The sequence below is a fragment of the Nocardia ninae NBRC 108245 genome (genome assembly GCF_007990755.1).
Classification (GTDB): Bacteria; Actinomycetota; Actinomycetes; order Mycobacteriales; family Mycobacteriaceae; genus Nocardia; species Nocardia ninae.
The window spans coordinates 1-57,377 of sequence record NZ_BJXA01000020.1 but is presented as its reverse complement, the minus strand read 5'-3'; the positions used below and the strand labels follow the sequence as shown (position 1 = coordinate 57,377).

The window sequence follows — 57,377 nt, the reverse complement described above, 5'->3', positions numbered from 1 at the left end:
GTTCGCTGTTCGTCACCCGCCCGACGCTGGCCCACTACACCCGCGACCGTGCCGAACTGCTCTGGCGCGCAACGGACATCCTCAACGCCATCGACAACGGCACGCTGCGGATCCGGATCGGCGCGACCTACCCGCTCGCCGAGGCCGAGCAGGCACACCGCGATCTCGAGGCACGCAAGACCACCGGCTCCATCGTCCTGCTGCCCGGTTCCTAGACCAGTTCAGTAATCGCGGCCGGTCAGGCCGCGATAGATGAAGCGCGTCAGGCCGTCCACTGCCTGCTTGTCGGTCAACTCGACCGTGCCCTCCTCGACCGCCTGCACCATGCCGGTGGCGAGTTGGAACATCATCGCCAGACTGGCGTCGGGCGTGCTCGGCAGCGTCGGCCCGTCCGGACCGAAACCGTCCAGATGGTTGACGATGTCGCGGCGCTGCTGAATCGCGAACTGCCCGGCCTGCCTGGCGAATTCGTCGTTGACCAGCGCCGCCTGCTGGATGGATCGGTACACGGCCCAGTGCTGGCGCGCCGAGATCCAGTACTGCTCCACGTGGAAGCGGATCGCCGCGGGATCGGTGAAGTCCGGGTTGTGGTCCGGCCCCTCCGCCGTCACGTCGCCGGCCGCCGCCACGTCGTCCAGCAGCGCCTGGAGTAGCTCTTCCTTACCCGCGAAATGGTTGTAGAACGACCCGGCCGCGCGACCCGCCGCCGTCGTGATGTCGACGATCTTCGTGTTCAGGTAACCGCGCTCGGCGAATAGGCGCAGCGCAGCCGCCTTCAGCGCGTGCTCGGTTTCGGCCGACTTCTCTTTGCGACTCATCGACACCCGCACCCACCTCCTTGACAGGCAAGGTACCAACTCTAATACTGAATCAGTATTCATTGAATCTTAATTCAGGAGAAGAACGTGCACGAGCAGGTACTCATCGCAGGCGCCGGACCCACCGGCCTGACCCTCGCCCTCGAGCTGGCCCGCCGGAACATTCCGGTGCGAATCATCGACCAGGCCACCGAGTTCTTCGCGGGATCCCGCGGTGACGGCATCCAACCCCGCACCCTCGAGGTGTTCGACGATCTCGGCGTGCTCGACGCGGTGCTGGCGGCGGGCGCGACCGGGCCGGTCATGCTGGCCTACCTCGGTGGCGAGTTCGTCGGCGAGCACCGGATGTGGGACCCGATCGAGCCGACACCCGCGGTCCCCTACCCGAATGGCTGGGTGCTCGGGCAGGCCGGGACCGAGGCGATCCTGCGTGATCGGCTCGCGGACTTCGGTGTTCGCGTCGAACTCGGCACGACGCTGCGGACGTTCGCCCAGGACCCGACCGGCGTTACCGCGATCCTGCGGTGCGGCGATACCGACGAGACCGTGCGCGCCGCCTATCTGATCGGCGCCGACGGAGGCCGCAGCACGGTACGCAAGACGCTCGGTATCGCGTTCGAGGGCAGCACCGACGAGTCGCTGCGGATGCTGCTCGGCGATGTCCGGGCCGACGCCCTCGACCATGCCTTCGGCTACTGGTTCGCCGGTGCCGACCGGCCGATGGAGGGGATCGCCCTGTCCCCCTTGCCCGGTGGGCGCCACTTCCAGTTCGCCGCGCCGCTGACCGACGAGGCCGAGCCGACCCTCGCGGTACTGCAGGAGTACGTCGACCGCTACTCCGGCCGCACCGACATCACGTTGTCCGAGCTGACCTGGGTGACGGTGTGGCGGCCGAATATCCGCCTGGCCGAACGGTTCCGGGACGGGCGCGTCTTCCTCGCCGGTGACGCCGCGCACGTTCATCCGCCGACCGGCGGTCAGGGCATGAACACCGGCATCCAGGACGCTTACAACCTCGGCTGGAAGCTGGCCGCGGCCATGCACGGTGACGAATCACTGCTGGACAGTTATGAATCCGAGCGCAGGACGGTCGCCGCCCGCGTGCTCGGTATCAGCTCCGCGCTGCTCGACAAGCTGGTCGACGGTGCCGAGGACGCGATGCGGCGCGGTCCCGAAACCCAGCAGTTGGACATCAGCTACCGCGACGCGGCCGACCTCGGTCCACTCGTCGCGGGTGACCGCGCCCCCGACGCTCCGCTGAAGGACATGGCGGGCAACCCGATTCGCCTGTTCGACCTGTTCCGCGGCCCGCACTCGACGCTGCTGTGCTTCGGCGAGACCGGCGAACTCCCCACCGGCACCGAGGCCTACGCGGTCGTCCGGCCCGGCACCACGGCGGCCGGACGGCACGTCATCGATGTGGAAGGCCATGCCTTCGCCGCGTACCACGCGGTCGACGGCACCCGGGTCGAGATCCGGCCCGATGGTTACCTGGCCCGCCGCGACTGAAGGTGGATCAGAGGAAGCTGCCGACGGTGTCCCAGCCGAGCACGGAATCGACCGCGAGCCCGCAGAACACCACGGCGAGATAGTTGTTCGACTGCAGGAACAGTCGCAGCGGCTTCACCGATTCGCCGCGCCGCACGCCGGAGTACAGCTGGTGCGCCATGAGCAGGAACCACGCTCCGGCCACCAGCGCCACGGCCGCGTAGACCACGCCGGTCGCGGGGACCAGCGCCAAGGTGGCGAGCACGGTGAGCCAGGTGTAGATGACGATCTGCTTGGTCACCACCTGCTCGGTGGCCACCACGGGCAGCATCGGCACGCCCGCCGCGCGGTAGTCCTCCTTGTAGCGCATGGCCAGCGCCCAGGTGTGCGGCGGCGTCCAGAAGAAGATGACAGCGAACAGCACAACGGCGGGCCAGCCGATGCCGCCGGTCACCGCGGACCAGCCGACCAGGGCGGGCATGCAGCCCGCGGCACCGCCCCACACCACGTTCTGCGAGGTGCGGCGCTTGAGACCGAGGGTGTAGACGAAGACGTAGAACAGGATCGTCGCGACCACCAGGACACCGCTGAGCAGGTTCGCCTGCCACCACAGCCAGGCGAACGAGCCGAGGCCGAGCACCACACCGAACACGAAGGCGTGCGAGGTCGGCACCGCCTCCCTGGCCAGCGGGCGCTTCGCGGTCCGCTTCATCACCTTGTCGATATCGGCGTCGGCGACACAGTTCAGCGTGTTCGCGCTGGCCGCGCCCATCCAGCCACCGAAAAGGGTGACCACGATGAGGCGGAGGTCGATGTGGCCCCGATCGGCGAGCAGCATCGTCGGAATCGTCGCGACGAGCAGCAATTCGATGACCCGCGGCTTGGTGAGCGCGATATACGCGAGCACTCGTCGCAGTAGTCGGGACGGCAGCCCTGGCCCGGCGAACCGGTCCGCCAGCGCCGTCGGAGCGGAGCCGTGCGCGCCATTGCCACCCGGCTGTTGCCCAATCCGCACTGTTTCTCCTCGCACGCTGTGCATCGCATCCGGCATGGACCAAGCAGCACGCTCGGTCCCGCTGAGCTGGATGCGCGAGAGCTGGACCTTCGCCCGCCTCGGCGCCTCTTCAGCCGTGCGGCGCGGCTACTACTACAGAGGATGGTAGACCCCGCCGAGCATGCGCCTCGCATAGCCCCACGCAACAACATTGGGAATGTGACCCAGCTGACGGTGCGCCACGGGTCCGGAGAACCCCGGCCGCAGGCGGGTTTCGAGCGCCGTTCGCGGGGCAAATAAAGACAGGGTTCCCCGCACCCCGCTCAATGGGCACATCTAGGGTGGTTGGGTACACACCCGGTATGCACGCGCCGCTGCCGTGCGTTCATCGCCGCCAGTAAAGCCGCCGTCGACGAAACCAATGTCAGGAGAACCTCGGTCGTGTCAGTCACAGACGACATCCGCGCCCTCACTCAGCCGAATCACCCGGACGACTGGACGGATCTGGACACCAAGGCCGTCGACACGATCCGGGTGCTCGCCGCCGACGCGGTGCAGAACGCCGGCAACGGACACCCTGGCACCGCGATGAGCCTGGCCCCGCTGGCGTACTCCCTCTACCAGCGGACCATGCGGATCGACCCGAGCGACCCGAGCTGGGTCGGCCGGGACCGCTTCGTGCTGTCCTGCGGTCACTCCAGCATCACCCAGTACATCCAGCTCTACCTGGCCGGTTTCGGCCTGGAACTGGACGATCTGAAGAACCTGCGCAAGTGGGGCTCACTCACCCCGGGCCACCCCGAGTTCCGGCACACCGACGGCGTCGAGATCACCACCGGGCCGCTCGGCCAGGGCCTGGCCGCCGCAGTCGGCATGGCGATGGCCGCCCGCCGCGAGCGCGGCCTGTTCGATCCGAACGCCGCGCCGGGCACCAGCCCGTTCGACCACTTCATCTACGTGATCGCCTCCGACGGTGACATGGAGGAGGGCGTCACCTCCGAGGCGTCCTCGCTCGCAGGCACCCAGCAGCTCGGCAACCTCGTGCTGATCTACGACGACAACAAGATCTCCATCGAGGACGACACCACCATCGCCTTCGACGAGGACGTCGCCAAGCGCTACGAGGCCTACGGCTGGCACGTCCAGGTGGTCGAGGGTGGCGAGGACGTCGTCGCCATCGAGTCGGCGCTGGCCGCCGCCAAGGCGGAGACCGGCAAACCGTCGATCATCGTGCTGCGCACCATCATCGGCTACCCGGCGCCCAACAAGATGAACACCGGCGCCGCGCACGGTGCCGCCCTCGGCGCGGACGAGGTGGCCGCCACCAAGAAGATCCTCGGCTTCGACCCGGAGCAGACCTTCGAGGTGGACGACGCGGTGATCGCGCACACCCGCAAGGCCATCGATCGCGGCAAGCAGGCGCACGCGCAGTGGCAGCAGCAGTTCGACGCGTGGGCACAGGCCAACCCGGACAACAAGACCCTGTTCGACCGGCTCGCCAAGCGGGACCTGCCGCAGGGCTGGGCCGACAACCTGCCGAGCTACGAGCCGGACCCGAAGGGCGTCGCCACCCGCAAGGCCTCGGGCAAGGTGCTCGCCGCGCTGGCGCCGGTGCTGCCGGAGCTGTGGGGCGGCTCGGCCGACCTCGCCGAATCCAACAACACCACCATGTCCGGTGAGGCGAGCTTCGGCCCCGAGTCGATCTCGACCGGCATGTGGAAGGCCAACCCGTACGGCCGCACCCTGCATTTCGGGGTGCGTGAGCACGCAATGGGCGCGATCCTCAACGGCATCGCGCTGCACGGCCCGACCCGCCCGTATGGCGGCACCTTCCTGGTGTTCAGCGATTACATGCGCCCCGCGGTGCGCCTGGCCGCGCTGATGCGCGTGCCCGCCATCTACGTGTGGACGCACGACTCCATCGGCCTCGGCGAGGACGGCCCGACGCACCAGCCGATCGAGCACCTCGCCGCGCTGCGCGCCATCCCCGGCCTCAACGTGGTCCGCCCCGGCGACGCCAACGAGACCACCTACGCCTGGCGCACCATTCTCGAGCGCGACAGCAGCGAGCACACCTCGCACTTCTCGGTCTCGGAGATGCCGCACCAGGACGGGCCGTCGGCGCTCGCGCTGACCCGCCAGGATCTGCCGATCCAGGAGGGCACCAGCTACGAGGGCGTCAAGAAGGGCGGCTACATCCTGGCCGAATCCTCCACCGACACCCCGCAGGTGATCCTCATCGCTACCGGTTCGGAGCTCCAGCTCGCCGTCGGCGCGCGGATTAGCCTGGAGAAGCGTGGCATCGGTACCCGGGTGGTGTCGATGCCGTGTGTGGAGTGGTTCGACGCGCAGGACCAGGCCTACCGCAACGAGGTGCTGCCGCCGACGATCACCGCACGCGTGGTGGTCGAGGCGGGTATCGCGATGCCGTGGCACCGGTTCGCCGGTGACGCGGGCCAGATCGTCTCGATCGAGCACTTCGGTGCGTCCGCCGACTACAAGACCCTGTTCCGCGAGTTCGGAATCACCACCGAAGCCGTGGTTGCCGCCGCGCTCACCACGTTCGAGAACAGCGGCGCCGTCGAAAACGTGAAGGGATAAGCGCTCATGACACAGAACGCGAATACCGCCGCCCTGTCCGCGGCAGGAGTCTCGGTGTGGCTCGACGACCTGTCGCGCGACCGCATCCAGTCCGGCAACCTGGCCGAGCTGATCGAGACCCGCAGCGTCGTCGGGGTGACCACCAACCCGACCATCTTCCAGGGTGCGCTGAGCAAGGGCCACGCCTACGACGGACAGCTCAAAGAGCTTGCCGCCCAGGGCGCGGACGCCGACGCCGCGATCCGCACCATCACCACCGACGACGTGCGCTCCGCCTGTGATGTCTTCGCAGGCGTGTTCGAGGCGTCCAACGGGGTGGACGGCCGCGTCTCCATCGAAGTCGACCCCCGCTTCGCCTTCGACGCGGACAAGACCATCGCGCAGGCCATCGACCTGTGGAAGACGGTGGACCGGCCCAACCTGTTCATCAAGATCCCCGCCACCGAGGCGGGCCTGCCCGCGATCACCCGGGTGATCGCCGAGGGCATCAGCGTGAACGTGACGCTGATCTTCTCCGTCGCGCGCTACCGCGCCGTGATGGGCGCCTACCTCGACGGTCTGCGCAGCGCCAAGACCGCGGGCCACGATCTCGGCAAGATCCATTCCGTCGCTTCGTTCTTCGTGTCCCGGGTGGACACCGAGATCGACAAGCGGCTCGAGGCGATCGGCTCCGACGAGGCCCTCGCGCTGCGCGGGCAGGCCGGAATCGCCAACGCCCGCTTGGCCTACGCCGAATACCAGGACGTGTTCGACGGCGGCAAGCACACCTCCACCTACAACCACCTCGCCGCCGCGGGCGCGAATCGCCAACGGCCACTGTGGGCTTCGACCGGCGTGAAGAACCCGGACTACTCCGACGTCATGTACGTCACCGAGCTGGTCGCGCCGAACACGGTGAACACGTTGCCGGAGAAGACACTCGAGGCCGTCGCCGACCACGCCGAGATCCGCGGCGACACGGTCAGCGGCACCGCCGCGGCCGCGCAGGAGGTCTTCGACAAGCTCTCGGCCGCCGGCGTCGACCTCGACGACGTGTTCCAGGTGCTGGAGCGCGAAGGCGTGGACAAGTTCGAGAAGTCGTGGGCGGAACTGATCTCCGCCACGACGGAGGAGCTGTCCGCAGCGGCCGGGAACAACTGACCCCGATGGCCGGCCCCAAGAACCCGACCTGGCAGAACCCGCTGCGCGACGAGCGGGACAAGCGGGTCCCGCGCATCGCGGGCCCGTGCAGCATGGTGATCTTCGGCGTCACCGGCGACCTGTCCCGGAAGAAGTTGATGCCGGCCATCTACGACCTCGCGAACCGGGGGCTGCTGCCCCCGGGCTTCGCGCTGGTCGGCTTCGCCCGCCGCGATTACGCGGACGAAGACTTCGCGCAGGTCGTGCTCAATGCCGTGAAGGCGCACGCCCGCACGCCCTTCCGGCAGGAGGTCTGGGACCATCTGGCCGAGGGAATCCGGTTCGTGCAGGGCAGTTTCGACGACGACAAGGCCTTCGCCACGCTCGCCGACACCCTGGCCGCGCTGGACACCGAGCGCGGCACCGGCGGCAATCACGCCTTCTACCTGTCGATTCCGCCGAACATGTTCCCCGTGGTGCTCAACCAGCTCTCCGAACACGGACTCGCGCAACCGGACAGCACCGACGCCGCGGGTCGTAAGCCGTGGCGGCGAGTGGTGATCGAGAAGCCGTTCGGCCACGATCTGGAAAGCGCCCAGGAGCTCAACGCGCTGGTCAACGGGGTGTTCCCGGAGGAGACCGTCTTCCGGATCGACCACTATCTCGGCAAAGAGACGGTGCAGAACATCCTGGCGCTGCGCTTCGCCAACCAGCTCTACGACCCGATCTGGAACGCCAACTACGTCGACCATGTGCAGATCACCATGGCCGAGGACATCGGATTGGGCGGTCGCGCAGGCTATTACGACGGCATCGGCGCGGCCCGCGATGTGATCCAGAACCATCTGCTGCAGCTGCTCGCGCTCACCGCGATGGAGGAGCCGATCAGCTTCCAGCCCAAGCAGTTACAGGCCGAGAAGATCAAGGTGCTCTCGGCCACCAAACTGGTCGAGCCGCTGGACGAGACCACCGCGCGCGGCCAGTACGCCGACGGCTGGCAGGGCGGCGAGCAGGTGGTCGGTCTGCTCAACGAAGAGGGCTTCGACCCGGAGTCGCGCACCGAGACCTACGCCGCGATCACGCTGGAGGTCGACACCCGCCGCTGGGCCGGGGTGCCGTTCTATCTGCGCACCGGAAAACGGCTGGGCCGCAGGGTCACCGAGATCGCGGTGATGTTCAAGCGGGCGCCGCACCTGCCGTTCGACCAGACCATGACCGAGGATCTCGGGCAGAACGCGCTGGTCATCCGGGTGCAGCCGGACGAGGGCATCACCACCCGGTTCGGCTCGAAAGTGCCAGGGTCGAGCATGGAAGTGCGCGACGTCAACATGGATTTCAGCTACGGCGAGGCGTTCACCGAGTCCTCCCCCGAGGCATACGAGCGCCTGATCCTCGACGTGCTGCTCGGGGTGCCGTCGCTGTTCCCGGTGAACGCGGAGGTCGAATTGTCTTGGGGCATCCTCGATCCGGTGCTCGAGCACTGGGCCACCGAAGGCAAACCCGAACCGTACGAGGCGGGCACCTGGGGTCCCTCCTCGGCCGACGAGATGCTCGCCCGCACCGGGCGCGAATGGCGGCGGCCGTGATCATCGACATTCCGCACACCACCACCGGCGAGGTCACCAAGCGCATCGTGCAGCTGCGCGAGAGCAACGGTGTGATCACCATGATGCGGGTGCTCACCCTGGTCGTGTGCACGCTGGACAGCTCCGAGGCCGAGGACGCGATCGACGCCGCCAACGATGCCAGCCGCGAACACCCTTGCCGGGTGGTCGTTCTGGCGCGTGGCGACCGCGACGCGGAGACCCGTCTCGACGCCCAGATCCGGGTCGGCGGGGACGCGGGCGCGGCCGAGGTGATCGTGCTGCGGTTGCAGGGCGAGCTGATCAATCACGAGAGCAGCGTCGTCATCCCGTTCCTGCTGCCGGACACCCCCGTGGTGGCCTGGTGGCCGCGGGGCGCTCCCGAGTTCCCGTCCAAGGATTCGGTGGGCCGCTTGGCGACTCGCCGCATCACCGACGCCACCTACGCCGCCGACCCGCAGGCCGCGATCAAGAAGCGGCTCGGTTCCTATGCGGCAGGCGACACCGATCTGGCGTGGAGCCGGATCACCTACTGGCGTGCCTTGCTGGCCGCCGCGCTGGACGAACCGCCCTTCGAGCCGGTGGAATCGGTGCTGGTGTCCGGGTTACGCGACGAACCCGCGCTGGACACGCTGGCAGGCTGGCTCGCCGGCCGCCTCGGCTGCCCGGTGATCCGCCGCTCCGGCGCGTTGCGCGTGGAGCTGCACCGGCCGTCGGTGTCGGTCACCATCGAACGCCCGCAGACCGGACGCACCGCGACGCTGACCCGCACCGGTGACCCCGACCAGCGAATCGCGCTGGCCCGCAGAGAAACTCGCGACTGCCTCGCCGAAGAACTGCGCAGGCTGGACGCCGACGAGATCTACGCCGAGGCCCTCGCCGGAATCGAGAAGGTGACCTATGAGTGAATCCGCCAGCGACACAGTCGAAGTCCACATCGATACCGACTCGCTGATCGCCGCCGCGGCGGCCCGGTTCGTCGAGATCGTCGCCGCCGCACAGGAAGAACGCGGCACCGCGTCGGTCGTGCTGACCGGCGGCGGCACCGGCATCGGACTGCTCGAACTGGTCCGCAAGTCCCCGGGTGATATCGACTGGTCCAACGTCGACTTCTTCTGGGGCGATGAGCGTTTCGTCCCCGCAGGCGACGCGGAACGCAACGACCTCCAGGCGCGCCAAGCTCTGCTCGACCACGTCCCGGTCGACCCGGCCCGAATACACCCTGTAGCAGCCTCCGACGGTGAATACCCCGACCCGATCGAGGCCGCCGCCGAATACTCCACCGCCGTGCACGCCTACCTGGCCGAACACGGCTCCTTCGACCTGCACCTGCTCGGCATGGGCGGCGAAGGACACATCAACTCGCTGTTCCCGCACACGGACGCGGTCCGCGAAGAACACGAACTCGTTGTCGCCGTAACGAATTCACCGAAACCACCCCCGGTCCGAGTCACCCTCACCATCCCCGCCATCCGCCGCACCCGACACGTGGTGCTGGTCGTCGGTGGGGCGGCCAAGGCGGACGCGGTCGCCGAAGCGATCTCTGGGGCAGACCCCGTCGACATCCCCTCCGCGGGAGCGGTTGGACTCGAATCCACCACCTGGCTGCTGGACCAAGACGCGGCGTCAGCATTGCAGTTGCCAGACTGAGCATCGCCGTTCATCGCCACCCTCATGTCCCGGCAGCCAACACGCGCGGGACATTAGGGCGCAGAACATCGAGCCGCCGCGCCACCACGTCCCGTCTGCGACGTCCCGGTACTCCGAACGGGACCTGACGGCGGCAAACGTCGAGTAAGCACACCACCACGTCCCGTCCGCCACATCCCAGGGCGCCGAACGGGGCGTCACGGCGCCAACCGCCGAGTGGACGCGCCACCAACCCCTGTCGCCCTCCTGGCTTGCTGGAATGGGGGGGCGTCACGGCGCCGAATGTCGGGTGAGCACAGCCACCACGTCCCGTTGGCGCAACCGCCGCCCCCCGCACGCCCAGTCCACGAGTGGGACACGAGAATGACAAACCCGAGAAGGCACGCCCTTGTGTCCCGTTCGGCACCGGTGGCCATTCGCGTTGCTCACCCAGCGGAACACGAAGGCGCAGAACATCGAGTAAGCACGCCACCACGTCCCGTCCGCGACGTCTCGGCGCTCCGACCGGGACCTGACGGTGGCGAATGCCGGGTAAGCACGCCACCACGTCCCGTCCGCCACATCTCGCGCCCTCGAACGGGACATCGTGGCGGCGATGTCTAGTGAGCGCGCCGCCATGTCTAGTTGGATGTGCGTGCCGCCATGTCTTGGGCGCGGAGGGGGACACGGTGGTGGCGAACGAGTCTAGTGCGTGGTTCATCGTGTCCCGGCGGAATGCTGGTCGCCGATTCAGGCGAGCTAGGGTTCATGTCCGGTTGGTTGAGGGTTTGGCCGGAACTTATTCGGCTGAAATGGATATGGCGCGCATAATCATCAGGTTTGCCGATAAGGTGGGGCGGTGAGTGAGCGGGCAGCGAACCCGGGATCCAGCCCGGGCAAGGTTCTCGATGATCGGTTTCGGGCGGCGGTCGGTGCGCTGACACCGGTGCTGGATCGTGCGGCGGCGGACATCGCGCCCGGCGTCAGCGGTGCGACTCTGCTGGAGCTGTTCGAGGCGCAGGCGACGAGCAGGCAGTTGGATCTCGCGGCCCGGCAGTTGGGGGCGAGCAAGCGGGGGTATTACAGCATCGGGTCGTCGGGGCACGAGGGTAACGCGGCGCTCGGGGTGGCGTTGCGGGTGAGCGATCCTGCGCTACTGCACTACCGGTCCGGCGCGTTCTTCGTGCAGCGCGCCCGGCAGGTGCCTGGTCTCGACCCGATCCGCGACGTGCTGCTCGGTGTCGTCGCCGCAGCGGCGGATCCGATATCCGGTGGACGGCACAAGGTTTTCGGCAGCAAGCCCGCCGCCATCATCCCGCAGACCTCGACCATCGCCTCGCATCTCCCCCGCGCGGTCGGTCTCGCGTTCGCGATCGATCGTGCCGCGCGACTGGGTGTTTCGAGCGAGTGGCCGTCGGATGCGGTGGTGCTGTGCAGCTTCGGCGACGCCTCCGCCAACCATTCCACCGCGGCGGGCGCGATCAATGCGGCGATTCATACTGCCCGCCAAGGTGTTCCGCTGCCGATCCTGTTCCTGTGCGAGGACAACGGCATCGGGATCAGCGTCCCCACCCCCGCGGATTGGGTCCAGCAGGCGTACGGCTCCCGCCCCGGACTGGAGTACTTCGGCGCCGACGGCTGCGATCCCGTCGACGCACTGACCACTTCGATTGCGGCCGCAGCGTGGGTCCGCGAGCACCGCAAGCCCGCGTTCCTGCACATGCGAACGGTCCGCCTGCTGGGCCACGCCGGTTCCGACGTGGAAGCCGCCTACCGCAGACCCGCCGACATCGCCGCCGACCTACTCCGCGATCCGGTGACCGCGACCGCCCGCCTGCTGGTCGCCGCAGGTGTAGCGACACCCGCCGAGGTGCTGGAGCGCTACGACGACATCGCCCACCGCGTCACCCGCACCGCCGAACTCGTCTGGCGCGAACCGAAATTGACCTCCGCGACCGCAGTGATGGCGCCGCTCGCACCGTCGCGCCCGGCACTGGTACGCGCCGATGTCCTGCGCACCGGCCAGCTCGGCGCGTCCTCGGCGACCGAGGCGCAAGCAGACAGTTCACCCGTCGGCGCACCGCAGGCCGACACCTCGCCGCACGCGACAACCGCAGCCGACAGCACACCTCGCATGGCACCCGCCATGGTGGATACGAACCCCGTTGCAGGCAGCGATGATTCGTTAACGCTGGGGCAGGCGATCAACCGCACACTGGCAAGCTTGCTCGCCCGCGATCCGGACGTGCTGGTCTTCGGCGAGGACGTCGGCCTTAAGGGCGGCGTGTACGGCGTGACCAAGGGTCTGCAGAAGCAGTTCGGCAAGCGACGCGTCTTCGACACCTTGCTCGACGAGCAGAGCGTTCTCGGCACCGCGCTGGGCACCGCGCTCGCCGGTTTCGTGCCGATCCCCGAGATCCAGTACCTGGCCTACGTGCACAATGCCGCCGACCAGCTGCGCGGCGAGGCCGCCACCCTGTCCTTCTTTTCCCATGGGCGCTACCACAATCCGATGGTGGTCCGCATCGCCGGCTACGCCTACCAGAAGGGTTTCGGCGGCCACTTCCACAACGACAACTCCATCGCCGCCCTGCGCGACATCCCCGGCCTCGTCGTCGCCTCCCCCGCGCGCGCCGACGACGCCGCCGCCCTCCTGCGCACCTGCGTCTCCGCCGCCCGAGTCGACGGCCGCGTCTGCATCTACCTCGAACCCATCGCCCTCTACCACACCCGCGACCTGCACGAACCAGGCGACAACGGCTGGCTCGCAACACTTTCCGACACCGACCACGTCGAGATCGGCCGTGCCCGCGTCTACGGCGACGGCACCGACCTCACCATCGTCACCTTCGCCAACGGCGTCCCCATGAGCCTGCGCGTAGCCCGCCGCCTCGCCGACCGCGGCATCCGCCCCCGCGTCCTCGACCTCCGCTGGCTCTCCCCCCTCCCCCTCGACGACCTCCTCCAACACGCCCGAGCCACCGGCCGCGTCCTTATCGCCGACGAAACCCGCCACAGCGGCGGCGTCTCCGAATCCGTCTGCGCCGCCCTCATCGACGCCGGCTTCGACGGCCACATCGCCAGAGTCACCAGCGAAGACACCTTCATCCCCCTCGGCCCCGCCGCCGACACCGTCCTGCTCGACGAAGCCAAGATCGAAACCGCCGCCGGAAAACTCTTGGCACAGTAGACATCATGGTCGGCACCGACGAGGAAACTGTTCCGGCGGAGCACCGGCGTTACCGGCAGTACCAGCGAGACTTGGCCGCGGTAAACGACAAGGCAGAACCCGAGCTGGTCGCCACCGTCTTACGCGATCCGGACAAGGTCATGGCCGAGGCCGCCATATCCGGCCACTTCGACAAGCGTGCGCCCCAACTGATGCACCTCGACGGCACCCACTTCGACCAGTGGGCGACCACCATGTCCGAACTGATCGCCGACCACAACTTCCTCGCTCGCCGGCTACGGGAATGGACCCTGCTGAAGTCGATCATTCTGGGCCACACCTGGATTCCCGAGGAAGTTGTCGCCGCCAGCGACTGGCTCCAGCGCAAGGCGCTCGATCTGATCACCGAGGCCGATGCGCTGGCCATGCTGGCGGAGCAGGGCAGAACACGACGGGTTCGCAATGCTGCGGACCGCAAGCTACGCCGCGGGAAGGCGCGCCTCGACTGATTCGAGGCGCGCCACTACTCGGCATCCCTATGAGGAATCAGCCGAGGTGAACGGGGAACGCCGCCAGGTCGTTTTGCGTGAGCACTGGAAGATTGCGGATTTCCTCTACCGGGACGGCAAGCCGGAGATTGGGGAACCGCTCGAAGAGAGCGGGCAGGGCGATGCCTGCTTCGAGCCGGGAGAGGGCCGCCCCGGGGCAGATGTGCGGACCGTGGCCGAAGGTGAGGTGGCGGTGGGAGGTGGTGCGGGTGAGGTCGAACTCGTCGGAGTCTTCGCCGTGCACGGCGGTGTCCCGGCCGATGGCGCGGTAGGACATGACCACACCCTCGCCTTTTTCGATCACGGTGTCACCGATGGTGATGTCTTCGGTGGCGAAGCGCATCAGCAGGTGGGTGACCGGGCTGTCCCAGCGCAGGGTTTCCTCGACGGCCTGCTTCCACTCGATGTCGCCGGAGCGGACCTTGTCCAGTTGTTCGGGCCGGGTGAGCAGGGCGCGCACGGCGTTCAGAATGAGGCCGACGGTGGTTTCGTGACCGGCGGCGACGAGCGCCTTGAGGTTGCCGACCACTTCTTCTTCGGTCAGCGGCTCACCACCGTCGGTGGCCAGGATGAGGGCGCTGGTGAGGTCGTCGGTGGGGTCGGCGGTCTTCTTGCGCACCAGATCGGTGTAGTACCGGTCCATTTCGTCGATCACCCGCAACCGCTCGTCCTGCGGGGTGAGCAGTGAGAAGAACGCTTTGTACCAGGTGAGCAGCATCGGATGGTCGGCGCGGTCGACACCCATCAGTTCACTGATGACGCGCATCGGCAGCGGGTAGGCGAACACCTCTTTGAGGTCCACCACGGAATCACCCGCCGCACTGAGATCGTCCAGGAGCTCGCCGGTTAGTCGCTCGATGACGGGACGGATGTCCTCTAGTCGACGCGGCGACAAAGCCTGCGTGGTCTTGATCCGCAACCTGCGATGCTCGGCACCGTCCACGGTGAACATGGAACGTCCCGCGTCGATCATGCCGATCAGCGGCCACTGCCGCGTCACCACACCGGAGTTCCACAGCGACCAGCCGTTGATGTCCTTGATCAGCCGCGGATCGACGAGCAGCTGCCTGGCCACCGCATGCTCGGTGACGGTCCAGGCGGGCACGCCGAGCAGTTCGATGCGGGTGAGCGGACCCGCGGCCCGCAGGTAGGCGGTCTCGCCGGCGAGGTCACCGACCATCGGATCGATGGCAAAAGGGCATGTTTGTGTCACTGGGGACCTCCGACTGCACGAACTGGGGTGAAACGAACCGGCAAAGAAGTCATGCCGCGCAGGAACGCCGACGGGCGCCGGACCAGGTTCTGCGCGGGAACCATGAGATCGATGTCGGGCAGTCGGTCGAGGAGCACCTCGATGCTGGTGCGCGCGATGATCTCGGCCAGTTGCTGAGCCGGGAACGGGCACCGGTACTCGCCGTAGCTGAACGCGAAGTGCGCGCTGTTGCCCGCGTGCGCGGGTTCGACGCCGTCGACGAGATGCTGACGCACATGCGGGTCGGCGTTGGCGGCCGCGAGTCCGAGCAGCAGCATGTCGCCCGCCCGAATCACCTTGTCCGCCAACCGCGTATCGCGCGCCGCCCACCGACCGGCGAGGATCTGCGTGGGCGTGTCCTCCCACAGCACCTCGTTCATCGCCTCGCCGACGCTGCGCCGCCCACCGCCGAGAGCCGCGGCGAACCGGTCGTCGGTGAGCATGAGTCGCACCGAGTTCCCGATCCAGTCGGCGGTCGGCAGGTGCGCGGCGGCGGTGACCGCCATCAGGTCCTGCACGTACTCTTCGTCGCTGAACTGCGCGGGGTGGGCCAGCATTCGCGACACCAGGTCGTTGCCGGGCCGGGCTTTCTTCGCGGCGAGCACCTGCTGCATCTGCTCGTAGAAACGCCCGTACGCCGCCTGCGCGTCGGCGCCGCCGTCGGCGAGCGCCTTCATGCTCCACGCCAGCCGCGCGCCGTCCTCGTCGGGAAAGCCGAGCGCCCAAGCGAGCGCGAGCACCGGCATCGGCACCGCGAACTCGGCGACCAGATCGGCCTCGCCCCGCCCGCAGAAACCGTCGATCAGCCGGTCCGCCAATTCCTCACAGGTGCGGCGCAATTCGAACGGATCGACCGATTCGAGCGCGGGCTCGACCATCGCCACATGCCTGCGATGCTCGGCGCCCGCGGTGAAGTAGATCGACGGCCGAGGCTGCCCGACCATCGGCAGCAACGGCCAGTCCTCGGGGATGTTGGGCCACTGGTTCCACAGGCTGACATCGCGCGGGAACAGCTCCGGATCGCTGGTGACCTGATGCAGCTCCCGATACCCGATGACCAGCCAGGACGGGACACCACCCGGCAGTTCGACGGACACGACGGGCCCGTGCTCGCGGCGCATCTCGCGGTAGAGATGCTGCGGGTCGGTGTGGAAGCGCGGACCGCTCAGCGGCACGGCGCCGGTCTCCGGGTGGACCGGGCAGCCGCCGGTGGCCGCCGCGGCGGCACTCGAGGTGGTCATGATGCGGTCTCCGCTCGGGCGTCGGCATAGATGTGCTCGACCAGGCTGATCAGCACACGCTTGCTGGACTCGCGCGACCTGGCGTCGCAATCCACCAGCGGCACATGCGGATCCAGGTCGAGGGCGTCGCGCACCTCGGCGAGCTGAGAGGGTCCGCCGAAGTTGTTGCACGCCACCACGAATCGGGTGCGCTGGGCTTCCAGCCGGTCGATGGCGTACCAGGAGTCGGCAATTCGGCGCTGGTCGACCAACACGATCGCGCCGAGCGCACCGGCGAACAACCGGTCCCAGAGGAAGAAGAACCGTTCCTGCCCCGGGGCGCCGAACAGGTACAGCACGTTCTCGGCGTCGATGGTGATGCGCCCGAAGTCGAAGGCGACCGTGGTCGTGGATTTGCCGGGCGCGCCGGTCGGGTCATCGATCCCGACGCCCGCATTGGTCATCGTCGCCTCGGTATCGAGCGGGCGGATCTCGCTGACCGCGCGGACCATGGTGGTCTTGCCGACGCCGAAGCCGCCGACGATGACGATCTTCAGCCCCTGGCGGGTCGCGCTGTTCAGCGGGGCGTCGGCGCGGGCGGGCCGAGCGTCAAAGGTTGCGGAGTCCAACGAGCACCTTCTCGAGGGTGGTGGAGTCGGGCACCGAATTCCACGGCGCAGCCGGGCCGACGTCGGGATGCCGGACGGTGATCTTGCCTGCGTGCAGCAGGTCCGACAGCAGGATGGTGGCGATGCCGAACGGGATGCGCAGCTCGGCCGCGATCTCGACCACCGCGGTCGGCGCGCGGCACATGTCCAGGATGGCAACGTGTTCGGACTGCATGCCCTGCGTCGGCGCGCACTCGCTGACCACCAGGGTGACCAGGTCGAAACTGTCGGAGTCCGGTTTGCTGCGTCCCCCGGTCAGTGTGTAGAGCCGGTCGGGGTCGTCGTCGCGGCCTGGCCTTTTCACGACACGCTCGCTCCCCCGACGCGTGGCGCGGACGCGAGATGATGACTCAGCTGTTCGACCAGCTCCCGCATGTTGTGCCCGACCAGGCCCGCGTCCGCATCCTCACCGGCCACGACCGCGATGTGCGCCGCGAGACCCGCCTCGACAATGAACAGGATGCCGCCGTAGAACTCCGTCATCGACTGGCGCACACCGCCTCTGCCGTCGCCGAACTCGACAGACGCACCGTGCGAAAGACTTTGGATGCCCGCCGAGATGGCGGATAGCTGATCCGCCTTGTCCATGCTCAATTCCGGCGTGTGGCAGATCTTGAGACCGTCACCGGAGAGCAGCAGCGCGTGGCGGGCGCCGGGGGTGCGGGCGAGCAGTTGCTCCAACAGCCAGCTGAGTTGCGACGGCACAGACGTTGTCATCGATCATTCTCCACGGCAACGGTAGGGGGCGGGGAAGGTGTTGCGGCAGCGGAGGTGTCGGTGTCCCGACCGGACACCGCGCGCTGGAACGCACCGAAGGACGCAGGCGTCGACACCGGCGGGGTGGCCGCGGCGGGCGCATCATGCGTGGGTAGCGAGAGTCCGGCGGGGTGGACGGCGGCGAGGGTGCTGCCGCGGCGGCGTTTGGGTAAGCCCATGCTGGTGTGCTCGACGGTGGGCGAGAGGTCCGGAGCGGGCGTGGAACTCGGGGTGGCCGAAGGGGTCCACGCGGTGGGGTTCGTTGGATTCGAAGAATTCGGAGCGGCGGAAGTCGCGGTGTCCGCACGGCTCGCGCCAGCAGCAAATTTCAGGTCAGCCGCGGCGCTCGGGACCGCCGCGAAGTTCAGGTCAGCCGTAGGGTTCCCGACTGTCGCAACGTTTCCGTCACCCGCAGGGCTCGCGCCGAACTCGGAGTTCACGTCAGCCGCGAAGTTCACGTCAGTGGCAGGGTTCCCGACCGACGCCACGTTTCCGGCACCCGCAGCGCTCGTGCCAGCCGGCGAATTCGCGCCAGCCGCAACGTTTCCGGCACCTGCAGAGCTCGCGCCGCTCCCGGAGTTCCCGCCAATCGCGAAGTTTCCGGTGCCCGCAGGGCTCGCGCCGACCTCATGGCTCACGGCACCGACAGCGTTTCCGGCAGCCGCCGGATTCGCGGCAGTGGTGGCGTCCGCGTCAACAGGGCTCGCCGAGGCAGCGAGGTTTGTGGCAGTGGTGGGGTTCGTGCTGCCAGCGTTCACGGCTGCGAGGTCCGGCAGTGCCGCGACTCGCGCGGCCGACGCTGGTTTCGGCTGTGACAACGCGGTGAGCTGCGACGTCGCACTGGGCAGCGTAGCGGTCGGTATCGCGGGAATAGTGCCGAGCGCAGACGGTTGCGAACGGTCGACGCGCGCAGTGAGATCCCGCGGCACCACCACGACGACAGCCGTGCCACCGATGGCGGAGGGCCGGAAGGACACGGTGAGTCCGTGCTTACGCGCGAGGTGCCCGACGACGGCGAGCCCCAACCGCGTGCCACTCAACGACGACAGGTCCGAGGCCCGCTGTCCGCGCCCGTCCGGCCCGTTCGACACGGTCTGCTCGGCGCGGCGCAGCGCCGATTCGCTCATCACCAGTCCACTGTCCTCGATGGTGAGCACCACACCCGCGGGCACCTCCGCGGCGTAGACGTGCACCTCGGTGGTCGGCGGGGAGAAATTACACGCGTTGTCGAGTAGTTCGGCCAGCGTGTGCATCACACCTTCGGCCGCGTGCCCCGCGATGGCGATCTCGGCGATGGCCCGCAGCCGAACCCGCTGGTAGCCCGAGACACGCCCCATAGCCCCACGCAGGATCGACTCCATAGCAATGGGTTTGGCCCAGCGTCGACCGGAGCGGGCACCACTGAGCACGGCGATGCTGTCGGCGAGACGCCCTGCTTGCGCGGTGCGGTGGTCCAGGTGCAGCAGGTCGGCGAGCACCTTCGGATCGGCGTGCCGATGCTCCATTTCGCGCAGCTCGGCGAGCATGCTGGTGGTCATCGCCTGCATGCGGCCCGCGGCGCCGGCGAACGCGGCCATCGCGGCGGACCGGCGGCTGTCGCTGTTCTTCGCTTCCCAGGCGTGCAGGTTGGTGGCCTCGCTCGCGGCCGCCATTCTGGCCGACGCCTCTGCGGTGACCGCCGCCGCGGCCTGGCGGGCGCGGATCGCCGCACCGCGATAGTGCACCGCCGCGGTTACCGTGGCGCACAACGCGATAGCCGCCACGACGGCGCCGATGGTCAAGGGGATGCGGAAGTCGGTCGGCGCGTAATACACCGCGACCACCACGACAACCGAGGTGACGGCGGCGCAGGTCAACAGCGCTAGCAGAGGTATGCGCAGACGTCGAAACAGCGGTTCCCGACGCTCGCCTTCCGGCGCGTTCAATGACTGTGACAAGTTCCGTACTTCCGCACTCACGTTCACCAAGAAGGCATGCTGGCTGGTCCCGACCCCTCCTGCAGCGTTCGGGCTGCACCAAATGTACAGACCACCAAGCAGTTCCGCATCTCGGCGGAACGCACATACCTGCACTGTCACAGAATTGCGCAGTAGTTGTATTGTATTGCGCTACTTTATTTTTCAATCATGCTGGCGGTTTGCCGACGCGCCCTCGGTAATCGCGAGCGCACCACTTCGTCACACAGCGGTCACACCGCCGCCGTCCGCAGGCCGCGTCGGCGCAAACTTGGCAGACCACCAGCCGAGGCGCGCCGCACCGGTATCCCAGCGATTCGGATTCGACGGGGGAATACTGGAAATACAGTGGCGGTGACGACGACAACCAGCGGCGAAGGGCACGGCGATGACCATGATGTCCATGCTCGGTGAGGTTCGGCCGGAGCACGATCGCGCGGCGGACGGCGATCTGGTGCTCCTGCACTATCTGCGTTCCTTCCGCAAACCGGTGCTCGACGTGTGGTCGGCGGCGACCGATCGCGCACAGTTGGCGCGCTGGCTGGGTACGGTGTCGGGCGGCCATGGCAATCTGACCATCGAACCGATGGACGGACCGGTGTCGCGACCGGTCGCGGTGCGCGTCGATCATTGTCAAGCCCCGCACGAATTGGTCGTGCACGTCGACGGCTGCCTGCTAGAGGTTCGGATGACCCAGGTCGGCGTGGTCACCAATGTCGAGCTGATCCGCCGCCACGTGAGCCCGGCGGAGGCGAGCGCGATCGGCCCCCGCTGGCAGTACCTGCTGGATCGGCTCACCGCGTACCTCGATTACCAACCGCTGCCGCAGTGGGCCGACTACCCGAAGCTGGCCGACGAATACCGTTGAGTCGCAGCTCTCCCGTCAGAGGAAGAACCCGGCAATCCCCCAGCCCGGCCGTGCCTGCGCCTCGCGGATCCACTCCATGCACGATTCGATCGCGGCGAGCACCTCGTGGTCGACGTCCTCGCGCTGTTTCGGCGTGGTCGACTCCCATTGCACCAGGGCTTCCGCGCACTGCTCCGGCGTCCATTCGCCGTAGCCGGGTAGCTCGTCGGGCTGAGGTAGGGCGGCGGGCAGCGCGTGGTAGACGAAGTCGGCGAGGCTGATCGCCTTGATGCCCAGCTCGGCCAGGCCCTCGTCGACCTGCTCCAGCCAGCTGCCACGGAACGGGGAGAAGTAGCGGTTGTCGAGGAACCTGCCGTAGAACTGGCAGATCGTTTGGTAGGCGTAGGCGTACTGGAAGCCGTACACCTCGTCGAACGGGCCGCCATCGATGACGGCGCGCACCGCGTCGTAGCGCGCCGGGGCGCCGTTCGCGATCTCCTCGGCGAACCAGTCGTCGGCGTGCGCCAACTGGGCTTTGAACCGGCCGCCGATCATGCGCCGGAGCTTGTCGTCCCGCGAGCCGATCGCGGCCCTGACCCTATCCAGTTCGACGACGTAAACGCTCAGGCTGTAACTCATGATCGAACATTAGCGGCACCCACCGACACGAACGCCGCACCGACGGAAGGCGTTTGACGCTACGCGGTCTGCACGGTGACCCGATAGCTGAGAGTGATCCCCTTGGCGATATGCGCTGCGCCACCGAGGTGCAGCCGCCGCGTGGTGCCGCCCTCGCGAGGATCGGCCAGATAGGTAGCACGCACGTGGTCGACGCCGGACGGAAAACCGCTGGCCGGAGCCGAAACAGTGCTCGCGACAAACGCTTCGGCCCAGAGGTTGGGCTCGGTCGCGCCATCGAGCAGAGGCGCGGCATCGGGGAGGAACACGCCGAACTCGTCCGGTTGCCCGCGCAGCGACTGGAGGAATCGGCCGGTCATGGCGAGCTGCACAATGCCGGTGTGGATCGTGCAGTCCGGGGTCAACCGCAACGGCGGGGCGGGGTAGATGCGGAGCTGCAATGCCATGAAATGACTCTACGGATGTCGTTGCGGCGACCCGGTACCGGCGAGCGGCCGAATGCCGAAGTGCCGCCTCGCAACCCGATCGCTCACCGATCGATGTGCGTGCAAATCCAGCGGCCCGGGATACTGAAATGTGGTCCCGAGTATCGAGGAAGAAGAGAAGCGCAGAACACTACAGCCAGGCCGACTTGGATTCGATCGCCGACGAACTCAACGGGCGCCCTCGACAAACCCTCGGATTCCGCACACCATCAGAAGCACTCGAAGAAATGTTGCGTTGACCGCCTGAGCCCGCAGGCAGAAAAGGACGTTCGCGAACGCGCGCCACGCGGCATGGCAGCGCACTCGGGTATCCTGTGAGTGTCGGTCAATCGGCATGTGTCCATGGCGATCGCCGGATAAGCGAACCGGGGTTGGTGCGTATCGCGCGGTTCAGTTGGACGCAGATACTCGACGGAGTGCGTCGAGGGTGGTCTCGGGGGAAGTGTTGAAGCAGAATCGAATTCCCGGGGCCGCCTCGACTACGACGTTGATGACGCGCTCGAACAGCAGGGTGTGCCCGGGAAGGGCGCGTACCGCACCGCCGATCATGACGAGGTCGAATCGCTGATCGGCCAGCAGCTTCCGGATTTCCGTTTCGGCTTCGTCAGGTGATGCGCTGACCAGGCATGGGGTGATATCGAATTCGGCATCTCGCAGGGCATTGTTCGCGGCACCAATCCGGGCGGTCAGTTGTGTCTCGTCCAGATCGGGAAGGCCGCTGTAGTCCATCGCGTGTGGATGTAGTCCGATGGTCAGCGCCTTGGGGTGGACGACTGGTTCGGTCAATGACTCTCCTCGATCGAGCATGGGATCCGCGCCTTCGCATGGGATCATGAGGCCCGATGCGCCAAATACCTTTGTAAGCAAAGATAGTATGGAGAGGGAGGCATGTCAACGGAGCCTGATCCATCCTTGGACGAGAGCGTTCGCGCCATGGTGCTGCTCATGCCGCGGCTGGTCGGGCGCGCGAAACGCCTGCCGGTTCCCGCGGCCTTGCAATCGTTCGAGCTGGCGCCGCGTCATCTTTCATTGCTGACTTATGTGCTGTTGGACGGTCCCGTGACAGTGAACGAGCTGGCGAAGCGGCTGCAGGTGGCGCCAACGACTGTGAGCCTGATGGTCGCCGACCTCGACCGCCAAGGCGTCGTGAACCGACAAACCGACGACAACGACCGGAGACGAACCCTCGTCACCATCGCCGACTCCCATCGACCGGCCGTAGCCGCCTGGCTCGGCGGCGCGGACCGCGGCTGGCGCGCCGCACTGGGCCCGCTCACCGCCGAGGAACGCGCCCTCGTAATAGCGACGCTTCGCGCCTACGAGGAAGCCGTCTCCGAACTCTGACAAGCCATATCGCCAGCTCGGTTGATCCCACGTGCGACCGCGGGCAGCAATGGAAAGCCGGTCACCACCGCCATCAGTCGCGCGACCGTGGCGGCTTGAATCGACGGACTTCGCGCATCCATCCGACGTACTAGTGAGGGCTCGAACTCTGTTTCAGTGAAGGCGTTTCCGGCTCATACCGACTGCATCGATGACCAGCCGACCCCGCGCCCCTAGGTCTCCCGAATTTTCTTCTTGAACGATCCCAGTCCAGGAAGCCCGAGGGTGAACAGTAAGAGAGCAGGAAGGATTGCAAGCTTCCACCAAGATCCGGCATAGAAGCCACCCAGCGCGATGGCTGCTGCCGTACTCCAGAGCAGTAGCAGCGCTACGATCCCAGTCCAGTCACGCCTTGCACCACGTTCATGGCCTGCTAGCTGATCAATCCGCCACGCGATGTGTTCCTGAAGCTTCTGCACCCCCGAGCTTTCGGGATGGAGCTCCTTCAACAGTTTCAAAGCCTCGATGTCACTCTTGATCATCGTGCGCACATCACGTCGCGTCTGACGTTGCGTGTAAGACGCGATCCAGACTGCACCAAATGCCGTCACGGCAGCTCCGAAAACCGGAATCCAGACCTCCACCGCGACAGCGTATCTGCCCTGGCACCAGGATTCGGCCATCTTCGAGAGCTCACGTTGCGCAAGATTGTCCGAGGGTTGTCAACCCGAACTCGGCTCGCAAGCCCTGCACGAGGGCACCGCGGCCGCAACCAATTCGGCAGACGCGGATGTTCTGAGCACAGCGGCTCGGGGCAGCCGGCCATCGCCTCGTGACCGCTTCGCTCAGTGCTCATAGCGGTACGGGCTCAGGCGGACTCTCGACTTCAAGACACCATCAGAAGCACACGGTGAGGTGTTGCGATGACCGCCTGAGCCCGCACCGACGGGCGGATGTCCATCAGCATCCGGACGAATCACTCCGGTTGTGACACAGCGCATGTGCCCGAGCCCGTGAGATCGCCGAGGCCCGCGAGTCGCTCGACTCCTTCGGCGTACATCAGCCGACCGGCGACCGCTACAGCCTGGGCTGGATCCTCACACACATGGTCAGGAATACGCTCGCCACAACGGGCACGCCGACCTCATCCGCGAACACGTCGACGGACAGACCGGCGTAAAGAGCCGAACGCACGGTCAGCCAAAATCCGGACATGGCGCCTGCAGTGCGTTGGTCAATCGACCATAATGCTTGGCGGAAAACGCGTTTCCAACACGCGGCAATGCCGATTTCAGGGTATGCCGAGGCATCCCTGATTGGCTTCTGCCGTGCGCGGTTGGTGTGGACTAAGCACGGAACGCGGCCACCCATTCATGCCCTGGGGGGTGCCAGGATCGCGGGCGGGGATTTCCGGGGTGCCGAACCAACGCGTCAGGCGAACTGGCCCGGTTCGGCGTCCTCGGGTGCGCCGGGCTTTCGAGCGGAGGTGGGAGGGCATCGAGTTGCGAGGGGCGATGGGGGCGGGCAGGCTGATCTTCGCTCGCAACGGCGCATTCCCGCAGGAGGATCCGACTAGATGCCGAACTGGCCGACGCTCGACCCGGTCGAGCAGCATGACAAGCTCACCGACATCACGAGCGAAGTGCTCCCCACGCTGCCGACCGGTTGGACTCGGCTTGTGGTGCGCGCCAGGATGATCGGAACGCATGCGGAATCCGATTCCGGAGTGCGGATGCCCGATGGAACGGTGCGAGCCTGGTCTTTCCCGCCCGAAGTCTGGCGGAAATTTCAGCAACTCAGAAAAGGAATGTACATCCAAGACAGCGGGTCATGGCACGAGTTCGAGTACATTCTGGATCCACCCAGCCACTTCACCATTCAATACAACCGAGATCTGATGCCAGCCTTCTCGACTCCGCCGACGGCTGAACACTTCGCGACCGAGAACCGATGGTTTCCGCGATCAGATCAAGCCATGCCGGATTGGTTTCGCCGCGGGCTCGGTCAGGTCTAGCGGCTGCTTGTGACGCGGCAAGCAGGTCCCAGTCAGCGCCAGCTACATCGACTGCGGTTACGCGGGCACGTCGGACGGGTTCGGGACGAGTTCGCGCAAGTGTGCGGTGATCAAGGTGTCGACCTCGGATGCGCGCTCCAGTTGCACCAGGTGACCCGCGTCGGCGATCTTCGTCACCGCGCGCAGGTCCGGAACGTAGGTGCGCAGCGTCGTCAGCGGATCTCGGCCGCTGAAGCCCTCCATGTCGGGGTCACGGTCGCCGTACATGAAGTAGGCGGGGACGGTGACGGACGCGTCGGCGTAGGCGGCGGCGAGTTCCCAGTTGCGGTCCAGAGCGCGGTACCAGTTCAGGCCGCCGGTGAAGCCGGTGCGTTCGAAATCCTGCGCCAGGGTGTCGAATTCGGCCTCGGTGAGCCAGCGCCACGGCAGTGGCGGCGCGGTCGGCAGCACATCGAGGTAGCCGGTGCCCTCGGCCGGGAACTGCCAGGTATCGAGGTAGTGGTAATCGGCACTGAGCGCGTAGTAGACGTTGGTCAGGAATTCCCTTGGACGCGCAGCCAATTCGGCGTCGGCCACGCCCGGCTTCTGAAAGTAGTCCAGGTGCAGGAAGTGTCGCGCGGCCGCCTTTGCCCACAGTTGGGACGGTGAGCGGGGCGGGCGTGGCGCGAAAGGATTGTTCAGGACGATGACGCCGCGCACCCGTTCGGGCGCGCGTAATGCCAACTCCCACACCAGAGCCGCGCCGAAATCCAATCCGACGAACACCGCCTGCTCGGCGCCGATGTCGTCGAGCAGGGCGAGCAGGTCGCCGATGACGGCTTCGTTCGTGTACGACTCGACGTCCGCGGGCACGTCGGTCTGCCCGTACCCGCGCAGGTCCGGCGCGATGGCGCGATACCCGGCCGCGGCAACCGCTGCCAGCTGGTTGTGCCAGATGAACCAGGTGTGCGGAAAGCCGTGGCAGAAGATCACCGGATATCCCGCGCCCTGCTCGGCGACGTGCATCCGGACGCCCTTGGTCGTGATGAACCGATGCGTGATCTCCACTGCGGCCTCCAAAATCTAGAACGTGTTCTCGTTTCACGGTAGTGTCCTGAAGTCGTGAACGGAATACCTGAGGCACTCAGCGGCAAGATCGCGGTCGTCACCGGCGCGAGTCGCGGCATCGGCAAGGGCATCGCACTGGAACTCGGTGCGGCGGGTGCGACGGTGTACGTCACCGGGCGATCGGCCACCCCGGGTCGCCTGCCCGGCACCGTGCAGGAGACCGCTGCCGCCATCGATGCGGCGGGCGGCGTCGGCGTTCCGTTCGTCTGCGATCACCACGACGACGACGCGGTACAGCGACTGTTCCAGCAGATCGGCGCCGCGCACCAGCGCCTCGATGTGCTGGTGAACAACGTGTACAACTCCCCCGCCGCGGCGCGCTGGCTCGGCAAGCCGTTCTGGGAGGTACCGCCGAAAGCATGGGACGAAACCTTCGACATCGGTGTCCGATCACATTACGTGGCAAGCGCTTTCGCCGCGCCGCTGCTGATCGAATCCGGCGGGTTGATCGTCAACATCTCCTCACCGGGTGCGCAGCGGTACATGCACAACGCGGTATACGGCGTCGCGAAGACCGCACTGGACCGGCTGACCGCCGACATGGCGCACAACTTGGCCGACACCGGTGTCACCGTGGTTTCGCTGTGGCCCGGCATCGTGGATACCGAACTGCTGCAAATGGTTCCGTCCGACGCGCAGGGCCAGCGGTTGGTCACGCTGCCGGGCGAAGGCACCTACGATCTCGCCGACGCAGAGACACCGCGGTTCCCTGGGCGGGCGGTCGTCGCACTCGCCACCGACCCCGCCCGCCGCTCCCGCACCGGATCAGCCTGGCGGGTAGCCGATCTCGCCGACGCCTACGGCTTCACCGACGTCGACGGGCGCGTCCCGCGCGCGGACTGACCTCGGAGCAAACAACATCAAGCAACACCCAAGAACCGTTGCACCGCACGGGAGGGCGCGGGCTTGGCGTGCCATGCGAGGTACACGTGCGACGGTGGCGCGTCCGGAATGTCCAGGTAGACAACGCCGGGATGTGGTGCGCGGCTGCGGGCCAGCGCGGGGACGCCGCCGATGCCGCGGTTCGCCGCGACGAGTTCGATCCATTCGTCGAAGTTCCGGCAGGTGATGATCGGCCGGTCCGGATCGCCCTGCTCCCACGAGCCCGCATGGGTGGTGCCGGACACCACGTTCACCACGAGCGGATAGCCGGCCAAATCGGCCCAGCGCAGGTCGGTCGCATCGGCCAGTGGCGAGTTCGCGGCGACGGCGAGCATCCGCTGCTCGGTCGCGATCACCCGGGACTCGAGATGGCTCGGCAGCTGAGTTTCCCTGCGGTATATGGCGATATCGATGGCTCGGGCTTCGAGGGCGGCCAGCGGATCGTCGACGCGGTGCAGCGTGATGCGCCCGCCGAGTGCCTCGTAGCGGCGGCGGGTGGCGGCGAGCCAGCTGGTGGGCAGCAGCCAGGCGAAGCCCACCTCGATGGCGGCCCGTGAGCGCAGCTGCGCGGCGACGGTGTCGACGTCGGCGAGGATCCGCCGGGCATGCGTCAGCAGTTCGGTGCCCTCGTCGGTCAATGCGAAGCGACGGGAGGTGCGTTCGATGAGCCTGCACTCGATGTGCCGCTCCAACTGCTGGATGGTCCTGGTCAGCGCGGGCTGACTGAGGTGCAGGCGGGCCGCGGCACGCGTGTAGTTCGACTCCTCGCACAGCGCGACATACGCGCGCAGATGCCGCAACTCGATCTGGGTAGGGCTGTCCCCGCCTCGATCGCTCGCGGCCGTCGGAACGGTCCCGTCCGGCTGCGCACGTTCGTCCATGCATCAAGCGTATACATGGTGCATAGAAAGCATTTAACAGACGCCGGAACGGACCGTACGGTCGCTGGAGTGACCGTTACTCGCACCCACCCACCGCGCAGCGGTCTCGCCCCCGCCTTCGCGGCCGCCGCCGGGTTGGCCGCCGCGATGGGCCTCGGCCGATTCGTCTACACGCCGCTGCTGCCGATCATGGTGGACGCGCAGCAGATCAGCACCCATGACGGCGCGGTGATCGCGACCGCCAACTACGCGGGCTATCTCCTCGGCGCGATCCTGCTCACCCGATGGCCGGAACTGAACAGCCGCAACACTTTCCGCATCTCGGCCGCCCTGCTGATTATCAGCGAGGTCTTGATGGCCGTGCCAGCGCCAACGCTGTTCCCTGCCGCGCTGCGCTTGATCGCGGGCGTCACCAGCGCCGTCGTCTTCGTCGCGTGCGCCGGGGTGGCCGCGCGGCCGGGCAGCAGCCGGGATGCGGCCGGAATCGCTTTCGGCGGTATCGGATTCGGGATCGCGCTCACCGGGGTACTGGTGTTGGTGGTGCGGCCGTTCCTGGGGTGGCAGAGCATGTGGCTGGTCTCCGCCGTGCTCACCGCCGTGTTGTTGGCACCCGCAGTGCGGCTCGATATACAGCCGGGCCGGCGTGCGGGCAAGGCCACCATCCGGTCGCGGGGCGCGTGGCGGGCGCTGCTCGTCGCCTATTTCCTGGAGGGTGTCGGCTACATCGTGATCGGCACGTTCCTGGTCGCCGCGGTCAGTGATCAGCGCGGCCCGGTGGTCGGCTCGGCGATCTGGGTCGTGGTCGGCGTGGCCGCGGTGCCCGCCACGGTGCTGTGGGGTGTCGCGGCGCGCCGCTGGGCGCCCGCGATCGCCATGCCGATCGCCCTAGTGGCGCAATGCGTTTCGGCGGTGCTGCCCGCCGTCTCGAGCGCCGTGTGGCCCGCCGTGCTGTCGGCGGCACTGTTCGGCGCGACGTTCCTCGGCATAGTGATGCTGGCGATGCGGATCGGCGGTGAGTTGTCCGATGGTGGCGCTGCCGCGCCGCTCACCGCCGTTTATGGTGCGGGACAGATGCTCGGTCCGTTGGTGGTGGCGCCGGTGATCGGCGACAGCTATCCGGCCGCGTTCGTCATCGCCGCCCTGGTGCTGGCGGCTGCGACGATCGCGGCCGGTATGGTGACGCGCCTGATCAGGCGAACTTGATCTCCAAGCCGATGCCGAGAATGGCGATGACCCAGACGAGGCCGGTGAAAATGGTGATTCGGTCGAGGTTCTTCTCCACAACGGTCGAGCCGGAGAGGCTGGACTGCACACCACCGCCGAACAGGCTGGACAGACCTCCACCCTTGGCGCGGTGCAGCAGCACCAGCAGCACCAGCAGCAAGCTGGTGATGATCAGGAGGATATCGAGGAACATCCGCATGCCCGACAGTGTATGCGGACGATCGGATCCCACCGAATCAGGCACTCGGAAACGTCGATCCCAGGCCCTGTGTCGAAGTCCGGCCGGATGCATCCGGGGGCTGGATCATCGCCTGGCAAGGCGGAGGAGTTGCCGATACCGGGTTGTATCGGCGACGACGACAACGCGGCCAGGCGGCGATCCAGCCCCCGGAGGCGCCGGATGGGACTTCGACACAGGGCTTAGGGTGGCAGGATCGCGACCAGGTGGGTCACCTCGTCCTCGCCGATGGTGAATTTCGACGCCTCCTGCTCACGGATCTGATCCTGAGCGGTGAGTCTGACCTGGTGCTGGTGCATGTGCTCAGCCCAGGAGCGCACGACGAACGCCTCGACATACCGGTCCAGCACGCCGACGTCACGGTAGAGCCGCCACTCCATCGCGCCGGTGCGTTGCCGGGACCGGCCGACGAACGCCATGGCGGTCATGAACTCCTCGACGTTCTCCGGCGGGACGTCGTAGGTGCGCAACACCATGACCGGTCCGTCGGCGGGGTCGGGTTCGACAACGAGCTGCGGTTCCGGCCAGAACGCCGAGGGGGTCTGATCGAGGTTCTCGGCGTTGTGACTGATCGGCAGCCAAACCGTGCTCACCGCACACAGCGCGAGCAGCGCCGCGGCGATCAGCAGGGCCTTGACCGGTCCGGCGGCACCGGCGACCACACCCCAGACCAGCGAGCCGATCGCCTGCCCACCCATGAACACCAGCAGATAGACCGACAACCCGCGCGCCCGGACCCACGCGGGCAGCAGCAACTGCATGGTCGAGTTCATCGTGGACATCGCCAGCAGCCAGGCGAAACCCGCGAACACCAGCAACACCAGCACGACCGGCACCACATGCAGCACCGCCGCGGCGGCCGTCGCGACGCCGAACAGCACGGCGGCCGTGCTCAACCGCTGGGTCGGCGTGAGCAGCAGGCGCAGTCGCGACAGGCCGACGGCCCCGAGTACCGCGCCGACACCCAGCGCAGCGAGCATCAAGCCATAGCCCGACGAGGACAGTCCGAGCTCGTCACGCGCGATCACCGGCAGCAGCGCCCACAGCGCGCTGGCCGGGGCGATGAACAGGATCGAGCGCAGCAGCACCCGACGGATCGCGGGCGCAGCCTTGATGAACCGTGTCCCGGCCTGCAACGCCGCCAACGGGCGTTCGCTCGGCAGCTGCCGATCCGTGGCCGGCCTGCGCCAGACCCCGAGCACCACGACGATGCCGATGAACGACACCGCGTTGAGCGCGAACACCAGCGTCGGCCCGGACAGCGAGACCAGCACACCGGCGATCGCCGGTCCCACTGCCCGCCCGATATTGATGCTCATGCTGCCCAGCGCGGCCGCCGACGGAATCTGTTCGCGCGGAACCAGTTCCGGCTGGATCGCCTGCCACGCGGGCCCGGTCAGCGCCTGACCGCAGCCGAGCAGGAACAGCAGGGTGAGCAGCACGGCCGGGGTGGTGTGTCCCGTCGCCGTCGCCACCGCGAGCACCGTCGCGAGGATCGCCATGGTCGACTGCGCACCCAACAGCAGCCTGCGCCGATCGACCAGATCGGCGATCACGCCGGACGGAATAGCCAGCAGCATCACCGGCAGCGTGATCGCCGTCTGCACGAACGAGACCAGGACCGCGGCATTCGGCTCGTCCACCAGAATCCACTGCGCGCCGACGGTCTGCATCCAGGTGCCCAGGTTGGACACCAGTTGCGCGATCCAGAGGGCGCGATACACCTTCGACCGCAGGGGTGCCCAGGTAGAGACAGGGGTGTTGGCCGCAGTGATCACTTACCGAAGCTTAGGCTCACCCACCGCTCGAGGTATTCAGGCGAGACCGGGTGCTGTCGAAGTGACCTTGGTGGTCGCGATGATCTCGTCGCTGCTTGCACGTGCGCACGCGGACTACCCGTGCGCAGGCGAAAGCAAGGCAACCTCGGCGTCCGTGCCACCGCGATATGCGCCCCGGCCGCAGTGCGCTCGGCAGCCACGATTCGCGCTCTGCGCGGTACCCGCGACTCGCGCTCGCCACGGTTTGCACGCCACCCGCGACTCGCGCTCGCCGCAGCGTGCACGCCACCCGCGATTCACGCCTCGGCCGCAGCTTGCACGCCACCCGCGACTCGCACCCCGGCCGCAGCGTGTACGCCACCCGCGACTCCGCGCTCGCCGCAGCTTTCACGGCGGCTCTGTACTTGCGCCCGTCGGGGTTTGCGAGCCCGTCATGTTTGCGGCCTTCCTGTTCTCCAGACGGGTCTGCCACGAACGCGCTGTCGGCGGCCGTACAGCCATGGGCTAGTCCGCCGATACCCGGCAAAGTTGCCCATGCGCTCACGAAATCGGCCGTTTCCACGTATCCGGCTACACCCCGTCGCTGGGCCGCGACTCGTTGGCGGCGAGGAGGAGGGCGGCGGTCAGTAGCGCGCCGCCCATCATGCCCAGCGGTGTCAATCGCTCCCCGAGGACTATCGCCGCGAGGATCGCACCGGTGAGCGGCTCGAGCAGGGCGAGGACCGCGGCGGTGCCGGGGCCCGCGTCCGGCAACCCGCGGAAGTACAGCGTGTAGGCGACCGCGGTCGGCACGAGTCCGAGTGCTGCGAGCAACGCGAGACTGCCTGCGTTCGGCTCGAAGGTGATACCGGTGGTCAACGCCAGGGGCATGAGTAGTACTGCGCCACCGGTGAATCCGAGACCGGTGGTGGTCATCGCATCGAGCCCCGGTATCGGCCGGGCGCTGATCACGGTGACCGCAGCGAACGCGCCGGCCGCCGCGACGGCCAGAGCCGCACCGGCAAGCAGCCCGGTGGCGTCCAGATCATCGGACGGCACACCGACCAGCAGTGCCAATCCGGCGAGTGCGAGCCCGATGGTCGCGGCGCGTCTGCGGTCGACAGCCCGACGGCCGGTGACCTGTTCCAGCACCGCGACCACCACCGGCGACGCACCGATGGTGATCAAGGTGGCGACGCTGACCGACGATGCCGCGACCGCGCCGAAATAGCACGCTTGGAAGGTCGCGGCGAGAGCGGCGACCGCGCCGATTCTGCGCCAGGCCAGCAGATTTCGCGGCCACGGGCGGCGCGTCAGAGCGAGCAGGGCGACTAACAGCAGCCCGCCGACGGCAAGACGGCAGGTGGCCACCGCGACGGGTGACAACCCGGTGGCACGACCGAGCAGGGTGCCGAGCAAACCGCCGGTGCCCCACAGCATTCCGGCGCCGACAAGGTAGACCAGCCCGGAACGGCCGGTCGTGGACAGAGATATGGACATGAAGGATTCGCGCTCCTGCGACAGAGGGGGATGGGGTCGCGGAAGCGAGGTGCACAACGAATGCCGAAGAGACGCACTCACCTATCCAGGTGGTGCGCTGACTGCTACACCTCGCTCAGGAGGCGGGCGGCGGGGTGATCGGAAAGCATCGGTGCACGCGGCCGATCCTAATGCCCGGCGGCATGCCGTGTCGCTCGGGTTATTTGCCGAACTCGCGCAGCAGCGGATCGGCGGCGATCCGGGCGGCCGTATCGGCGTCCGGCGGATAGGGCTTGGCCCGAACGATCCACTCACGACGCAACTCGGGGATGGTCACCTGGAGTTCGTCCCACTCCGAGGTCAGCCGACCGGTCCAGTCCATCTGTTCGGGACCGTCGAGGAATCCGCAGGTGTAGCCGAGATAGTCGTTCCACACCGCGTACGAGGTGGCGAGCGTCAACTCATCCGGCACGTCGAGCTTCAGCAACCATCGCCCGTGCGCCCACTCATGATCTCCCAGCAGCGAATTGGCCGTACGACGGACGACGGACCTGCGCAGACCACGCCCCGGCCAGCACCACACCGGCGGTGCATCCCCGCAATCGATTCCGCGCCTTGCCATTTCGGCAGCGAGGATCCCGAAGCCCGGGCGCAGGTTCGGCGAGATGAGCTCCCAGCTCGCACGATACGAGCCGTTCGCCCGCACGGCAGCGATCACCTCGGGTGCCTGTAGCGTCCACAGCCTCATCCGGATCTACTCGTCGACCGTGTCGGCATAGGTCTGCATCATGTCCTCGATCAGCCGCAGGACCGCCTCGTCGCGTTCGGGGCGCTGGTACACCCCGCGCACCACTGCCTGACCCGAAAACAGATGCAGCGCAAGGAAGAACATCGGCTCACGCAGTCGCTGCGGATACCGGCCCAGCACCCCGGTGCGCTCGACCGCGGCCACGATCTCGTCGTAGTAGTTCTCCACCGTCGGCGCGATCCTGGCCCGCAGCTCGGCGTCCGAGCGAGCCGCGAGGTAGATCTCGCGCAGCGCGTGGGTGATGTTGTCCGACTGCGCCGCCTGCAGGAACCGCAACGCCGTATCAAGCGAATTCGCTTGATCCCCAAGCTGTTCCATCACCTCGATGAACGCGGCGGTCTGCCGCGTGACGATCTCCTCGGCGGTGCGCACGATCAGGTCGAGTCTGCTGTCGAACTGCCGGAACATCGCCCCGACGGACAGCCCGGCGCGCCCGCAGATCTCCTGCACGGTGGTGCGCTGATAGCCCACCTCGCCGATCGCGGCGATGGTCGCGTCGACCAGCTTGGCGACGGTGGCGGCGCGGCGTTGCTGCTGCGTCCGGCGTGGACGCGATATTTCGGCGCTCCCGGTCATGATTACCCATCCTGCCCGGCCGGTCCGGCCACCTCTGACATCGGGTCAGCGTGATCGTTGACACAGCGTCGAGCCGCCCTCTACAGTCGACCCGCCAGTTAGGAAACAGTCGCTCTCTTTTCTGCCCGAGAGCCGGCGCGCAGCGCTGCGTTATGTCGAGGAGTTCCAAATGAAGATGGGCACCGCTACGGGCACCAAGAGGGTGGTCGCACACGTTTGCCTGGTCCTGACCGCGGGTTTGACCGTCGCGGTCTGCCCCGCGATGGCCGGCGTCGCGCAGGCCGAGCCGGTCGCGGTAGCACCGCCGCTACCCTTCCCGCTGCCACCCGCTCCGCCGTACCTCGATCCGGGTTTCTACAACCCCGATCCAGGCAAGGTCGCCGCGGCACAGCCCGGCGAGATCCTGGCGGCTAGGCAGGTCAACCTCGCGAATTTCTTCCTGATCCCCCTCAATGTGCGGGCCTGGCAGTTGTCCTTCCGCAGCACCAACACCCGCGGCGAACCGATCGCGGCGGTCGCCACCGTCATCGTGCCGCACCGCCCGTCCCCCACCCCGGACCGGAATCTGGTCGCCTTCCAGTTCGCCGAGGACTCTTTGTCGATCAACTGCGCACCGTCCTATGTACTGCAGATGGGTTCGCTGCCCAATCCGACGAACCCGGTGATCTCCGCAGAGTTCATCGAGGTCCAGGCCATGCTGCAACTCGGCCACGCCGTCGTGGTGCCCGATCACCAGGGGCCGAACGCGGCCTACGCAGCCGGACCACTCGGTGCTCGAATCACCCTGGATTCGATCCGCGCCGCCGAGAACTTCGCTCAGGCGGGCCTGCCCGGAGCGGCCACCCGGACCGCACTGTGGGGCTATTCGGGCGGCGCCATCCCGACCGCACACGCGGCCGAGCTACAACCCACCTACGCACCAGAGCTCAACATCGTGGGTTCCGCGGTCGGTGGCCTGCTGGCCGATCTGCGGATGAGCCTCGACTACAACAACGGCACGTCGACCTTCGGCGGCGCGGTACTCGGCGGATTGTTCGGTGTCGCACGGGAATACCCGGTGCTGAACCAATTCATCGATCAGTACATGAACCCACTCGGCAAGGCGGTGCGGGTCGTGCACGAAGGTCAGTGCGTCGCTTTGCAATTCGCGGGCTTCCCCTTCGTGAACATCAAGGGCCTGTTCAACTACCCCGGCGGCGATCCGATGACCGCACCCGAACTGCAGCCGCTGCTGGACGAGATGACCCTGGGCCGGCGGGGCACTCCCCCGTTCCCGCTCTACATCTACGAGGCGCCGCTGGACGAGGCGATGCCGATCAACGCGGTCAACAAGCTGTACGACACCTACTGCAAGGACCCGAACGCCCAGGTCGCCTATACCAGGGAGATCATCAGCGAGCACGGCATCGCCGCCGTCTCCGGCGCGGGCTCGGCCGTGATGTGGCTCAACGATCGGCTCAACGGTATTCCCGCGCCGCAGGGCTGCAGCAACCGCGACGTGCCGTTGCAGATCCTGGATCCCGGCGCGTTCGCCGCGGTCGTCAACGCCCTCGGCCAGACCCTGGCGTCGGCTCTCGGCATGCCGGTCTGACCTGCCGAAAACCCGGCCGAACCGCACGATATCGGTACCATCGCCGTCATGGCGGCTAATTTCGTGCGGTTCGGCCCGATCGTTGCCCTGGCACTGCTCGCGGTCACAGCCTGTTCGAGCGGCGACTCCGACCCCAAGCCGGCCGAGTCCGGCCTGGTAGGCCGCACCTTCCTCTCCACCGAGGTGAAGGGTGCGCCGATTCCCGGCGGCGGACCGCTGACGCTCACCTTCAAAGACGACCGGATCGCCGCGGACGCGGGCTGCAACTCGCACTCCGGCGTAGTCGCGCTCGATGACCACAAGCTGCACGTGTCCGGCCTGGCGAGCACCCTGATGGCCTGTCCCGGCGATCGGGAAGGCGCCGACGAATGGCTCAGCGGCCTACTGAATTCCGACCCCACCTGGCAGCTCGACGGCCCGAAGCTCACCGTGCAGAACGACAACCTCACGGTGCACCTGCTGGACAAGAAGGTCGCCAAGCCGGACAAGCCGGTCAAGGGCACCACCTGGATCGTCACCGCCCTCATCACTCCCGACGCCCAAATGCGTTCCCAGACAATCGATGAGGTGAAGCCCACGCTCACCATCGCCGAGGACGGCAGCGTCTCCGGTAGCGCGGGCTGCAACCGGATGACCGGGCGCGCAACGGGTCCCGACACCGAGCTCACCTTCCAGGTCGGCACCACGAAGATGCTGTGCTCGCCCGAGGTGATGGAGGTCGAGCAGGCGGTGCTGAAAGTGTTGGACGGCAAGACAACCGCGACCGTCGACGCCGACGTGCTCACCCTCCGCAATGCCAACGGCAACGGCCTCACCCTGCACGCGGAGTAGTCGGCAGACGACACCATCGGCGCTGGGCACAGACTCACAACGCAGAAAGAGCCAGGCAACGCTCTCGCGATGCCCGGCTCTACTCCGTGAAAACGGTTACGGCAGTGGGCCGCCCGCGGCAATCGCGGAGAGGGTGGCGAACTCGTCACCCTTCAGCGAAGCACCGCCGACCAACGCGCCGTCGATGTCGGTCTGACCGACGAGCTCGCCGACGTTCTTGGCGTTGACCGAGCCGCCGTAGAGCACGCGCACGCCCGCGGCGACCTCCGGGGAGGCCAGCACGGCCAGTTCCGCGCGGATCGCGCCGCAGACTTCCTGCGCGTCGGCGGGGGTGGCGACCTTGCCGGTGCCGATGGCCCAGACCGGCTCGTAGGCGATGACGACCTTCGAGATCTCCTCCGCCGTCAGGCCTTTCAGCGAACCACGCAGCTGCTCGAGGTTGTACTCGACGTGCGTCTTCGCCTCGCGGACGTTCAGGCCCTCGCCGATGCAGACGATCGGCGTGAGCCCGTGCTTGAGCGCCTGCTTGGCCTTGGCGAGCACGGTGGCGTCGTCCTCGTGGTGGTACTGCCGCCGCTCGGAGTGGCCGACCGCCACAAAAGTGCAGCCCAGCTTGGCCAGCATGGCGCCGCTGATCTCACCGGTGTAGGCGCCCGAGTCGTGCATCGAAACGTCTTGCGCGCCATAGGTGAGCAGCAGCTTGTCGCCCTCCACCAGCGTCTGCACGCTGCGCAGATCGGTGAACGGCGGCAGCACCGCGACGTCCACCTTGGCGAAGTACTTCTCCGGCAACGCGAAAGCGATCTTCTGCACCAGCGCGATCGCCTCGAGGTGGTTGAGGTTCAGCTTCCAGTTGCCCGCGATGAGCGGCTTCCTGGCATAGGACTTCGTCACAGCACTCCTCAATCTTCCAGCACTGCGATGCCCGGAAGTTCCTTGCCCTCCAGGTATTCCAGCGACGCGCCGCCGCCGGTGGAGATATGCGAGAAACCGTCATCGGGCAGCCCGAGCGCACGCACGGCCGCGGCCGAATCGCCACCGCCGACGACGGTGAACGCACCCTTACCGGTGGCCGTGACGATGGCCTCGGCCACGCCGCGGGTACCGGCCGCGAAGTTCTCGAACTCGAACACGCCCATCGGGCCGTTCCAGAACACCGTCTTCGCCTCGGTCAGCAGCGCCGCGAACCGGTCGGTGGATTCGGGTCCGATGTCCAGGCCCATCCAGCCGTCCGGAATCTCGTGCGCGGGCACGACCTTCGAGTCGGCATCGGCGGCGAACTTGCTCGCCGCCACGATGTCGCGCGGCAGATGAATCACGTCCGCGTACTGGTCGAGCAGGCCCTTGCAGGTCTCGATCATCTCTTCCTGCAGCAGCGAGCTGCCGACCGAAAGACCCTGGGCGGCAAGGAAGGTGAAGCACATGCCGCCGCCGATGACCAGCGTGTCGACCTTCGGCGCGAGCGCCTCGATCACCGCGAGCTTGTCGGAGACCTTGGAGCCGCCGAGCACGACCGCGTACGGCCGCTCGGTGTCCTGCGTCAGCTTGGCCAGCACCTCGACCTCGGCCGCGACCAGCTTGCCCGCGTAATGCGGCAGCAGCTTCGCCACGTCGTACACCGACGCCTGCTTGCGGTGCACCACACCGAAACCGTCGGAGACGAACGCGCCGTCGTCGCCGACCAGCTCGACCAACGCGGCGGCGAGCTTGGCCCGCTGCGCGTCGTCCTTGCTGGTCTCGCGCGGATCGAAGCGGATGTTCTCCAGCAGGAGCACATCGCCGTCGGTCAGCCCCTCGGAACGCGCGAGCGCGTCTCCGCCGACCACGTCACCGGCGAGCTGGACGTTGCGGCCCAGCTCTTCGGCGAGCTTCGCGGCGACCGGCGCCAGCGAGAGCTTCGGGTCCGGCTCGCCTTTCGGGCGGCCGAGGTGCGCGGTGACGACCACCTTCGCGCCGGCCTCGACCAGCGCCTTCAGCGTCGGCACCGAGGCGATGATGCGACCGGGATCGGTGATCTGACCGTTGTCGTCGAGGGGGACGTTCAGGTCGGAGCGCACCAGGACGCCCCGACCTTCGACACCCTCTTTCAGCAGATCCTCGAGAGTTTTGACTGTCATGGCCTCAGAGCGACTTGCCGACGAGGCCGATGAGGTCGGCGACACGGTTGGAGTAGCCCCACTCGTTGTCGTACCAGCCGACGACCTTGACCTGATCGTCGATGACCTTGATCAGCGGCGCGTCGTAGATGCACGAGTGCGGGTCGGTGACGATGTCGCTCGACACGATCGGGTCGACGTTGTACTTCAGGATGCCCTTCAGCGGTCCCTCGGCGGCGGCCTTGTAGGCGGCGTTGATGTCGTCGATCGAGGCCGACTTGCGCAGGGTGACGGTGAGGTCGGTGACCGAGCCCGTCGGAACCGGCACGCGCAGCGCGTAACCGTCCAGCTTGCCCTGCAGTTCCGGGAGCACCAGGCCGATGGCCTTGGCCGCACCGGTGCCGGTCGGCACGATGTTCAGCGCGGCCGCGCGGGCGCGACGCAGGTCGCTGTGCGGGCCGTCCTGCAGGTTCTGGTCCTGGGTGTAGGCGTGGATGGTGGTCATCAGACCACGCTCGATGCCGAAGCTGTCGTTCAGCACCTTCGCCAGCGGGCCGAGGCAGTTGGTGGTGCACGAGGCGTTGGAGATGATGTTCTGGCTGCCGTCGTACTTGTCGTCGTTGACGCCCATGACGACCGTCAGGTCCTCACCCTTGGCGGGCGCGGAGATGATGACCTTCTTGGCGCCCGCGGCGAGGTGACCCTTCGCCTTGGTGGCATCGGTGAAGATGCCGGTGGACTCGACCACCACGTCGACGCCCAGGTCGCCCCACGGCAGCGCCGCCGGGCCCTCCTTGATGGCCAGCGCCTTGATCCGCTGGTCACCGACCACGATGGTGTCGTCGCCGTCGAGCGAGACATCCTGCGGCAGGCGGCCGAGGATCGAGTCGTACTTGAGCAGGGTCGCGAGAGTCGCGTTGTCGGTGAGGTCGTTGACCGCGACGATCTCGATGTCGGTGGTGCCCAGCGCCTTCTGCGCCTCCACCGCCCGGAAGAAGTTACGTCCGATACGACCGAAGCCGTTGATGCCTACCCGGACAGTCACGTTATCGCTCCTCAGCTTTCAAGCGGATCATTCCGATGTCTAGTAACAGTAGTGCCCGCCTGTAACCCCACCGACATGCACCTGTCCGTTGTGAACTGGCGATCTCGACGCGGTCATCAGGCCACCAGGGTGCGAACGTTCCCGAGTCACCACTTCACTACCGTAACCAGGGAAATCGATCACCGACTGGTCTGTTTCCTCACAATCCGGCGCGCCGACCAGCGCAGGAACATCGTCAAGAGTCCTGGCATTCCGACACACCGGTCATTCTGACGTCTCCGGCAGTGGGGTTACCCCGTTGCCGTTCCGGCACACGTGTCGACATTCGAGTGGCTCGGCCACTGTTCCGGCTCGACCCACCCGCCGATCGGCCCGTCATTCTGGTGCACGCCTGAATAGGAAGTCGACTTCCCACCGGACGCCGAGGTTCGTCGACGACGTTTGCCGGGCCTCCGACCGTGAGCCGGGGTCGAGTGCTTCCACCCCATTCGGAGTTCGGCACGCATCGCGATGCCACGCGTCGATCTACAGCCGAATAGCGGGATCATCCGGCCGGTCGACACGCTGGTCGACCGACCGGATGACAAACTCCCGAATCAGGCTTCGTCGAGCAATTCGGCCGTGACAGCGGACTCCGTGTCGGGGATGCCGAGCTCCTTGGCCCGCCGGTCCGCCATCGACAGCAAGCGCCGAATCCGGCCCGCCACAGCGTCTTTCGTCATCGGCGGGTCGGCCAGCTGGCCGAGCTCCTCCAGCGAGGCCTGCCGATGCTGCACGCGCAGTTTGCCCGCGGCGGCGAGATGGTCGGGCACGTCGTCGCTGAGGATCTCCAGCGCACGCTCCACCCTCGCGGCCGCGGCGACCGCGGCCCTTGCCGAGCGGCGCAGGTTGGCGTCGTCGAAGTTGGCCAGCCGGTTGGCGGTGGCCCGCACCTCGCGGCGCAGCCTGCGCTCCTCCCAGACGATGCGGGTGCCGTGCGCACCCATCCTGGTGAGCAGCGCGCCGATGGCCTCGCCGTCCCGCACCACGACCCGGTCGGTGCCGCGCACCTCCCGCGCCTTTGCGGTGATGCCGAGCCTGCGGGCCGCGCCGACAAGCGCGAGCGCCGCCTCCGGACCCGGGCAGCTGACCTCCAGCGCGGAGGAGCGACCGGGCTCGGTGAGCGAGCCGTGCGCGAGAAACGCTCCGCGCCAAGCTGCTTCGGCATCGGCGATGCTGCCGCCGACCACTTGGGCGGGCAGGCCGCGCACCGGACGACCGCGCACATCGAGCAGCCCGGTCTGCCGGGCCAGCGCCTCGCCCTCCTTGGACACGCGCACCACGTAGCGGGAGGTCTTGCGCAGACCGCCCGCGCCGAGCACGTGCACATCGGAGCCGTAGCCGTATAGCTCGAAGATCTCCCGGCGCAGCCTGCGTGCGATGGAACCCATGTCCACCTCGGCCTCGACGATCACCCGCCCGCCGACGATGTGCAGGCCGCCCGCAAAGCGCAGCAGCGCGGACAGTTCCGCCTTGCGGGAACTGACTTGCGACACCGTGAGCCTGCTCAGCTCGTCTTTCACATCGGCTGTCATCGCCACGAGACGCGCTCCTTTCCACCCAACCCGGAACGCACATCCTGACCCATGTGCCGTCCCTCGACTCGAAGCCCTGCCATTTGTGGCCGAGGTTGCCGGATCAGTTGATCCAGTGCGGCGGCAAGCTTTCCGGGATGATGCCGGTCCGTTCCCGCTTCGGCGACATCGGAGAAGGTTACCCGTGCCCGCAACTGTTCGGCAGCTCTCGCCACATGTTCTCTTTCGCGACCCTCGGGCACCGACCCCGAATCGACCAAAACTTCGTCGACCACGAATTCCGGTGCGTGCTGGGACAATACATGCAGGTGCCGTTCGGCGGAGAAACCCGCCGTTTCGCCGGGCTCGGCGGCCAGGTTCAGCACGAGAACTTTTCTCGCTCGGGTGTACACCAGCGCCTCTCGTAGTTCGGGGACGAGCACATGGGGGATGACGCTGGTAAACCAGGAGCCCGGTCCGAGCACGACAACGTCGGCGTGTTCGATGGCCGAGGTGGCCTCCTGGCTGGCGGGTGGATCGGACGGAATCAACCGCACCCGCCGGACTTTTCCTGGGGTGGTCGCGATGGCGACCTGGCCGCGGATGCAGCGGCTGACGCGCGGATCCGCTTCCAGCCCAGCCACATCCGCTTCGATATCGAGCGCGATGGGCGACATCGGCAGCACCCGTCCGGTGATGCGCAGCATTTTCGCGAGTTCATCGAGCGCGGCGACCGGATCGCCGAGCACCTCGGTCAGGCCGGCCAGGATGAGGTTGCCGACCGAGTGGCCGGCCAGTGCGCCGGTGCCGCCGAAGCGGTGTTGCACGGTCTTGGTCCAGATGCCGTCGGAGTCCGCGGCCAGCGCGGCGAGCGCCATCCGTAGGTCACCGGGCGGTAGCACGCCTAGCTCGGCGCGTAGGCGACCGGACGAGCCGCCGTCGTCCGCGACGGTGACGACCGCGCAGATCTTTCTGGTCAGCCGCCGGACGGCGGTCAACGTCGCGTACAGGCCGTGCCCGCCGCCCAGCGCGACGATATTCGGGTCGGATTCCCACCCCGTCATGCCAGCGCCTCGCTAACACTCGGCTCGCGCGCACTCATTCGCGCCCCAGATCGCGGTGCACGACGCGCACCACGTCGGCGGGGCCCTCGCTGCCGCCGGTGCCCTCGCTCATCAGTTCGCCAAGAGCCTCGGCTATCGCCACGCTGCGGTGCCTGCCTCCGGTGCAGCCCACTGCCACCGTCATGTATCGCTTCCCCTCTTGGCGGTAACCGTTCATCGTCAGCTCGACCAGGTGGTGGCAGGTACGCAGATAATCGGCCGCGCCGGGGCGCGACAACACGTACTCGCTCACCACTGATTCCTGACCAGTGTGTTCCCGCAATTCCGGTATCCAATGTGGATTAGGTAGAAAACGCACATCCAACACCATGTCGGCGTCCAGTGGAACCCCATGCTTGAAGCCGAAGGATTGCACGGTCAGCTGCAATGCACTGGGTGCACCGTCGCCGAAGGCCTCCTCCAACTTGCGGTGCAGCTGGTGGATGGACAGTTCGGTGGTGTCGATGACCAGGTCCGCCGCGGTTTTCACGGCCGAGAGCCGGACGCGTTCGGCGGCGATGCCCGACGAGAGCGTGCCGTCTTTGCTCTCGCTTTGCAGCGGGTGGCGGCGCCGGGCGAAACCGAAACGCCGGATCAGCACATCGTCGGAGGCTTCGAGAAACAGCACCCTGGTTTCGATGCCGAGTTTGCGCAACTGCTCGGTGACCACCGAGAGATCACCGGTGAAGAACCTGCTGCGCACGTCCATCACCAGGGCCAGACTGCGGATCGGCGGGTCGGCGGAGGCGCCGAGTTCGACCATCCGGCCGATCAGCTCCGGCGGCAGGTTGTCGGTGACGTACCAGCCGAGATCCTCGAGTACGCGGGCGGCGGTGCCGCGGCCCGCGCCGGATAGTCCGGTCACGATGACGACTTCGACCTGCGGGTTCGCCGCTGCGACAGCGCTCGAGGGGCCGGCCCGCCCCTCGGTCTGTCGCGGATTACCCGCAGTGTTGTTCGCTTCGACGCGTGTCATGTCCTACCGGATCCGTCACACGACTGCACCTCGCGGGCGCTCGGCTCCGCCGTGCGCCGTCGCACGCTGTGTTGTCGGTTCACTCGCTGCGCTCGCTCTCTGGGTACCTCTCGAATCATCCCGCACCGGTTCCGGTATCGGGCGCAGACATGCGCGATCACCTTCCGTGGTGCACGTGGAAGGCTAGCGACTGGTACCGAGAATATAGGTGTATCGGAGCAAAGCCGATGTTTCCGATGGTCCTCAGCCCTCCTGTAGCGCCGCGAGCACGGCCTTGGCGGTGGCCAATCCGATGCCGGGGACCTCGGTGATCTCCTCTACCGTGGCCTGCTTGAGCTTGGCGACGGAACCGAAATGGGTAACCAGCGCGGTTCGGCGCGCCGTCCCGAGCCCGGGCACCGAGTCCAGCGCGGACGCGGTCATCCGGCGGGAGCGTTTGCTGCGGTGGAAGGTGATGGCGAACCGGTGTGCTTCGTCGCGGATCCGCTGCAACAGGAACAAGGCCTCGCTGTTGCGCGGCATGATCACCGGGTCGCTCTCCCCCGGTACCCACACCTCTTCGAGGCGTTTGGCCAGGCCGATCACCGCGACATCGGTGATGCCGAGTTCGTCGAGCACTTCGGCCGCGGCCGCGACCTGGGGTGCGCCGCCGTCGACGACGTAGAGGTTGGGCGGGTAGGCGAATTTACGCGGACGGCCGGTCTGCGGGTCGATGCCGGGGCGGGACACGAGTTCGGCGGTGTCGTCGAGGGCTTCGACCGCCGCCAGGTCCTCGTTCACCATCAGCTCGCGCTCTTTCTGCAGCTTGTAGAAGCGCCGCCGGGTCACCTCCCTGATGCTGCCGACGTCGTCCGAGCGGCCGTCGCCAGCGGCCTCCTTGATGGTGTAGTGCCGGTATTCGGATTTGCGGGCCAGGCCGTCCTCGAACACCACCAGCGAGGCGACCACATCGGTGCCCTGCACGTGGCTGATGTCCACGCACTCGATCCGCAGCGGGGCGCTGTCCAGTTCGAGGGCGTCCTGGATGGCTTGCAGCGCAGCCGATCTCGACGTCAGGTCGCCCGCGCGCTTGAGCTTGTGCTGCTGCAAGGCCTCCATCGCGTTGCGCTGCACGGTCTCGGCGAGGGCCTTCTTGTCGCCACGCTGCGGCACCCGCAGCTGCACGGCCGAGCCGCGCAGGTTGCACAGCCACTCCTGCAACTGCTCGGCGTCGGCCGGGAGTTCGGGGACCAGCACCTCCCTGGGCACCACGGTCGCGGGCTGCTCGGCCTCGCCCAGTTCCGCCACCGCGACCTGCTCGCCGTAGAACTGGGTGAGGAACTGCTCGACCAGCACGGCCAGTTCACTGCCCGCCTCCGGCGAGTCGATGGCGTCGCCGGATTTGTCGACCACCCAGCCGCGCTGACCACGGACCCGGCCGTCCCGGACGTGGAAGATCTGCACCGCCGCCTCCAGCTCGTCGGTGGCGAAGGCGATCACGTCGGCATCGGTGCCGGTGCCGAGCACCACGGCCTGCTTCTCCAGCGCGCGGCGCAGCGCCTGCACGTCGTCGCGCAGGCGGGCGGCGTTCTCGAAGTCGAGGTCCTCGGCGGCGTCCTGCATGCGGCGTTCGAGCTGGCGCACCATGCGGTCGGTGCGCCCGGCCAGGAAGTCGCAGAAGTCCTCCACGATCCGGCGGTGTTCGGCGGCACTGACCCGGCCGATGCACGGCGCCGAGCACTTGTCGATGTAGCCGAGCAGGCAGGGGCGCCCGATCTGGTTGTGCCGCTTGAACACTCCGTTGGAGCAGGTGCGCGCGGGGAACACCCGCAGCAGCAGGTCCAGGGTTTCCCGGATCGCCCAGGCGTGCGCGTAGGGGCCGAAGTACCGCACGCCCTTCTTGCGCGCGCCGCGGTAGACGAACAGACGCGGGAACTCCTCGTTCAACGTCACCGCGAGCACCGGATACGACTTGTCGTCCCGGTATCGCACGTTGAACCGGGGGTCGAATTCCTTGATCCAGTTGTATTCGAGCTGCAGCGCCTCCACCTCGGTGGAGACCACGGTCCACTCGACGCTCGCGGCCGTGGTGACCATCTGCCGCGTCCGCGGATGCAGCGACGCGACGTCGGCGAAGTAGGAGTTCAGCCTGCTGCGCAGACTTTTTGCCTTGCCGACGTAGATGACCTGCCGATATGCGTCCCGGAACTTGTACACCCCTGGTTCGACGGGAATCGTGCCCGGCTTGGGCCGGTACGTCGCTGGATCTGCCACCCATCAAGCCTATCGAGCACGTCCGACAAGCTCGGCAAGGCGATCCGGGTTCGGTTCTCCTCCAGGGTTGCGACCGGGATCGACCTGCCGCCTTTTGTCGAAACGCGCTGCTGGACAGGAAGTTCAGTGCCCAGGTCTGTCACCGCGCTCGTTATTCGTCGGCGCCGAACCACTCCTTGGCTTCGGCGCGGCACAGCTGGTAGACGACGGCGCTCGACGTGCCGAGGGAGAAGAGCACCGCCACGATCCACTGCTCGAACGGAATGTCGTTGGGTTGGGTTCGCCAGCCGACCACCGCCTGCGCGAGCGCCAAGATGACCGCCAGCACCCGCACGCCGCTGGCACCGCGGATGAATCCCCAGGCGACGAGGCCGAGCAGCCAGCTGAACAGGAATTGGATGGCCGCGCCGCCCGCAGCCTCGGCGCTGCGCGTCACACCCATGATCACTGGATAGGCCAGTCCGAATCCCGCCAACCCCCAGGCGGCTTCCCGTGCTTCTCTGACGGTCTCGGGCAGCTCGGTCAGCGCCCATAATTTCTCGGCGACCGCTAAATCCTCGTCCGAAAAGTCCGCGCCCACGGCGCTCCCCACTCCCGATCAACACTCTCGACCCGCATCGACGGGTGCGCCAGCAGGACGCTAGAGCACCGGCGAGAGTCGGACAACTCGGGCGCGGCGGGGGTTATCCGGAAATGATGCCGTGTTGATCACGGGCGCGCCGGTCGATCAGGACAGTCCGTGCTGCTGCAATGCGTCGAGCAGACCGGACGGGCGTTCAGCGGTGGGCAGCGGGTCTACCAGGGCGAATCGGCAGCCGAGGGCGGTCGCGCCGCCGTCTGCCTCGGCGCTGTCACCGACCATCAGCGCGGCGTCGGGATCGACGCCGAGCTTGTCGAGGGTGCCGGCGAAAATTCGGGGATCGGGTTTCACCGCGCCGATCTCGAAGGAGAGGGCGAAGGCGTCGATGTATCGGTCCCAGTTCCGGGTGGTGAAGGCGGGGCGGATGTCGAAGGCGATGTTGCTCACCACACCGACCTGAATGCCTTGGGCCGCAAGCGACGTCAGCGCTTCGTCGACGTCGGGGTAGGGCGTCCAGGACATCGGATCGATCAGGCGGCCGTAGAGGACGGCGGCTTGGTCGTCGGTCGGTACGCCGGACTTGCGCAGGACCTCGAGGTAGGCGCGCCGATGCAGCTTCGGATCCAGGTCACGGTTGTCCCAGGCGTGCTGACCGTCGGCGTCGAATCGCACCAGCTGGCCGACCGGTGCCGTCATCCTGCGCAGGATCTCGGCCTTCTCGTGCACATCGAAGGGGCGGCCGTCGGCCGCGACCAGGTCCGCACCCCAGGATTCGTCCTCCTCCAGTCGAAACAAGGTTCCGGAATAGTCGAAGAGCACCGCTTCGATGGTCACCGGGCCAGCCTACCGACCGGTCCGCCGCGCTCGGCGTCGTCGCAGGTCACGCGGGTGACGGGTGGATATGTGGTGGCGCGCAACCGAGTTCGTCGTCCGCACGCCTGCCTGGTTGTGCCGGAAAGAATCCCTTCGATGCGCCGACTTCCTTCCGGCACTCGAATCACCGGACTCTCCCGGCGTTGGTCGGACAAACTCTCCCCCGGTCTCGGTGCCGGGCGTTAGAGTCCCCCCATGAGGCGCGCGCGAGGAACGTGGACGGGTGTGGCGGCAGTGGTGCTGCTCGCCCTCGGGACGGTCACGGCTTGTTCGTCCGACGAGGACAAAGCCGGAGCCGTCTGCGACACGGTGCCGAACGGGACACCGGTGGCCGCGACCTCGGCAGGCGCCACGGACGGCAAGACCCAGGACATCAGCACCAACCCGGAGATCTCCACCGGCTACCGGTCGGGGATGACGGCGGTGCGCACCAAGACGTACGCGGTCGCGACGGCGAACCCGGTGGCCACGAAGGCCGCGTGTGGCGTGCTGCGCGAGGGCGGCACCGCCGCGGATGCGCTCATCGCCGCGCAAACGGTGCTCGGACTGGTCGAACCGCAGGCCTCCGGCATCGGCGGCGGCGCGTTCCTGATGTACTACGACGCCGACACCAAGACCGTGGACGCCTACGACGGGCGAGAGGTCGCGCCTGCGGCGGCCACCGAGAACTATCTGCGCTGGGTCAGCGACACCGATCGGTCCGAGCCGAAACCGAACACGCGCGCCAGCGGCCGATCCATCGGCGTGCCAGGGGTTTTGCGGATGCTGGAGATGGCGCACCGCGACCACGGCAAGACCGGCTGGCGGGAACTGTTCGACCCGGCCATCGATCTCGCCGACCGCGGGTTCCCGATCAGCCCCCGCTTCGCCGGGCAGATCGCGGAGTCCGCCAAGGATCTGGCGCTCGACGAGGCTGCGAAGGCGTACTTCCTGAATCCCGACGGCACCCCCAAGCCCGCGGACACCATGTTGACCAACCCGGCGATGGCGAAGACGTTGGGCGCCGTCGCGACCGAAGGCGCCCAAGCCTTCTACACCGGCGCTATCGCGGCCGACATCGTGGACGCGGCCACCTCCGCGTCCGGCGGCCGCACCCCGAGCCTGATGACCACCGCCGACCTGGCGAACTACCAGGCGAAGAAGCGCACCGCGCTGTGCACCACCTATCGCGCACACGAGATCTGCGGCATGCCGAACCCGTCGTCCGGCGGCAGCACCGTCGCCGCCACCCTCGGCATCCTGGAGAACTTCGACCTCGCCGCGCTGCCGCCGGACAACCTCGGTGCCGGTTCCGACGCCCGCAACGGCGGCAAGCCGAAGGCCGACGCCGTCCATCTCATCGCCGAGGCCGAGCGCCTCGCCTACGCGGACCGCAACAAGTACGTGGCCGACTCGGACTTCATTCCGCTGCCGGGCAATTCGCCGCAGACCCTGGTGGACAAGAACTACCTGAAGCAGCGCTCCGCACTGATCGACCGCGGCCGCAGCATGGGCACCGCACAGCCCGGCGACTTCGGCCCCGTCCCGCTCGGTGTCGGCGCGCAGCCGCCCGAGCACGGCACCAGCCACATCTCGGTGGTCGACAAGTACGGCAACGCGGCGGCCATGACCACCACGGTGGAATCCGCGTTCGGCTCGTTCCACCTGGTCAACGGTTTCGTGCTGAACAACCAGCTCACCGACTTCTCCGCGGACCCGCTCGGCACCGACGGCGCACCGGTCGCCAACCGGATCCAGCCCAACAAGCGCCCGCGCAGCTCGATGGCCCCCACCCTCGTCTTCGACAAGGCTCCCGACGGCACGCGCGGCGCCCTCACCCATATCGCCGGCTCCCCCGGCGGCTCGGTGATCATCCAGTTCGTCGTGAAAACCCTGATCGGCATGCTGGATTGGGGCCTCGACCCGCAACAGGCCGTCTCCGCCCTGTCGTTCGGCGCAGGCAACACCCCCTCCACCGGCGTCGGCGGCGAACACCCGAGCATCAACACCGCCGACAACGGCAACAACGATGCCCTGGTCATCCGCCTCCGCGAACTAGGCCACCAGGTCACGGTCGCTCCGCAATCCAGCGGACTCAGCGCGCTGCAACGCGACGGCGACGGCTGGATCGGCGGCGCCGACCCGCGCCGTGAGGGAGCGGTCCTCGGCGACACCCGCTGAGTCGTCAGCTCACTGACCGACGGGGCATGGCGGCGGCCAGGTGCGAGTAGGGCCGCCGCCATGCCCCGTTAGTGAAGTACGGCGGTGCGGCGTGAGGTTTGTCAGGCGCGTGAGGTTTGTCAGGCGAATGGCAGCGTGGGTTTGGACGGCGTCCTCGTCGCGCGTGTCGGGGGTTTATCTCGCGATGGCGCCTCGGTTGCCGGTTAACCTGCAGTTATGCAGACCGGTGCGTTCGTCCTCGCGGAGGCTTTCGCCGAGGATCCGCTGATGACTTACTTCTGGCCGCGACCTGGGTTGCGGCGGCAGGCGCTGCCGGCGTTCTGGGATTCGCGTATTGCCTCGCGCGCTGAAACGGGCATGGTCGACGCGGCGTGCGACGCGGACGGGAACATTGTCAGCGTTGCGTTGTGGGAACCGCCGGGGGTTATCTCCTCGATCGCGAAGCCGTTCACCCTGTTCCGGGCGTTGAAGGGCAGTCTCCCCCGGGCGCTTGCGGCTTCCCGCCAGATCGAAGACGTCCGACCCGATACTCCCCATCTGTATCTCGCTGCCGTCGGTACCCACCCGAACTGCCGGCGTCAGGGCTTCGCGTCGTCCCTGATCGAGCAGCGGCTGGCCGGCTCGACCGAGCCCTGCTTCCTGATATCCAATTCCCGTGCGTGCTGCCCGTTCTTCGAACGCTTCGGCTTCAAGCGGCAGGGCGAGCTATCCATCGACCACGGGCCCATCGTCTATCCGATGCTGCTGTCCCGCTGAACCTCGACACCGGGCGGCGCAATCAGAGCGCCACCGATCACTTCGGCTCGGCTGTGTACTTCACACCCAGTTCGCGGAGCTGCTCCATTGCTTCGGCGGCACGCTCCTTGTCGTTGGAGCGGATTGCCAGCATGGGGACGTAGTCGTCGTTGACGAGTTCGAGCCGGGCCCAGGCCTTCCGGTCGGGGAAGGTGACGCCGCGGACGGTGTCCCAGGGGAAGTCGTTGTCGCCGAGGATGTTTCGCACCGAGACGCCTGCGGCGCCGACACGCACGCGCGGCCGGGTGAGCAGCAGGACCGCGGCGGCGATGACCAGGCCGATGCCGATCATGGCTATCTGGTCGACGACGCGGAAGTTCACGCCCGTCGAACCGGTGCGCAACCAAATACCGCCTGCGAGGAAGGCGGCGGCGATCACGACCGCGACGATGCGCGCGTTGCGCACGGCACGGCGGGGACGGATCTCGAGTTCCCACTCGGACGTATCGCCTTGTCCTGCGGCGGGTTCGGCGTTCCTTCGGAAAATGCGAGAGACCGGCATCAGTTACCCGCACCTACCCCTGCGACATCGGCATGGAACTGCAAAACGTCCGCGACAGTCGCCGATCCGATACCGGGAACCGCTGCCGAACCACATAGGCCGACTGCGCGGTGGAACCCGACCGCACCCACTACGCGGACTGCCGCAGGGAACGCAGCGTCAGCGCGGCATCGAGCGCCGCGGCGCACGCCTGCTCGCCCTTGTTCTCGGCCGACCCGGGAAGACCGGCCCGATCCAGCGCCTGCTCCTCGTTGTTCGTGGTGAGCACCCCGTTCGCGACGGGCGTGCCCGCGTCCAGCGAGACCCGGGTGAGCCCGGCGGTGACCGCATCGCAGACGTACTCGAAATGCGGTGTGCCACCCTGGATCACCACCCCGAGCGCGACCACCGCGTCATGCGTGCGCGCCAGTTCCTGGGCCACCACCGGCAGTTCCATCGCGCCCGCGCAACGCACCACCGTGACGTGCAGGACGCCGGCGTCTTTGGCCACCTGTTCGGCGTTCGCCAGCAGGGTGTCGCAGATCGTGGTGTGCCAGCGCGATGCGACGATGCCGAGTTTCAGATCCTTGGCATCCGCGAGCGCGAAAGTCGGTACGCCGGTACCGCTCATCGATGTCTGCCTCTCCGTGAATTAGCGGGCGGTCTCGCCCAGATCGATGTCGTCGAGCCCGATCAGGTCGTGGCCCATCCGGTCGCGTTTGGTCCGCAAGTAGCGCAGGTTCTCGGCGTTGGCGCGCAACGGCATCGGCACCCGGTCGGTGATCCGCAGGCCGTAGCCGTCCAGGCCGACGCGCTTGGCCGGGTTGTTGGTGAGCAGCCGCATCGAACGGATCCCGAGGTCCACCAGGATCTGCGCGCCGGTGCCGTAGTCGCGCGCGTCGGCGGGCAGCCCGAGTTCCAGGTTCGCGTCGACCGTGTCGTGGCCGGAGTCCTGCAACTGGTAGGCCTGCAGCTTGTGCATCAGCCCGATGCCGCGGCCCTCGTGCCCGCGCATGTACAGCACCACACCGCGGCCCTCCTGGGCCACCATTTCCAGCGCGGCATCCAGCTGCGGACCGCAGTCGCAGCGCAGCGAACCGAACACATCGCCGGTGAGGCACTCGGAGTGCACCCGCACCAGCACGTCCTCGCCGTCTGCGAGGTCACCGCGCACCAGCGCGACATGCTCGACCTCGTCGTAGATGCTCTGGTAACCGACGGCCATGAATTCGCCGTGCGCCGTGGGGATCCGCGCCTCGGCGACGCGCACCACGTGCTTCTCGTGCTTGCGCCGCCAGGCGATCATGTCGGCGATGGAGATGAGCGCGAGGTTGTGCTCGTCGGCGAAGACGCGCAGTTCCTCGGTGCGGGCCATGTGGCCCTCGTCCTTCTGGCTGACGATCTCGCAGATCACGCCCGCGGGACGCAGTCCGGCCATCCGGGACAGGTCGACCGCGGCCTCGGTGTGCCCCGGCCTGCGCAGCACGCCGCCGTCCTTCGCGCGCAACGGCACCACATGGCCGGGGCGGGTGAAGTCGTCGGCCTTCGCCTCGTCGGAGGCGAGCAGTCGCATGGTGGTGGCGCGGTCGGCACCCGAGATACCGGTCGTGATGCCCTCGCGGGCGTCGACCGACACGGTGTAGGCGGTGCCGTGCTTGTCCTGGTTCATCGCGTACATCGGCGGCAGGCCCAGCCGATCGCAGTCGTCACCCGTCAGTGGCACACAGATGTAACCGGAGGTGTAGCGAATCATGAAGGCCACCAGCTCCGGGGTGGCCTTCTCCGCCGCGAAGATGAGGTCGCCCTCGTTCTCGCGGTCCTCGTCGTCGACGACGACTACGGCCTTACCGGCGGCGATGTCGGCGACTGCGCGCTCGATGGTGTCGAACCTGGTCACGTCTGTTGTGCTCCATCTCGAATTAGGTCCGCCCCTACACTACGGCGTCGCTCGCGGATGATGACCGTCCGGCCGTTCACCCGCGCTGCTGCAGGCGCTCCACGTACTTCGCGATGACGTCCACCTCCAGATTGACGGTGGTGCCGACGGTGGCAAAGCCGAGATTTGTCAGGGCAAGCGTGGTGGGGATGAGCGAGACCTCGAACCAGTCGCCGCTGCCCGCCTCCGCGGGCTCGTCGGCGACGCCGAGGCCGGAGACGGTGAGCGAGATGCCGTCGACGGTGATCGAGCCCTTCTCCACCACGTAGCGGGCGATCTTGTCGGGCAGCGAGATGCGCACCACGTCCCAGTTCTCCGAGGGGGTGCGGGAGAGCACGGTGCCGGTGCCGTCGACGTGGCCCTGCACGAGGTGGCCGCCGAGCCTGCTGTTCAGTGCGGCGGCCCGTTCCAGGTTGACCTTCGATCCGGTGTCCAGCTTGCCGATGCTGGAGCGATCCAACGTCTCTTGCATCACGTCGACCGTGAACGAATCGCCGCCCACCACCTCGACGACCGTCAGGCACACGCCGTTCACCGCGATCGAATCACCGTGCCCGGCATCGGAGGTCACCAGCTCGCCCCGGATCGTCAGCCGGGCGGCGTCGGCCAACCGCTCGGTGGCGACGATCTCGCCCAGCTCCTCGACGATGCCTGTGAACATGCCATGACTCCCTAGTCGTTGTCCCCGGTTGCGGAACAGCCCGGCCGCGACGGGTATTCCCGCCGGTCGATGCCCTTGGCTCAGCTTAACGACGGCTGGTCGTAGCCGACAGCACGGTTCCGCTCAAAGAGCCAGCAGACCGTGTCCCGGCAACCGCCGGAGGAAGCAGACCGGCTGCCGGGGGACATGCGCGTAGGCAAACGATCAATAAAGGATTGATGTCGAATTCAATTCGATGATACGGATATTGCGACTTTTTCAGGTCGACAATGATTATTGGGCCGCGATATGGATACCACCAGTTTGCGTTTTGCACACTTCCGGCAAACTCACGAGCTCTGTTCGTACCCAGTTGCCGCTCACTTTTAACATTTGCTTGCGCCGTGACCGAAATAGCAGCAATATTGTTATGTAGCTGATTCCTATCGTTCACCGAACAGTTCGACGAGGGACCGTTAGACCTGGTGAAGCACGTGATGCCGCCAGGAAGTTCGACCGAAGGATTGTCCACCACTCACGGAAGTCAGAAGACCACAGTGGGCCTAATCAAGTTCGACACAGTTGGGGGCGCGGCGTGACCACTCTTCTCGATTCGACGCTGGAAGTTCGCTGCGTGCAGTACCGGCGCGAATTGCACCTGCCCGCCTCGATCGATCCCACCTCGCGACGCATCCTGTTGCATATCGGCACTCATTACGGCGCCATCACCATGCCCGCCGACCTCGGCGAACGGGTGCAGCAGCGGCTCGAGCAAGCCGCCATCGCGGGACCGGTCCTCGATCATCCCCGCGCCCAGCGCTGGACCTTCCTGACCGGACCGTACCGGCCGGACACGCTGACCGCCGCGGTCTCCGCCGAGCTGTTCCGGCTGTACGCGACGGTGGCCTGCACCGGCAGCCAGATCGTGCTCCCCTCGCCCGACGACGAGCACACCGGCTACCGCACCTGGATCCGCTCCCCCGCAACCGCAGCCACCCGACCGCCGCTCAACGCGGTGATCGAGGCGACCCGCGCGATCGGCGCCTGCAAAACCCGCGCGCTGTAAGCGATTTCGCCGGGGCAGACCCCGCGCGGCCCGGCACCGCTCCGCGGGGGCGATCGCGCGACGAGATCGAGCGTTGCCCGCAACCCGTGCGCTGCAGACGATTCGCAACTCGCGTCAGGTCGCATACTGACCGCCGCTCAACGGGACGCCACTCGCACGAACGTTGCGCAAAACCCCGCGCAGTTAGCCGAGCGTCCACTCAGCCCGCGCGCACCACGGCGGCTTGCCTGCGCAGCGACTCGACGGCCGCCTTGGGATCGGCCGTGTTGTAAACAGCGGACCCGGCGACGAAGCAATCGATGCCGGCCTCCGCGGCAGCCTCGATCGTGTCGGTGTTGATCCCACCGTCGATCTCCACCAGCAGCCGCAGCTCGCCCGCGTCCACCAGCCTGCGCACCGTGCGCGCCTTCTCCAGCACGTCGGCGATGAACGACTGTCCGCCGAAGCCGGGCTCGACGCTCATCACCAGCAGGGTGTCGAACGAACGCAGGATCTCCAGGTACGGCTCGATCGGTGTGTTCGGCTTCACCGAGAGACCCGCCTTGGCACCCGCCGCGCGGATGTCGCGGGCCACCGCGATCGGATCGTCGGTCGCCTCGGCGTGGAAGGTCACATTGTGCGCGCCCGCCTCGGCGTACGGCGGCGCCCAACGGCCCGGATCCTCGATCATCAGGTGGCAGTCGAGGGGGATGTCGGTCGCCTTCAGCAGGCTCTCCACGACGGGCAGGCCCAGTGTCAGGTTCGGCACGAAGTGCGCGTCCATCACGTCGACGTGTAGCCAGTCGGCTCCCGCGACCGCCTTGGCCTCGTCCGCGAGGTGGGCGAAGTCGGCGGACAGGATGGAGGGGGCGATCATCGGAGCGGCCGGGCGCGCGTAAGTCGGGGTGGACACAACGTCGCAGTCTATCGGTAGTGTGGGTTGTCCAGCGCGGGAGTGGGTAGCCTGCATAGGGTGATCAACATTTCGGCGGAACAGGGGCTGTACAGCACCCCGGTGGAGATTCGGGTGGCCGCATCGGTCACACAGCTGCCCATCGTTCGTGGGCTCGCCGAAACTCTCGTCCTACTAAGCGATTTCACGCTGGACGAGGTGGCCGACATCCGGCTGGCCGTCGACGAGGTCTGCTCGACCCTGATTGCCGTCGCCGGACCCGACACCAGCCTGAACTGTCGATTCACCGTCGGCGAGACCGAGTTGCTGGTCCACGTCAGCGGGATCGCGGCCAAGGCGGGTCTACCCGATCAGCGCAGCTTCGGCTGGCATGTACTGCGCACCCTCACCGATGAGGTACAGGCGAAACAGGATTCGTTCGATTCGACGGTTTCCGGATATCCGACGACGGTCGAGTTCCGTCGGGTCCGGGGGAAAGCGTAGTGGCGGACGAGGACACCGTGTTCGACTCCGATCGCGACGACAACGCCGACACCGTTACCGACAAGGCGGATCCCGCCACCGAGAAGGCCGACGACGCGGAGAGCGCCGCCGAGGACGCGGACGATGTCAGCACCCAGGACGCCGTCGAGGAAAGCGAAACCATCGAGGCGGTAAAGACGGTCGCCAGCTACGACGACGTCGGGCTGCTCTTCGAACAGCTCGGTGCGAGCAAGCCGGGAACCGCGCGGCACAGCGCGATCCGGGCCGAACTGATCAGTCGCTGCATCCCGTTGGCCGATCACATCGCGCGCAAGTTCAGCGGGCGCGGTGAACCGTTCGACGATCTCACCCAGGTGGCGCGGGTCGGGCTGGTGCACGCCGTCGACCGGTTCGACGTCGAGCGCGGCTCGAACTTCCTGTCCTTCGCGGTGCCGACGATCATGGGCGAGGTGCGTCGCTACTTCCGCGACAACACCTGGGCCATGCGGGTGCCGCGGCGGGTCAAGGAGACGCATCTGCGGATCGGCGCGGCGATCGACGCGCTCTCCCAGCGGCTCGGCCGGTCACCGACGGCCAAGGAGATCGCCGCCGAACTCGACGTGGACCCGGACGAGGTGACCCAGGCCGTCATCGCGGGCAACGCCTACCAGCCGAGCTCCATCGACGCGGCCACCCTCGGCCGCGACACCGATGCTTCCCTGCTGGACACCCTCGGTGAGGAAGAGTCCCAATTCGACCGGGTGGAGGAGTACGTCGCGATCCGTCCGCTGCTGGCCGGGCTGCCCGAGCGGGAACGCCGGATCCTCACCATGCGGTTCTTCGAATCGATGACGCAGACCCAGATCGCCCAGCAGATGGGCATCTCGCAGATGCACGTCTCGCGCATCCTCGCGAAAACCCTTGCGCGGCTTCGGGAGCAGTCGAGCCGGGAGTAACGGGCTCACCCCTTGGCGGACGCTCGCTGCTTACGCACTTTCGGCGGAGCGGTGAGCCACCATGCATCGTCCAGCATTTCGCGCAGCTGTTCGCGGGCGACGCGTTCGAGATCGATGAGGATGAACGGGTGTCCGTCGTAGTGCGGGGTGGTGTAGAACGCCGGATCGCCGGAGGCCAGCAGCGCCTCCTTCTCGGCGGGATCACACACCAGAGCCAACCCACCCTCGGCGTCGACGCGTAACCGGCCGAAGCCCTTGCCGCCGACCTTCAAGGCTGGACTGTTCCACCACGTCGACTCTTCGACGCCGGGGAGTTCGGTCGCGAGAGCGACCACGTCTTGCCACGTCAGTGCCATGAACGTCAGTCTGCCCGACGGGCTGGGCCAGGGATTGGACGAATGGAATCGGCGAGATGGGCGAACCCAGAGCTGGACGAGTGATCATGGGGAACTGATGTTGGCGAATCGCGAGAAGCCGCCGGCATCAGTTCCCCCTCGATCCTGCGGGTCAGGGTTTGCGGAGAGCCGCCATGAACATTGCGTCGGTGCCGTGGCGGTGCGGCCAGAGTTGGGCGGTCGGGCCGTCGCCGAGGTCGTCGACGCCGGGGAGGAGGGGGCGGGCGTCGAGTTGTTCGGCGCCGAGGCGGCGGACCGCGTCGGCTACCACGACGACCGTTTCCGACAGGTGCGGTGAGCAGGTGGAGTACAGCAGGACGCCGCCGGGGCGGAGCAGATCCCATGCGGCGGTGAGCAATTCGCGCTGCAGGGTGACCAGTTCGGCGACGTCGGCGGGGGTGCGGCGCCAGCGGGCCTCGGGTCGGCGGCGCAGTGCGCCGAGGCCGGTGCATGGTGCGTCCACCAGAATGCGGTCGTAGCCGGGGGTCAGTCCGCTGTCACGGCCGTCGGTGACGTGGACGTCGACGGGCAGGCCGTGCACGGACTTGCGGACGAGTTCGGCGCGGTGCTCGGCGGGCTCGACCGCGTCGACGCGGAAGCCGTCGATCGCGGCGAGGGCACCGAGCAGGGCGG

General features: G+C 67.3%; 56 protein-coding genes (1 of these 56 running past the window's edge). 21 read left to right on the top strand and 35 right to left on the bottom strand.

Annotation, left to right across the window (positions count from 1 at the left end; genetic code table 11):
- On the top strand, positions 1-215 hold the end of the coding sequence (locus NN4_RS16885) for a quinone oxidoreductase family protein (protein WP_147131842.1). The gene continues 757 nt to the left of window position 1, outside the view; 215 of the gene's 972 nt are visible here — the last part of the coding sequence; the start codon falls outside the window, past its left edge; it ends in the stop codon at positions 213-215.
- A 6-nt stretch (positions 216-221) separates the two neighbouring features.
- On the opposite strand, the gene NN4_RS16880 is transcribed toward NN4_RS16885, so the two are convergent.
- Entirely contained in the window at positions 222-818 is a 597-nt protein-coding gene (locus tag NN4_RS16880; RefSeq protein WP_147131838.1) for a TetR/AcrR family transcriptional regulator, read from the bottom strand.
- A gap of 87 nt (positions 819-905) precedes the next feature.
- Here NN4_RS16880 and NN4_RS16875 point away from each other — a divergent pair, with 87 nt between their 5' ends.
- On the top strand, positions 906-2,327 hold the full coding sequence (locus tag NN4_RS16875) for an FAD-dependent monooxygenase (protein WP_147131835.1): 1,422 nt from the start codon (positions 906-908) through the stop codon (positions 2,325-2,327).
- A 7-nt stretch (positions 2,328-2,334) separates the two neighbouring features.
- Here the strand turns inward: NN4_RS16875 and NN4_RS16870 are convergent, their stop codons facing one another.
- Entirely contained in the window at positions 2,335-3,357 is a 1,023-nt protein-coding gene (locus NN4_RS16870; RefSeq protein ID WP_371865665.1) for a heme o synthase, read from the bottom strand.
- A 384-nt stretch (positions 3,358-3,741) separates the two neighbouring features.
- Here NN4_RS16870 and tkt point away from each other — a divergent pair, with 384 nt between their 5' ends.
- From tkt to NN4_RS16835, 7 genes are all read left to right on the top strand, one after another.
- On the top strand, positions 3,742-5,901 hold the full coding sequence (tkt, locus tag NN4_RS16865; protein WP_147131832.1) for a transketolase: 2,160 nt from the start codon (positions 3,742-3,744) through the stop codon (positions 5,899-5,901).
- 6 nt (positions 5,902-5,907) lie between these two features.
- Positions 5,908-7,041 (top strand): transaldolase, encoded by a 1,134-nt coding sequence (gene tal, locus NN4_RS16860; protein ID WP_147131829.1) that lies wholly within the window; start codon positions 5,908-5,910, stop codon positions 7,039-7,041.
- Between the two features lie 5 nt (positions 7,042-7,046).
- The gene (zwf, locus tag NN4_RS16855) at positions 7,047-8,606 is read left to right on the top strand and encodes a glucose-6-phosphate dehydrogenase (protein WP_147131826.1); all 1,560 of its coding nucleotides are present in this window, start codon (positions 7,047-7,049) and stop codon (positions 8,604-8,606) included.
- Positions 8,603-9,511 carry a glucose-6-phosphate dehydrogenase assembly protein OpcA gene (opcA, locus tag NN4_RS16850; protein ID WP_186818477.1) on the top strand — a complete coding sequence of 303 codons (909 nt, stop codon included), beginning with the start codon at positions 8,603-8,605 and terminating at the stop codon, positions 9,509-9,511. Before zwf ends, opcA begins: the two co-directional genes overlap by 4 nt.
- Entirely contained in the window at positions 9,504-10,253 is a 750-nt protein-coding gene (pgl, locus tag NN4_RS16845) for a 6-phosphogluconolactonase (protein WP_147131823.1), read from the top strand. Before opcA ends, pgl begins: the two co-directional genes overlap by 8 nt.
- Before the next feature lie 838 nt (positions 10,254-11,091).
- Positions 11,092-13,422 carry a thiamine pyrophosphate-dependent enzyme gene (locus NN4_RS16840; protein ID WP_371865664.1) on the top strand — a complete coding sequence of 777 codons (2,331 nt, stop codon included), beginning with the start codon at positions 11,092-11,094 and terminating at the stop codon, positions 13,420-13,422.
- Between the two features lie 5 nt (positions 13,423-13,427).
- On the top strand, positions 13,428-13,910 hold the full coding sequence (locus tag NN4_RS16835) for a hypothetical protein (protein ID WP_147131820.1): 483 nt from the start codon (positions 13,428-13,430) through the stop codon (positions 13,908-13,910).
- 37 nt (positions 13,911-13,947) lie between these two features.
- Here NN4_RS16835 and NN4_RS16830 read toward each other — a convergent pair whose 3' ends face one another.
- From NN4_RS16830 to NN4_RS46155, 6 genes are read right to left on the bottom strand one after another with little or no spacing between them, the layout of a single operon-like run.
- Positions 13,948-15,129: a cytochrome P450 family protein gene (locus NN4_RS16830; protein ID WP_222595091.1), complete on the bottom strand. Its 1,182-nt coding sequence runs from the start codon at positions 15,127-15,129 to the stop codon at positions 13,948-13,950.
- 29 nt (positions 15,130-15,158) lie between these two features.
- Positions 15,159-16,442: a cytochrome P450 gene (locus tag NN4_RS16825; protein WP_135231999.1), complete on the bottom strand. Its 1,284-nt coding sequence runs from the start codon at positions 16,440-16,442 to the stop codon at positions 15,159-15,161.
- Positions 16,439-17,050, bottom strand: a complete 612-nt coding sequence (locus tag NN4_RS16820) for a GTP-binding protein (RefSeq protein WP_135232000.1) — start codon at positions 17,048-17,050, stop codon at positions 16,439-16,441. The genes NN4_RS16825 and NN4_RS16820 overlap by 4 nt, the downstream gene beginning before the upstream one ends.
- Positions 17,031-17,393: a DUF742 domain-containing protein gene (locus tag NN4_RS16815; protein ID WP_135232001.1), complete on the bottom strand. Its 363-nt coding sequence runs from the start codon at positions 17,391-17,393 to the stop codon at positions 17,031-17,033. Before NN4_RS16815 ends, NN4_RS16820 begins: the two co-directional genes overlap by 20 nt.
- Positions 17,390-17,806: a roadblock/LC7 domain-containing protein gene (locus NN4_RS16810; RefSeq protein WP_147131814.1), complete on the bottom strand. Its 417-nt coding sequence runs from the start codon at positions 17,804-17,806 to the stop codon at positions 17,390-17,392. The genes NN4_RS16815 and NN4_RS16810 overlap by 4 nt, the downstream gene beginning before the upstream one ends.
- A complete protein-coding gene (locus NN4_RS46155) occupies positions 17,803-19,701 on the bottom strand; it encodes an ATP-binding protein (RefSeq protein WP_246180920.1) in 1,899 nt (632 codons plus the stop codon). The genes NN4_RS16810 and NN4_RS46155 overlap by 4 nt, the downstream gene beginning before the upstream one ends.
- A gap of 487 nt (positions 19,702-20,188) precedes the next feature.
- On the opposite strand from NN4_RS46155, the gene NN4_RS16795 reads away from it, so the two are divergent.
- Positions 20,189-20,668, top strand: coding sequence for an SRPBCC family protein (locus tag NN4_RS16795; RefSeq protein ID WP_135232003.1), 480 nt, complete (start codon positions 20,189-20,191; stop codon positions 20,666-20,668).
- A 15-nt stretch (positions 20,669-20,683) separates the two neighbouring features.
- Here NN4_RS16795 and NN4_RS16790 read toward each other — a convergent pair whose 3' ends face one another.
- The 3 genes from NN4_RS16790 to NN4_RS16775 all read right to left on the bottom strand — a co-directional run bounded on the left by NN4_RS16790 (position 20,684) and on the right by NN4_RS16775 (position 22,557).
- Entirely contained in the window at positions 20,684-21,286 is a 603-nt protein-coding gene (locus NN4_RS16790; RefSeq protein ID WP_147131811.1) for a DUF7691 family protein, read from the bottom strand.
- Positions 21,287-21,345: 59 nt separating this feature from the next.
- The gene (locus NN4_RS16785) at positions 21,346-21,732 is read right to left on the bottom strand and encodes a hypothetical protein (RefSeq protein WP_147131808.1); all 387 of its coding nucleotides are present in this window, start codon (positions 21,730-21,732) and stop codon (positions 21,346-21,348) included.
- A gap of 429 nt (positions 21,733-22,161) precedes the next feature.
- Entirely contained in the window at positions 22,162-22,557 is a 396-nt protein-coding gene (locus NN4_RS16775) for a hypothetical protein (RefSeq protein WP_222595090.1), read from the bottom strand.
- 102 nt (positions 22,558-22,659) lie between these two features.
- Here NN4_RS16775 and NN4_RS16770 point away from each other — a divergent pair, with 102 nt between their 5' ends.
- On the top strand, positions 22,660-23,115 hold the full coding sequence (locus NN4_RS16770; protein ID WP_147131803.1) for a MarR family winged helix-turn-helix transcriptional regulator: 456 nt from the start codon (positions 22,660-22,662) through the stop codon (positions 23,113-23,115).
- Positions 23,116-23,327: 212 nt separating this feature from the next.
- Here NN4_RS16770 and NN4_RS16765 read toward each other — a convergent pair whose 3' ends face one another.
- Positions 23,328-23,738, bottom strand: a complete 411-nt coding sequence (locus NN4_RS16765) for a hypothetical protein (protein WP_147131800.1) — start codon at positions 23,736-23,738, stop codon at positions 23,328-23,330.
- A 932-nt stretch (positions 23,739-24,670) separates the two neighbouring features.
- Here NN4_RS16765 and NN4_RS16755 point away from each other — a divergent pair.
- A complete protein-coding gene (locus NN4_RS16755) occupies positions 24,671-25,108 on the top strand; it encodes a hypothetical protein (RefSeq protein ID WP_147131797.1) in 438 nt (145 codons plus the stop codon).
- A 57-nt stretch (positions 25,109-25,165) separates the two neighbouring features.
- Here NN4_RS16755 and NN4_RS16750 read toward each other — a convergent pair whose 3' ends face one another.
- On the bottom strand, positions 25,166-26,155 hold the full coding sequence (locus tag NN4_RS16750; RefSeq protein WP_147131794.1) for an alpha/beta fold hydrolase: 990 nt from the start codon (positions 26,153-26,155) through the stop codon (positions 25,166-25,168).
- 54 nt (positions 26,156-26,209) lie between these two features.
- Between NN4_RS16750 and NN4_RS16745 the strand changes: the two genes are divergently transcribed.
- Positions 26,210-27,058: an SDR family NAD(P)-dependent oxidoreductase gene (locus NN4_RS16745; RefSeq protein ID WP_147131791.1), complete on the top strand. Its 849-nt coding sequence runs from the start codon at positions 26,210-26,212 to the stop codon at positions 27,056-27,058.
- Between the two features lie 17 nt (positions 27,059-27,075).
- Here the strand turns inward: NN4_RS16745 and NN4_RS16740 are convergent, their stop codons facing one another.
- Positions 27,076-27,978 carry a LysR family transcriptional regulator gene (locus tag NN4_RS16740; protein WP_147131788.1) on the bottom strand — a complete coding sequence of 301 codons (903 nt, stop codon included), beginning with the start codon at positions 27,976-27,978 and terminating at the stop codon, positions 27,076-27,078.
- Positions 27,979-28,047: 69 nt separating this feature from the next.
- Between NN4_RS16740 and NN4_RS16735 the strand changes: the two genes are divergently transcribed.
- A complete protein-coding gene (locus NN4_RS16735) occupies positions 28,048-29,181 on the top strand; it encodes a YbfB/YjiJ family MFS transporter (RefSeq protein WP_246180919.1) in 1,134 nt (377 codons plus the stop codon).
- Here the strand turns inward: NN4_RS16735 and secG are convergent.
- From secG to NN4_RS16710, 5 genes are all read right to left on the bottom strand, one after another.
- Complete coding sequence (gene secG, locus NN4_RS16730; RefSeq protein WP_135232013.1) at positions 29,168-29,401, bottom strand: preprotein translocase subunit SecG; 234 nt, start codon at positions 29,399-29,401, stop codon at positions 29,168-29,170. The genes NN4_RS16735 and secG overlap by 14 nt on opposite strands.
- Before the next feature lie 221 nt (positions 29,402-29,622).
- Complete coding sequence (locus tag NN4_RS16725) at positions 29,623-31,215, bottom strand: MFS transporter (protein WP_246180921.1); 1,593 nt, start codon at positions 31,213-31,215, stop codon at positions 29,623-29,625.
- A gap of 573 nt (positions 31,216-31,788) precedes the next feature.
- Positions 31,789-32,697 carry an EamA family transporter gene (locus NN4_RS16720; RefSeq protein ID WP_147131782.1) on the bottom strand — a complete coding sequence of 303 codons (909 nt, stop codon included), beginning with the start codon at positions 32,695-32,697 and terminating at the stop codon, positions 31,789-31,791.
- Positions 32,698-32,896: 199 nt separating this feature from the next.
- Entirely contained in the window at positions 32,897-33,424 is a 528-nt protein-coding gene (locus tag NN4_RS16715; protein ID WP_147131779.1) for a hypothetical protein, read from the bottom strand.
- 6 nt (positions 33,425-33,430) lie between these two features.
- A complete protein-coding gene (locus tag NN4_RS16710) occupies positions 33,431-34,060 on the bottom strand; it encodes a TetR/AcrR family transcriptional regulator (RefSeq protein WP_147131776.1) in 630 nt (209 codons plus the stop codon).
- A gap of 169 nt (positions 34,061-34,229) precedes the next feature.
- Here NN4_RS16710 and NN4_RS16705 point away from each other — a divergent pair, with 169 nt between their 5' ends.
- Both NN4_RS16705 and NN4_RS16700 read left to right on the top strand, forming a co-directional pair.
- The gene (locus tag NN4_RS16705) at positions 34,230-35,651 is read left to right on the top strand and encodes a lipase family protein (protein WP_147131773.1); all 1,422 of its coding nucleotides are present in this window, start codon (positions 34,230-34,232) and stop codon (positions 35,649-35,651) included.
- Positions 35,652-35,699: 48 nt separating this feature from the next.
- Positions 35,700-36,482, top strand: coding sequence for an META domain-containing protein (locus NN4_RS16700; RefSeq protein ID WP_147131770.1), 783 nt, complete (start codon positions 35,700-35,702; stop codon positions 36,480-36,482).
- A gap of 96 nt (positions 36,483-36,578) precedes the next feature.
- Here NN4_RS16700 and tpiA read toward each other — a convergent pair whose 3' ends face one another.
- The 9 genes from tpiA to NN4_RS16655 all read right to left on the bottom strand — a co-directional run bounded on the left by tpiA (position 36,579) and on the right by NN4_RS16655 (position 46,922).
- On the bottom strand, positions 36,579-37,376 hold the full coding sequence (gene tpiA, locus NN4_RS16695; protein WP_107657912.1) for a triose-phosphate isomerase: 798 nt from the start codon (positions 37,374-37,376) through the stop codon (positions 36,579-36,581).
- Positions 37,377-37,384: 8 nt separating this feature from the next.
- The gene (locus tag NN4_RS16690; protein ID WP_147131767.1) at positions 37,385-38,599 is read right to left on the bottom strand and encodes a phosphoglycerate kinase; all 1,215 of its coding nucleotides are present in this window, start codon (positions 38,597-38,599) and stop codon (positions 37,385-37,387) included.
- 4 nt (positions 38,600-38,603) lie between these two features.
- On the bottom strand, positions 38,604-39,623 hold the full coding sequence (gene gap / locus NN4_RS16685; protein WP_107657914.1) for a type I glyceraldehyde-3-phosphate dehydrogenase: 1,020 nt from the start codon (positions 39,621-39,623) through the stop codon (positions 38,604-38,606).
- A gap of 596 nt (positions 39,624-40,219) precedes the next feature.
- On the bottom strand, positions 40,220-41,203 hold the full coding sequence (gene whiA, locus NN4_RS16680; RefSeq protein ID WP_040736336.1) for a DNA-binding protein WhiA: 984 nt from the start codon (positions 41,201-41,203) through the stop codon (positions 40,220-40,222).
- Complete coding sequence (locus NN4_RS16675) at positions 41,194-42,240, bottom strand: gluconeogenesis factor YvcK family protein (protein WP_107657915.1); 1,047 nt, start codon at positions 42,238-42,240, stop codon at positions 41,194-41,196. The genes whiA and NN4_RS16675 overlap by 10 nt, the downstream gene beginning before the upstream one ends.
- Before the next feature lie 34 nt (positions 42,241-42,274).
- The gene (rapZ, locus tag NN4_RS16670; RefSeq protein WP_246180918.1) at positions 42,275-43,255 is read right to left on the bottom strand and encodes an RNase adapter RapZ; all 981 of its coding nucleotides are present in this window, start codon (positions 43,253-43,255) and stop codon (positions 42,275-42,277) included.
- Between the two features lie 243 nt (positions 43,256-43,498).
- Positions 43,499-45,508, bottom strand: coding sequence for an excinuclease ABC subunit UvrC (uvrC, locus tag NN4_RS16665; RefSeq protein WP_147131764.1), 2,010 nt, complete (start codon positions 45,506-45,508; stop codon positions 43,499-43,501).
- A gap of 151 nt (positions 45,509-45,659) precedes the next feature.
- Positions 45,660-46,088 carry a hypothetical protein gene (locus NN4_RS16660; protein WP_147131761.1) on the bottom strand — a complete coding sequence of 143 codons (429 nt, stop codon included), beginning with the start codon at positions 46,086-46,088 and terminating at the stop codon, positions 45,660-45,662.
- 147 nt (positions 46,089-46,235) lie between these two features.
- The gene (locus tag NN4_RS16655) at positions 46,236-46,922 is read right to left on the bottom strand and encodes an HAD family hydrolase (RefSeq protein WP_147131757.1); all 687 of its coding nucleotides are present in this window, start codon (positions 46,920-46,922) and stop codon (positions 46,236-46,238) included.
- Between the two features lie 234 nt (positions 46,923-47,156).
- Between NN4_RS16655 and NN4_RS16650 the strand changes: the two genes are divergently transcribed.
- Together NN4_RS16650 and NN4_RS16645 are read left to right on the top strand one after the other, a co-directional pair.
- Positions 47,157-49,121 carry a gamma-glutamyltransferase family protein gene (locus NN4_RS16650; RefSeq protein ID WP_147131754.1) on the top strand — a complete coding sequence of 655 codons (1,965 nt, stop codon included), beginning with the start codon at positions 47,157-47,159 and terminating at the stop codon, positions 49,119-49,121.
- Positions 49,122-49,337: 216 nt separating this feature from the next.
- Entirely contained in the window at positions 49,338-49,877 is a 540-nt protein-coding gene (locus NN4_RS16645) for a GNAT family N-acetyltransferase (protein WP_147131749.1), read from the top strand.
- Positions 49,878-49,914: 37 nt separating this feature from the next.
- On the opposite strand, the gene NN4_RS16640 is transcribed toward NN4_RS16645, so the two are convergent.
- The 4 genes from NN4_RS16640 to NN4_RS16625 form a co-directional block, all read right to left on the bottom strand.
- Entirely contained in the window at positions 49,915-50,418 is a 504-nt protein-coding gene (locus tag NN4_RS16640) for a PH domain-containing protein (RefSeq protein ID WP_147131745.1), read from the bottom strand.
- A 130-nt stretch (positions 50,419-50,548) separates the two neighbouring features.
- Positions 50,549-51,028 carry a 6,7-dimethyl-8-ribityllumazine synthase gene (ribH, locus tag NN4_RS16635; RefSeq protein WP_135232025.1) on the bottom strand — a complete coding sequence of 160 codons (480 nt, stop codon included), beginning with the start codon at positions 51,026-51,028 and terminating at the stop codon, positions 50,549-50,551.
- A gap of 21 nt (positions 51,029-51,049) precedes the next feature.
- Positions 51,050-52,294 carry a bifunctional 3,4-dihydroxy-2-butanone-4-phosphate synthase/GTP cyclohydrolase II gene (locus NN4_RS16630; protein ID WP_135232026.1) on the bottom strand — a complete coding sequence of 415 codons (1,245 nt, stop codon included), beginning with the start codon at positions 52,292-52,294 and terminating at the stop codon, positions 51,050-51,052.
- Between the two features lie 76 nt (positions 52,295-52,370).
- Entirely contained in the window at positions 52,371-52,994 is a 624-nt protein-coding gene (locus tag NN4_RS16625) for a riboflavin synthase (protein WP_107657925.1), read from the bottom strand.
- Between the two features lie 574 nt (positions 52,995-53,568).
- On the opposite strand from NN4_RS16625, the gene NN4_RS16620 reads away from it, so the two are divergent.
- Positions 53,569-54,039 (top strand): hypothetical protein, encoded by a 471-nt coding sequence (locus tag NN4_RS16620; protein WP_147131742.1) that lies wholly within the window; start codon positions 53,569-53,571, stop codon positions 54,037-54,039.
- Positions 54,040-54,238: 199 nt separating this feature from the next.
- On the opposite strand, the gene rpe is transcribed toward NN4_RS16620, so the two are convergent.
- The gene (gene rpe, locus NN4_RS16615; RefSeq protein ID WP_107660670.1) at positions 54,239-54,895 is read right to left on the bottom strand and encodes a ribulose-phosphate 3-epimerase; all 657 of its coding nucleotides are present in this window, start codon (positions 54,893-54,895) and stop codon (positions 54,239-54,241) included.
- A gap of 96 nt (positions 54,896-54,991) precedes the next feature.
- Between rpe and NN4_RS16610 the strand changes: the two genes are divergently transcribed.
- Positions 54,992-55,414 carry an ATP-binding protein gene (locus tag NN4_RS16610; RefSeq protein ID WP_147131737.1) on the top strand — a complete coding sequence of 141 codons (423 nt, stop codon included), beginning with the start codon at positions 54,992-54,994 and terminating at the stop codon, positions 55,412-55,414.
- A complete protein-coding gene (locus NN4_RS16605; RefSeq protein ID WP_147131734.1) occupies positions 55,414-56,349 on the top strand; it encodes an RNA polymerase sigma factor SigF in 936 nt (311 codons plus the stop codon). The genes NN4_RS16610 and NN4_RS16605 overlap by 1 nt, the downstream gene beginning before the upstream one ends.
- Positions 56,350-56,354: 5 nt before the next feature.
- On the opposite strand, the gene NN4_RS16600 is transcribed toward NN4_RS16605, so the two are convergent.
- The gene (locus NN4_RS16600) at positions 56,355-56,705 is read right to left on the bottom strand and encodes an MmcQ/YjbR family DNA-binding protein (RefSeq protein ID WP_107657928.1); all 351 of its coding nucleotides are present in this window, start codon (positions 56,703-56,705) and stop codon (positions 56,355-56,357) included.
- Positions 56,706-56,856: 151 nt separating this feature from the next.
- On the bottom strand, positions 56,857-57,377 hold a 521-nt coding region (locus tag NN4_RS16595), incomplete at its 5' end, for an RsmB/NOP family class I SAM-dependent RNA methyltransferase (RefSeq protein WP_503826341.1).

Excerpts from the sequence above, each read along its gene's own strand:
- NN4_RS16640 (WP_147131745.1), bottom strand. The coding sequence starts at position 50,418 with ATGCCGGTCTCTCGCATTTTCCGAAGGAACGCCGAACCCGCCGCAGGA.
- NN4_RS16700 (WP_147131770.1), top strand. The coding sequence starts at position 35,700 with ATGGCGGCTAATTTCGTGCGGTTCGGCCCGATCGTTGCCCTGGCACTG.
- NN4_RS16795 (WP_135232003.1), top strand. The coding sequence starts at position 20,189 with ATGACCATGATGTCCATGCTCGGTGAGGTTCGGCCGGAGCACGATCGC.
- ribH (WP_135232025.1), bottom strand. The coding sequence starts at position 51,028 with ATGAGCGGTACCGGCGTACCGACTTTCGCGCTCGCGGATGCCAAGGAT.
- rapZ (WP_246180918.1), bottom strand. The coding sequence starts at position 43,255 with ATGACACGCGTCGAAGCGAACAACACTGCGGGTAATCCGCGACAGACC.
- NN4_RS16830 (WP_222595091.1), bottom strand. The coding sequence starts at position 15,129 with ATGGTCGGTGACCTCGCCGGCGAGACCGCCTACCTGCGGGCCGCGGGT.
- NN4_RS16645 (WP_147131749.1), top strand. The coding sequence starts at position 49,338 with ATGCAGACCGGTGCGTTCGTCCTCGCGGAGGCTTTCGCCGAGGATCCG.
- NN4_RS16880 (WP_147131838.1), bottom strand. The coding sequence starts at position 818 with ATGAGTCGCAAAGAGAAGTCGGCCGAAACCGAGCACGCGCTGAAGGCG.
- NN4_RS16705 (WP_147131773.1), top strand. The coding sequence starts at position 34,230 with ATGAAGATGGGCACCGCTACGGGCACCAAGAGGGTGGTCGCACACGTT.
- NN4_RS16835 (WP_147131820.1), top strand. The coding sequence starts at position 13,428 with ATGGTCGGCACCGACGAGGAAACTGTTCCGGCGGAGCACCGGCGTTAC.
- NN4_RS16690 (WP_147131767.1), bottom strand. The coding sequence starts at position 38,599 with ATGACAGTCAAAACTCTCGAGGATCTGCTGAAAGAGGGTGTCGAAGGT.
- secG (WP_135232013.1), bottom strand. The coding sequence starts at position 29,401 with ATGCGGATGTTCCTCGATATCCTCCTGATCATCACCAGCTTGCTGCTG.
- NN4_RS16740 (WP_147131788.1), bottom strand. The coding sequence starts at position 27,978 with ATGGACGAACGTGCGCAGCCGGACGGGACCGTTCCGACGGCCGCGAGC.
- tal (WP_147131829.1), top strand. The coding sequence starts at position 5,908 with ATGACACAGAACGCGAATACCGCCGCCCTGTCCGCGGCAGGAGTCTCG.
- zwf (WP_147131826.1), top strand. The coding sequence starts at position 7,047 with ATGGCCGGCCCCAAGAACCCGACCTGGCAGAACCCGCTGCGCGACGAG.
- NN4_RS16810 (WP_147131814.1), bottom strand. The coding sequence starts at position 17,806 with ATGACAACGTCTGTGCCGTCGCAACTCAGCTGGCTGTTGGAGCAACTG.
- NN4_RS16770 (WP_147131803.1), top strand. The coding sequence starts at position 22,660 with ATGTCAACGGAGCCTGATCCATCCTTGGACGAGAGCGTTCGCGCCATG.
- NN4_RS16600 (WP_107657928.1), bottom strand. The coding sequence starts at position 56,705 with ATGGCACTGACGTGGCAAGACGTGGTCGCTCTCGCGACCGAACTCCCC.
- pgl (WP_147131823.1), top strand. The coding sequence starts at position 9,504 with ATGAGTGAATCCGCCAGCGACACAGTCGAAGTCCACATCGATACCGAC.
- NN4_RS16870 (WP_371865665.1), bottom strand. The coding sequence starts at position 3,357 with ATGCCGGATGCGATGCACAGCGTGCGAGGAGAAACAGTGCGGATTGGG.
- NN4_RS16710 (WP_147131776.1), bottom strand. The coding sequence starts at position 34,060 with ATGACCGGGAGCGCCGAAATATCGCGTCCACGCCGGACGCAGCAGCAA.
- NN4_RS16825 (WP_135231999.1), bottom strand. The coding sequence starts at position 16,442 with ATGACCACCTCGAGTGCCGCCGCGGCGGCCACCGGCGGCTGCCCGGTC.
- NN4_RS16625 (WP_107657925.1), bottom strand. The coding sequence starts at position 52,994 with ATGTTCACAGGCATCGTCGAGGAGCTGGGCGAGATCGTCGCCACCGAG.
- rpe (WP_107660670.1), bottom strand. The coding sequence starts at position 54,895 with ATGATCGCCCCCTCCATCCTGTCCGCCGACTTCGCCCACCTCGCGGAC.
- NN4_RS16790 (WP_147131811.1), bottom strand. The coding sequence starts at position 21,286 with ATGAGTTACAGCCTGAGCGTTTACGTCGTCGAACTGGATAGGGTCAGG.
- NN4_RS16720 (WP_147131782.1), bottom strand. The coding sequence starts at position 32,697 with ATGTCCATATCTCTGTCCACGACCGGCCGTTCCGGGCTGGTCTACCTT.
- NN4_RS16715 (WP_147131779.1), bottom strand. The coding sequence starts at position 33,424 with ATGAGGCTGTGGACGCTACAGGCACCCGAGGTGATCGCTGCCGTGCGG.
- NN4_RS16650 (WP_147131754.1), top strand. The coding sequence starts at position 47,157 with ATGAGGCGCGCGCGAGGAACGTGGACGGGTGTGGCGGCAGTGGTGCTG.
- NN4_RS16785 (WP_147131808.1), bottom strand. The coding sequence starts at position 21,732 with ATGGCATTGCAGCTCCGCATCTACCCCGCCCCGCCGTTGCGGTTGACC.
- NN4_RS16755 (WP_147131797.1), top strand. The coding sequence starts at position 24,671 with ATGCCGAACTGGCCGACGCTCGACCCGGTCGAGCAGCATGACAAGCTC.
- NN4_RS16675 (WP_107657915.1), bottom strand. The coding sequence starts at position 42,240 with ATGACGGGGTGGGAATCCGACCCGAATATCGTCGCGCTGGGCGGCGGG.